This window comes from Streptomyces sp. NPDC042002 (genome assembly GCF_055588305.1).
This window is the reverse complement of sequence record NZ_JBVJCT010000032.1, coordinates 50,502-95,839: the sequence shown is the minus strand read 5'-3', so window position 1 is coordinate 95,839 and position 45,338 is coordinate 50,502. Positions and strand designations below refer to the sequence as shown.

Below are 45,338 nucleotides of genomic sequence, written 5' to 3'. Positions count from 1 at the left end.
CACCCCCTCATGCCAGGAGCCCCCCAAACGGAAGGAAAAGGGGGGGAGAGGAGGACAGGGAAACCCACCCCCCCGTGAGAGGGGGGATCAATCGGGGGGGGGGGGGGCGCGGGCCCCCCCCCCCCCCCCCACCTCGTCGACCCGCTGATCGCCCCGCGCCCGGCATCAGGTTCCGCGCCGCACCTCGAAGTGGTCGATGCGCTCGCCGCTCTGGGCCAGCGCCGACACCTTGAGCCTGGGTGAGGGACCGGCCTCCGCCTCCACCGAGAGGAAGGAGAAGCCGGTGTACCGCACCCGCGACCACTCCACGGTGTCCGCCTTCTGCTGCTTCGACTTCGTCCAGTGGAAGGTCTCCACGGACTCGCGCCGCGTGACCTTGCCCTCGTAGCTGTCCTTCACCCCGGTGGGGAAGCTGTAGAGGCTCTTGCCCGCGCCGCCCGCCGTGACGTAGACGATCCCGTCCCTGGTCGGATCGGTCGTGGCGCCCACCGGCACCTGCTTGCCCACCTTGCCGCCCTTGATGGCGTCCGTGCGCTCGTACACGTGGTTGTGTCCGTTGATCACCAGGTCCACCTGGTGCTTGGCGAACAGCGGCACCCAGGCGTCGCGCACACCGCCGTCGGAGGCGTGCGTCGACGTCGAGTAGGCGCAGTGGTGGAAGAAGACGACCACGAAGTCGACCTGCTTCCGCAGCTCCCCGAGACGTCTGTCGAGCCAGGCCGTCTGCCTGCCGCCCGAGTAGCCCTTGTTGGCGGGGATCTCGTACGACACGTCGTTGGCGTCCAGCGCGACGATGCCGACGTTGCCGTAGACGAAGGAGTAGACGCCCGGCGCGTGCCGGGAGTCGAAGCCGTTGCCGGGGAGCGTCCAGCGCGCGGACTGGCCGCCGTAGCCGTTCGGCGAGTACCAGGCCTCCATGTCGTGGTTGCCGGTCGTCACCATCCACGGCACCGACTTCGCCACCGTCTCGGTCTGCTTGAGGAACAGATCCCAGGCGGCCGGGTCGTAGATGTCCGAGGTCTGGCCGAGTCCGACGCCGTCCGCGTAGCAGATGTCGCCCGCGTGCAGATGGAAGGCCGGGCCGCGGCCGAGGAGCACGTGGTCGTTGGTGAGCGCGTCGGGGGTGACGCCCTGGTCCCCGAAGGCGGTGAACACGAACGTCCCGGGGTGCGCGGGCGCCGTGCGGAAGTGGCCGATCGTGGAGTGCCGCTCCTTGCTCGCCGGGTCGAAGCCCTCGTGGCCGACGCCGTAGTAGTACGTCGTCCCGGGGCGCAGCCCGTCGAGCGCCGCGTGCAGGTAGTACTGGTCCAGGGCCGCCCGCTGCCCGGCGAGGCCCGGGGTGTGCAGGGCGCGGACCTCGGCCTCGATCCTGTGGGTCAGCGCCCAGGGCGTCGGGCCCACCCGGATGTACGGCTTCCTGACCGCGAACGGCACCTGCCAGGAGATCCGCATCTGGGTCTTCGGGTCCGCGCCGAAGGCGAGGTGGCGGCCGAACGGCGCGACGGCGGAGCCGGGTACCCGGCTGGTGGCCGGGTACGGCGAGGAGCCGGCCGTCCGCGGGGAGGGGGCCCTGGTGCCCGAGGCGCAGCCGGCCAGCAGCCCGCCGCCCGCGAACGCGCTCGCCGCCACGAGCGCGCGGCGCCGGGTGAGCTTCGTCCTCAGGTACTCGTACTGCTCCGCCATGCTCATGTCGCGTGCGAGCTCGTGCGGGATGCCGGCGTCGGGGACGGGCAGCTCGGGGGAAGTCCCCGTGGAGGGAGCGGTCATGTCTGGAAAGTTCCCAGCCTGCGCCAACGGCGTTCCTACGTACGGGTGAACGTGTGTCGAAGGGTAGACGTGCCGCGACACCGGCTGTCCGTATGGCGGACATCGCGTGTCATTCCATGGGACAAGGAGTACGGTGCCGTCATGTCTCGCAGCATCGATCTCGCAGTGATCCCCGGTGACGGCATCGGCCAGGAAGTCGTGGCCCAGGGGCTCAAAGTCCTCTCCGCCGCCCTTCCGCAGGACGTGAAGCTGGAGACCAAGGAGTTCGACTTCGGCGCCCGGCGCTACCACGCCACCGGTGAGACCCTCACCGACGCCGACCTCGACGCCCTGAAGGGGCACGACGCCATCCTGCTCGGCGCGATCGGCGACCCCTCGGTCCCGTCCGGTGTCCTGGAGCGCGGCTTCCTGCTCAAGCTCCGCTTCGCCTTCGACCACCACGTCAACCTGCGTCCGTCGAAGCTCCTGCCCGGCGTCGAGACCCCGCTCGCCGGCCAGCCGGAGATCGACTTCGTCGTGGTCCGCGAGGGCACCGAGGGCCCGTACACCGGCAACGGCGGCACCATCCGCAAGGGCACCCCGCACGAGATCGCCACCGAGGTCTCCGTCAACACGGCGTTCGGTGTCGAGCGGGTCGTCCGTGACGCGTTCGCCCGTGCGCAGGCCCGTCCGCGCAAGAAGCTGACGCTGGTCCACAAGAACAACGTGCTGACCTTCGCGGGTCACCTCTGGACCAATGTCTTCAACAAGGTGGCCGAGGAGTTCCCCGAGGTCACCACCGACTACCTCCACGTGGACGCGGCGACGATCTTCCTCGTCACGCAGCCCGAGCGCTTCGACGTGATCGTCACCGACAACCTCTTCGGCGACATCATCACCGACCTCGCCGCGGCCGTCTCCGGCGGCATCGGCGTCGCCGCCTCCGGCAACATCAACCCGAGCGGCGAGTTCCCCTCGATGTTCGAGCCCGTGCACGGCTCGGCGCCCGACATCGCGGGCCAGGGCAAGGCCGACCCCAGCGCCACCGTCCTGTCCGTCGCCCTGCTGCTGCGCCACCTCGGCTACGAGGCCGAGGCCGCCCGCATCGAGGACGCCGTCTCCGTCGATCTCGCCGAGCGGGTCGGCAAGCCCGCCCGCAGCACCGAGGAAATCGGCGACGCGCTGGCCGCGCGAGTAGCCGGCTGACCCGCCGCTCCGCCTACGTTCCGTAGCAGCCGCCGGGTCGCATCCGCACCCGGCGGCTTTCGCTGTGCCCTCGCCGGGTGCCACCATCGACCTCTGAGCCATCCCTGGGTCATCCCTGGGTCATCCCTGGGCCGTATTCACACCGTTTCGTCCACGGTCCTCCGCGCGCGATAATCGAGGGCGGAGCCGCGGAATGAGGGAATGCTCGGACGTCCTGACACTGGCCACTGGCAGTTCGGGCGTGAGCGCGGCCCGTCACATACAACCGGTGAAGGACAAAACCACTCATGACGCAGCCCACGATCGAGCTCAAGCCGTCCGCCAGTCCGCTCTCCGCCGCCGAGCGCGAGGCGATTCTGGTCAACCCCGGGTTCGGCCGCCACTTCACCGATCACATGGTGACCATCAAGTGGACCGAGGGCCGCGGCTGGCACGACGGCCAGCTCGTTCCGTACGGACCGCTCTCCCTCGACCCGGCGAACATGACCCTGCACTACGCGCAGGAGATCTTCGAGGGCCTCAAGGCCTACCGCGGGCCCGACGGCTCGGTCGCCACCTTCCGCCCCGACAAGAACGCCAAGCGCTTCCAGGCCTCCGCCCGCCGGCTCGGCATGCCGGAGCTGCCGGTGGAGACCTTCATCGAGGCCTGTGACGCACTGGTCCGCCAGGACCGGGACTGGGTTCCCTCGCACGGTGGCGAGGAATCCCTGTACCTGCGCCCCTTCATGATCGCGACCGAGGTCGGCCTCGGTGTGAAGCCCGCCAACGAGTACCTCTTCCTCGTCATCGCCTCGCCCGCCGGCGCCTACTTCGCCGGCGGTGTGAAGCCGGTGTCGATCTGGCTCTCCGAGGACCGCGTCCGCGCCGTTCCCGGCGGCATGGGCGACGCGAAGACGGGCGGCAACTACGCCGCCTCGCTCCTCGCCCAGAAGGAGGCCGCCGCCAAGGGCTGCGACCAGGTCTGCTACCTCGACGCGGTCGAGCACCAGTGGATCGAGGAACTCGGCGGCATGAACCTGTACTTCGTGTACGGCGACAGGATCGTCACCCCGTCCCTCACCGGCTCCATCCTGGAGGGCGTCACCCGCGACTCCCTGCTGACCGTCGCCCGCGACCTCGGCTACACCGCAGAGGAGAGCCGCGTCTCCATCGACCAGTGGCAGACCGACGCCGAGAACGGCACCCTGACCGAGGTCTTCGCCTGCGGCACCGCCGCCGTCATCACCCCCGTCGGCAACGTCAAGCGGGCCGGCACCGAGTGGCACCAGTCCGGCGGCGAGCCCGGCAAGGTCACCCTCCGTCTCCGCGAGGCCCTGCTCGACATCCAGCGAGGCATCACCGAGGACAAGCACGGCTGGATGCACCCGCTGGGCTAGGCACCACATCACTCCCGTCGGTCCCCGTCGCCCCAACAGGGTTACGGGGACCGGCTGTTCGTACGGCGCGCAGAGTGAACGGCCTCGTGGTCGTGCCACGCCCGCCGCGTTCCAGGGCCCGGCGAAGTGACCGGGCAGGCCGCCGTGGTCCTTGATTCCGACGGTGTTGTCGACCACCTCGCCGGTCGGCCGGCGGTGGATGAGCCGCATGTGCTCTGAGCCTTCTGCCGCCATGGGCTCAGCGGAGCACGGGCGGGTCTTGAGAGGTGAGGTGCTCACCTCACCTCACCTCACCTCGACTCGCCTCGGCTGCCCGGGGTTCGTACGAGGTGCCGTCGCGAAGCACCGCGAAGACGGCGTCGGCTCGTCGTCTCGCAAGGCAGGGGAGGGCATGGGTATGGTGCTTGCCCTGGCTGATCGCGGACGGGACGGCGGAGGCGGCCGGGAGAAGGTCTTCGCGCCCCATCTCATCCAGGCCCGCGATCCGGAGCTGGTGGGGCGGCCGTTCTTCCCCGCTCACGACGAGCGCGCCACCTGGTTCAGCGGCCTAGAGCCTGCTTTCGGCGCGAGCCGGCTCCTGCCCGGACTCGACGCCGTGTGACGCCCCCTTCGGGCTGAGCGCCAGGTAGACGATGCCGCCGACCAGGCCGGACAGGACGAAGCTGCAGTCCACCCCGCCGGTCAGGGACAGCAGCGGACCCTCGTACGACGGCAGGGACACGGCCAGCAGACCGACGAAGGCGCCCAGGGCCCAGGCCGCCACGGCGCGGAGGTTCCAGCCGGCCTTGTACCAGTAGACGCCGCCGCGGGAACGGCGGTTGAAGACCTGGAGGGCGTCGGGGTCGTAGACACCGCGGCAGCGGACGAAGCCGATCAGCGTGATGACCGCCCACGGGGTGCCGATCGCGGTCAGCAGCAGGACGAAGGACGTCATCGCGGACTGGGCGTTCCAGGCGTAGTGGCCGACGAACACGCACAGCATGGCGACGACGGCGACCGCGCAGGTGGCGCGGGCGCGCGAGGCGCGGGGCAGGATCGCGTCGAGGTCGAGGCCCATCGAGTAGAGCATCAGACCGGCGTTGCCCACCGAGCCCGCGGAGGCGGCCAGCAGCAGCGGGACCAGGTACCAGCCGGGGGACGCGGACACCAGAGGGCCCGCGTAGTCGAGGGCAGCCCGGGCACCGTACGCCGTGAAGGTGCCGAAGAGCTGGGGGACCAGCAGACCGGCGATCAGGCCGAGCCAGGTGCCGTGCAGGACCGTACGGGAGGAGTGGCGCCCGGGCGAGATGTAGCGGGTGTAGTCGCCGAGCAGCGTGATGAACGCGATCGGGCCCGACAGGCCGGCCGCGACCGCCGCGAGCAGCCAGGTGGGCCAGAACGAGCCGAGCAGATAGCCGCCGGTCTCCGGGATCGCCGCGGTGGTGAAGTGCGGGGCGTACGCGAACACGCCGACCACCAGCAGGGCCGTCATGCCGATCGCGAGGGCGCGGGACATGGCGAGCAGCACGCGGTAGCCGTAGACGGCGCCCGCGACGGTGGCGGCGGCCAGCAGCGCGTACACGACGGCGTACGCCAGGCCGTTCGCCTCCAGGCCGAAGAGGCGGCCGAGGACGCCCACCATCACGTCGCCGCCGATCCACACGGTCAGCGCGGTGTAGCCGAGCGCGAGCAGCAGGCCGACGACCGAGCCGACCAGCCGACCGCGTACGCCGAACTGCGCGCCGGAGGAGGTGGAGAGGTTGGTGCCGGTCCGCAGCGAGACCAGGGCCAGCGGCGCGGTGAGCGCCGTCCCGACGACCGTGCCTGCCACGATCGAGCTCACGGAGGACCACCAGTCGAGCCCGAACGAGGGCGGCAGCCAGCCGAAGATGATCACCCCGAGGCAGAGGTTGGAACCGAGCAGGATCGACACCAGGTCGCGGGGTCCGCTGGTGCGTTCCTCGTCGGGGATGGTGTCGACTCCGCGCTGTTCGATCGGCATGGCTGGTCTCCTTTGACGGCCGCCTGGAGTGGTGCGGGAAGCACCAAGAGTTAGAGCGACGTTCAATGTGGCGTCTCCGATGCTCGCCCGTCAATGTTTCCCTTCCATGAATCCGACGTTTAGAGTGACGCTCTAACTTGAGGAAGGCGAGGAGGTGTCGTGGCGTGAGACTGACCCCCACGGAACGTGACCGACTGCTGCTGTTCTCGGCCGCCGAGCTGGCCCGGGCCCGCAAGGCACGCGGACTGCGGCTCAACGTGCCGGAGGCCACCGCGCTGATCGCGGACACCGTCTGCGAGGCCGCCCGCGACGGCAGGCGGCTGGCCGAGGCCATCGAGGCGGCCCGGTCCGTCCTCGGCCCCGGCGACGTGCTGCCCGGCGTCGCGGACGTCGTCACCGAGGTGCACGTCGAGGCCGTCTTCGACGACGGCTCCCGGCTCGCGGTCGTCTCCGACCCCATCGGCGGCGGACTCGGCGACCTGGCCCCCGGCGCGCTGCTGCCGGCGCCCGCGCACACCGAGCCCCCGGCGGTCCTGCGGCTCACGGTCACCAACACCGCGAGCGTGCCGGTCTCCGTCACCTCCCACTTCCACTTCTTCGAGGCCAACCCGCGGCTCGCCTTCGACCGGGCGGCCGTCTACGGGATGCGGCTCGCCGTGCCCGCTGGGTCCTCCGTCCGCTTCGGCCCCGGCGAGAGCGCCGAGGTCGGCTTCGTGCCGATCGGCGGCGAGCGGATCGCGATCGGCTTCGCCGGTCTGGTCGACGGCCCGCTGGACGCGCCCGGAGCGAAGGAGGAGGCCCTGCGCAGGGCCGCCGCCTGCGGATACCTCGGAGTCGAGGGTGCCGGCGGGCACCCCGGAGCCGAAGGAGCCGGCCGATGAGCGTCGATCCCTACGCCTACGCCGCCACCCACGGCCCCCGGGCCGGCGACCGGGTCCGGCTCGGCGACTCGGGGCTCGTCATCCGCGTCGAGTCGGATGCCCAGCTCCCCGGCGACGAGTTCCTCGCCGGATTCGGCAAGACCGCGCGCGACGGGCTGCACCTCAAGGCCGCCGCCGTCCGGGACACCTGCGACGTCGTCATCAGCAACGTGGTGGTGATCGACGCCGTCCAGGGCGTCCGGAAGGTGTCCATCGGCATCCGAGAGGGCCGGATCTGCTCGATCGGGCGGGCCGGCAACCCCGACACCCTCGACGGCGTCGACGTCGTGGTCGGCACCGGCACGTCCATCGTCTCCGGCGAGGGACTCATCGCCACCGCCGGAGCCGTCGACACGCACGTCCATCTGCTCTCGCCGCGCATCATGGAGGCCTCGCTCGCCTCCGGCGTCACCACGATCATCGGCCAGGAGTTCGGGCCGGTGTGGGGTGTCGGCGTCAACTCGCCCTGGGCGCTGCGCCACGCCTTCGGCGCCTTCGACGCCTGGCCGGTCAACATCGGCTTCCTGGGCCGGGGTTCGTCCTCCGACAGCGCGCCGCTGATCGAGGCGCTCGCCGAGGGCGGGGCGAGCGGCTTCAAGGTCCACGAGGACATGGGCGCCCACACCCGGGCCCTGGACACCGCCCTGCGGGTCGCCGAGGAACACGACGTCCAAGTCGCCCTGCACAGCGACGGGTTGAATGAATGCCTGTCGGTCGAGGACACCCTCAGGGTGCTCGAAGGGCGCACCATCCACGCCTTCCACATCGAGGGCTGCGGCGGCGGCCACGTCCCGAACGTACTGAAGATGGCGGGCGTCCCGAACGTCATCGGCTCCTCCACCAACCCGACCCTGCCCTTCGGCCGGGACGCGGTCGCCGAGCACTACGGCATGATCGTCTCCGTCCACGACCTGAAGACCGACCTGCCCGGCGACGCGGCCATGGCCCGTGACCGCATCCGCGCCGGGACCATGGGCGCCGAGGACGTGCTGCACGACCTGGGCGCCATCGGGATCACCTCCTCGGACGCGCAGGGCATGGGCCGCGCCGGCGAGACCGTGCGCCGCACCTTCGCCATGGCCGGGAAGATGAAGGCCCAGTTCGGCGCGCCCGAGGACCACGACAACGAACGCGTCCTGCGCTACATGGCCAAACTGACCATCAACCCGGCCATCGCGCACGGCCTCGCCCACGAGGTCGGCTCCATCGAGACCGGCAAGCTCGCCGACATCGTGCTCTGGCGCCCCGAGTACTTCGGCGCCAAGCCGCAGCTCGTCCTGAAGTCCGGCTTCCCGGCCTACGGTGTCGTCGGCGACCCCAACGCCGCCACCGACACCTGTGAACCCCTGGTCCTCGGGCCGCAGTTCGGGGCGCACGGCGCGACGCCCGCCGAGATCTCGGTGGCCTTCGTCGCGCAGGCGGCGCTCGACCAGGGCAGCGACCTCATGCCGACCCGCCGTCGCCGCGTGGCGGTTCGCGGCACCCGTGGCATCGGTCCCGCCGACCTGCGCCTCAACTCCCGTACCGGAGCGGTCGATGTGGACCAGCGCACCGGCCTGGTCACCCTCGACGGCGACCCGCTGCGCTCCGAACCCGCCGACTCGGTCTCCCTCAACCGCCTGTATTTCCTGTAATCGACACAGCTTGTAAGGATCGCCCATGTCTGCTGCCGCCGACGGTTTCCGTATGCCCGCCGAGTGGACCCCGCACGAGCGCACCTGGATGGCGTGGCCGGGCCCCAACCCCACCTTCGACAACCCGGACGACCTCGCGGAGTCGCGCGCGGCCTGGGCGGCCGTGGCCCGCGCGGTCCGCCGCTTCGAACCGGTCACCGTGGTGTGCGGTCCGGGCCAGTCCGCCCCGGCCGCCGAACTCCTCGGCCCCGGCGTCGACACCGTCGAGCGTGAACTCGACGACGCCTGGATGCGTGACATCGGCCCCACCTTCCTCACCAACGGGCACGGCGAACTCGCGGCCGTGAACTGGACGTTCAACGGCTGGGGCGCCCAGGAATGGGCCCGCTGGGAGCACGACTCCAAGATCGGCGCCGAGGTCGCGGACCTGGCGGGCGCGAAGACGTACGCCTCACGGCTGGTCAACGAGGGCGGCGCGATACACGTCGACGGCGAGGGCACCGTGCTGCTCACCGAGACCGTGCAGCTCGGCCCCGAGCGCAACCCCGGCTGGACCCGCGAGCAGGTCGAGGCGGAGATCCACGCGCAGCTCGGCACCGAGAAGGCGATCTGGCTGCCGCGCGGTCTGACCGGCGACTACCCCCCGTACGGCTTCGGCACGCTCGGCCACGTCGACATCGTCGCCGCCTTCGCCCGGCCCGGTGTGGTCGTCGCGCACTCCCAGCAGGACCCCGCGCACCCCGATTACGAGGTGAGCCGCGAGGTCATCGGGCTGCTCAGGGCGGGGACCGACGCGCGCGGACGTCGTATCGAGGTCGTCGAGGTACCGGCCCCGACCGTCCTGGAGGCCGACGGCCACTGGGCCGACTACTCCTACATCAACCACTACCTGTGCAACGACGGTGTCGTCCTGTGCGGCTTCGACGACCCGCGCGACGAGACCGCGGCGGGCATCTTCCGCCGGCTCTTCCCCGAGCGGACCGTGACGCTGGTGGACGCACGTACGATCTTCGCGGGTGGCGGTGGCATTCACTGCATCACCCAGCAGCAGCCGAAGGCCTGAAAACGGGAGTCACGGATGGCCGGTGCGCGGAGGAACGCGCCACCGCGCGAGGAGGTCCTCGCCGTCGCCATGGAGATGATCGCCGAGCGCGGTCTGGAGCAGCTCACCATGGCGGCGCTCGGCCGTGAGGTCGGCATGAGCAGCGGCCACCTCCTCTACTACTTCCGCTCCAAGGACGAGCTGCTGCTGCGCACCCTGGAGTGGAGCGAGGGCCGCCTCGGCGCCGAGCGCGGCCGGCTGCTCGCCGCGCGCGGAACCGCCCGCGAACGCCTGGACGCCTACGTCGACCTGTACGTCCCCGACGGCCACCGGGACCCGCACTGGACCCTCTGGCTCGAGGTCTGGAACCACTCCCAGAACGCGGACGACGACGCCCGCGAACGGCAGGTCGCCATCGAGGGCGCCTGGCACCGGGACCTCGTCGCGCTGCTCGCCGAGGGCGTCTCGCGCGGCGAGTTCCGCGCCGTCGACCCGGACCGCTTCGGTGCCCGGCTGCGCGCCCTGCTCGACGGCTTCTCGATCCACGTGGCCATCGGCCTGCGCGGCACCGGCCGTGACCAAGTCCTCTCCCACGTAAGGGAGTTCCTCGACGAGTCGCTGGGCTGAACGGCGTTCGCGGACGGTCGGCCGCAGGGGGCGACCGCCCTGCCGGGCGCGGTGACCCGGAACGGCCGAACCGTCGTCCTCGCCTCCACCGCCGAGGATCTGGTGCCCGGCGGCACCAACGGTGTCGCCGACGTGTTCGTCGTACGCCCGCGCCGACCTTGTAGCCCAGTGCTCGCATCCTGAGACACCCTGTGATCACGGGGGTGGTATGTGCCAGACTGCCCCCGTGCTCTCGTTCGCCACGATTATTGGCAGCAGGCGCGCCGGTCCGCAGTGACCGCCACGTACGACCAGGTACGGGCGGACACCGTCGTTCTCGACCCGCGCGCAGACCTCTCGCACCCGCGAGGGGTTTTTCGCGTTTCTGGCCCACCTTCAGCCGGGAACGCAGCGCGAGGGATCATTGGGGGACGGTGGAGCCGGTCATTCCGGTAGACCGAGATTCAATACAGGAGCCTTGAGACCATGACGGAAACCAGCGAGCTCGACGACGCGTTCCACGTCTTCGACACGACGCTGCGCGACGGCGCGCAGCGCGAGGGCATCAGCCTCACCGTGGCGGACAAGCTGGCCATCACGCGGCACCTGGACGACTTCGGGGTGGGTTTCATCGAGGGCGGCTGGCCCGGTGCCAACCCCCGCGACACCGAGTTCTTCGCCCGCGCCCAGCAGGAGATCGACTTCAAGCACGCCCAGCTCGTGGCCTTCGGAGCGACCCGCCGGGCCGGCGCCAAGGCCTCGGAGGACCCCCAGGTCAAGGCACTCCTGGACTCGGGGGCCCCGGTGATCACCCTGGTCGCCAAGTCCCACGACCGGCATGTCGAGCTGGCGCTGCGCACCACGCTGGAGGAGAACCTGGAGATGGTCCGCGACACCGTCTCCCACCTGGTCGCCCAGGGCCGCCGGGTCTTCGTCGACTGCGAGCACTTCTTCGACGGCTACCGCGCGAACCCCGAGTACGCGAAGTCCGTGGTGCGGGCCGCGCACGAGGCCGGCGCCTCCGTCGTGGTCCTGTGCGACACCAACGGCGGCATGCTCCCGGCACAGATCCAGGCCGTGGTCGCCACCGTCCTCGCGGACACCGGCGCCCGGCTCGGCATCCACGCCCAGGACGACACGGGCTGCGCCGTCGCCAACACCCTGGCGGCCGTCGACGCGGGCGCCACCCACGTCCAGTGCACCGCCAACGGCTACGGCGAGCGCGTCGGCAACTCCAACCTGTTCCCCGTCGTCGCCGCCCTGGAACTGAAGTACGGCAAGAAGGTCCTCCCCGAGGGCAGGCTCCGCGAGATGACGCGGATCTCGCACGCCATCGCCGAGGTCGTGAACCTGACCCCCTCCACCCACCAGCCGTACGTGGGAGTGTCGGCGTTCGCCCACAAGGCGGGCCTGCACGCCTCCGCGATCAAGGTCGACCCGGACCTGTACCAGCACATCGACCCCGAACAGGTCGGCAACACCATGCGGATGCTGGTCTCCGACATGGCGGGCCGCGCCTCCATCGAGCTCAAGGGCAAGGAACTGGGCGTCGACATCAGCGACGACCGCGAACTGGTCGGCCGGGTCGTCGAGCGGGTCAAGGAGCGCGAGCTCAAGGGCTACACGTACGAGGCGGCCGACGCGAGCTTCGAACTCCTGTTGCGCGCCGAGGCCGAGGGCAAGGCGCGCTCGTACTTCGAGGTCGAGTCCTGGCGGGCCATCGTCGAGGACCGCCCCGACGGCAGCCACGCCAACGAGGCCACGGTCAAGCTCTTCGCCAAGGGCGAGCGCATCGTCGCCACCGCGGAGGGCAACGGCCCGGTCAACGCCCTCGACCGCGCCCTGCGGGTGGCCCTGGAGACGCTCTACCCCCAGCTCGCCAAGCTGGAGCTGGTCGACTACAAGGTCCGCATCCTGGAGGGCAAGCACGGCACGTCCTCCACCACCCGCGTCCTCATCTCCACGTCCGACGGCACGGGGGAGTGGTCCACGGTGGGCGTGGCGGAGAACGTCATCGCCGCGTCCTGGCAGGCCCTGGAGGACGCGTACACCTACGGGCTGCTGCGCGCGGGCGTCGAGCCGGCCGCGTAGGTCCGCCTCAACAGGAGTCCTCGGCGAGCTTCTCGAACTCGCCGAGGCTCATCGCCCGGCCGTCGGCCCACACCTGGCCGGGCTTCAGCGTGGCGAGGTCCGCCGCGCGGAAGGTGACGGTGCCGGTGTACTCGTAGTTGAACTCGGCTTTCCCGAAGCCGAGTTCGTACGTGTAGTCCGGCACCAGCCGCTGCTGTCCCGTGGTACGGGCCCGCCACGCGGACGGCGGTGAGAAGAGCGGGAACTCGGCGTCGGTGCCGTGCCGATCGCCCGGCACCTTCCAGCCCGAACGGTTCCGGTCGGAGTCCGTATCGGCCGGAGCCCCGACGAGCGAAGGCCCCTGGATCAGGTCGTCACCGCACGGCCGCAGGACCGCCCGCGGTGCCCCTTCCATATCCAGGCGCACCGCGGCCAGCGGCAGCAATTCCGCCCCGCACCCGCCGAGCAGCAGACACCCGGCCACCGCACCCGCGACCGCCACCACGACACGTTTCATGTCCCGCCCCGTCCGTCGAGGGCGGGACACGACCCGCCCTACTGCAAGTGCCACTTCTGGTTGGCGGCCCCCGTGCACGACCAGATCTGCGCCCGCGCGCCGTTCGCCGACGAGTTGTCCGTGACGTCCAGGCACTTGCCGGCCGCCGTATTCACCACATCACCGGTGGCGGAGTTGTACGACCACTGCTGTGCGGCGGTTCCATTGCAGTCGTACAACTGCACCTTCGCGCCGTCGGCCGTCGACCCCGACGTGACGTCGAGGCACTTGCCGAGCGAGCGCACCGATCCGTCGGTCTGGACCGTCCAGGACTGCGCGGTGGATCCGTTGCAGTCGTAGAGCTGCACCGCCGTGCCGTTGGCGCTCGAACCGCCCGCCACATCAAGGCACTTGCCGGCCAGACCGACGAACGCCCCCGACTGACCGCCGCCGCCCGACTGCGTCCCGGACCAGGTGAACGTCGCCGAGGTCTTGCCCGGCAGCGAATAAGTCGCGTGCTGGCCACCCCAGTTGATGGTGACCGACTTGGCGGCCGAACCGTCGTTGTAGGCGATCAGCGCCTTCGATCCGTCCGGGTTGCGCCAGGCGACGTTCGGGACGGCGGAGGACGCCGTGGAGGCGATCCGCTGCGCCCCGGGCCGGACGAACTTCGTCAGATGCCCCATCGTGTAGTACTCGACCGTGTAGTCGACGGTCCCGCTCGCCCCGTCCCCGTTGTGCACGGTGATCAGCCCGGTGCAGGTGCTGCAACCCCCGTTGTGCGGGCCCTTGTTCTGGTCCACGGCGAGCGACCACTTGGTCACCGACTTCGCCCAGTTGCGGGTGTAGTCGACGATGTTGAGCATGTCCTCGCGCTGCTGGTTGGCGATCCAGGTGCCGCCGGAGTGCTCGGTCCCGAAGGCGTCGAGGCCCGGGTACTGGTCGTGCACGCTCGTCTGCTTGGTGACGTCACCGCCGTACCCGTGCCAGGCGATCCCGCCGAAGTTGGGGTTCGAGCGGACCGCCGCGTCGTCGACGGTCTGCGCGGCGTAGGAGTCGTACACGTCCCAGTTCCAGTCGTGCGCCAGCACCTTCGTCGACAGACCGGACGCGTTGAGCTTCGGCAGCAGCTCGCTCTTCGTGAAGTAGGCGAGGCCCGAGGCGTTCCAGCTCATCGACGGATAGCCGGAGCAGCACGTCGGCTCGTTCTGGGCGGTCACGTACGACACGGGAACGCCCTGATCCTTGTACGCCTGAAGGTACTTGACGAAGTACGAGGCGTACGCGCCGTAGTCCTCCGCCTTCAGCCAGCCGCCGTTCAGCGAGCCGCTGTCCTTCATCCAGGCCGGTGCCGTCCACGGCGAGGCCATCACCGTCAGGGAGGGATTGAGCTGGAGCGCCTGCTTGGTGAGCGGTACCACGTCGGCCAGGTCGTGCGCGATGGAGAACTGCGCCAGGTTCGGGTCGCTCTGCCCGGCCGGCACGTCGTCGTAGGTGTAGCCGTAGCGCGCGAGGTCCGAGGCGCCCATCGGGTTGCGCAGGAAGGACAGCCCGATCCCGTCCGTGGGCGAGAACAGCTTGCGCATCGTCGCGTCACGGGTGCTCTGCGACAGCGCGCCGCTGCTGTTCATCAGCCAGGCCGCGGTGTCGGTGAAGGAGGCGCCCCCGCCGGTGAAGGTCTGGTACCGGGTGTTCTCGTCGACGGTGATGTTCTCGCCGCTGCCGCCGCTGCCCGACTGGAAGGCGAACGGCGCCTGGGCCTGGAGCCCGCGCACGACATGGCGTCCGCCGTCGTCGTCCGTCGTCGTCAGATAGGCGGTGACCTGTTCGCCCGCGGCGTGCGCGGGCGCGGCCGCCGTGAATCCCGCGGTGGCGATCAGCCCCGCGACGATCAGCCGGACCGCCCGGGTGGATCTTCTGGTGGATCTCCTCATGGAGCGCCGCCCTTCTGGAGGTGGGGGGAGAGGCGTGCGAGGCGTGAGTAAATGACGGCTTCGGAGCCGCGTCAAGGGGGTGCGCGTTCACAATCCGAAGGAACAACCGCCCTGATCCGGCCGTGACTTGAGTGTGTACCGGTTCCGACGTGAAGCCTTGACGGGTTGCCGGGACGTCAGTTAACTCACGCCGTGATCTAAGTCGTAAGAAGAGTGAGTGATCGCGAGAGGCACGTCGTCAGGAAGCACGTCGACAGAAGAAGCACGTCGTCAGAAGAACGTGAGAGTCGAGAGGGGACCCCATTGACCGGGCTCGATCGGAACTCCGTACGAAGAACCGCTCTGCTGGCCGGTGCCGCACTGATCACCGGACTGCTTCCGCTCGCTTCGGCGGGAACGGCGGCGGCCGATGATCCGGCGCCCGTCCCCGTCGACCGCTTCGAGGGCGAGGTGCCCTTCGCGAGTCAGCCCGCCGACGGCATCTTCACCTGGGGCGGCGACAGCGACGATCCGCCGAAACTCGCCCTGACCGCGCGATCCGACGCGCCCGAGGGTGCCAAAGTCCTCACCGGCGACTACGACATCAGCGGATACGGCGGTTTCACCCACGACTTCGCCGCCGGCCAGCCGGCCCACGACTGGTCCGCGCACAAGGGCATCCGCTTCTGGTGGGACGGCCACGACAACGCCAAGAAGATCGCCTTCGAGATCAAGGACGGCGGCGCCAACGGCGAGGCCTCCGAGCTGTGGACGACCTCCTTCACCGATGACTTCACCGGCTGGAAACAGATCGAGATCCCGTTCACCGACTTCACCTATCGCACGGACTACCAGCCCGTCGGCGGTATCGACCAGGTCCTCGGCCTGACGCAGATGTGGGGGTACGCCGTCACCCTCCCGGTCGGCGTCCAGGGGCAGTTCGCCATGGACGACGTCGAGTTGTACGGCAAGGCCGACCAGTCCCTGCGGGCCTCCGTCACCACCGACGCCGCCGTGTACCCGGTACGGGAGGGCTCCGCCGCCACCGTGCGGGTCTCCGTCGCCACCACCGGCTCCGCCCCGATCGACGAGCCCGTGACCGTCGGATACGAGAGCGCGGGCGGCACCGCCGAACCGGGCAAGGACTACACCCAGGTCAAGGGCGAGATCACCTTCCCGGCGGGCACGACGTCCGGTGCGAGCCGCACCATCAAGGTCCCGACCCTGCGCGACCGGTCCGCCGAGGCGGCCGAGACGATCCCCCTCAAGCTCACGGTGACCGGCGCCAAGGCCCCGGCCGAGACCCCGCAGGTCGTCATCGACGCCCACGGACTCCCGTACCTGGACCCGAAACTGCCCGTGAGGAAGCGGGTCGCCGACCTCGTCTCCCGGATGTCCCTGGAGGAGAAGGCCGGACAGATGACCCAGGCCGAGCGCGGCGCGATCGGCGCGGGCGGCGACATCGCCTCCTACGACCTCGGGTCGCTGCTCTCCGGCGGCGGCTCCACGCCGACCCCCAACACCCCTGAGGCCTGGGCGAAGATGGTCGACGGCTACCAACTCCGGGCGCAGGCGACCCGGTTCCAGATCCCGCTGATCTACGGCGTGGACGCGGTGCACGGCCACAACAACCTCGCCGGCGCGACGATCATGCCCCACAACATCGGCATCGGCGCCACCCGCGATCCCCGACTGGCCGAGAGGACAGGCGCGGTGACGGCCTCCGAGGTCCGCGCCACCGGCATCCCCTGGGACTTCGCCCCCTGCCTGTGCGTGTCCCGCGACGAACGCTGGGGCCGCTCCTACGAGTCCTTCGGCGAGGACCCGGCGCTCGTCCAGTCCATGGAGACGATCGTCCAGGGACTCCAAGGCGCCCGCGACGGCAAGGACTTGAAGGACGACGACAAGGTCCTCGCCACCGCCAAGCACTTCGTCGGTGACGGCGGCACCGGGTACGGCACGTCCACGACAGGCTCGTACACCCTCGACCAGGGCGTCACCACGGTCACCCGGCAGCAGTTGGAGGCCGTGCACCTGGCCCCGTTCCAGACGGCCGTCGACCGCGGTATCGGCTCGGTCATGCCGTCCTACTCCTCGCTCGACATCATCGGCGACGGCCAGGGCCCGGTGAAGATGCACGCCCGCGCCGACATGATCAACGGCGTGCTCAAGGGCCGGATGGGCTTCGACGGCTTCGTCATCAGCGACTGGAACGCCATCGACCAGCTCCCCGGCGACTACGCCTCGCACGTCCGCACGTCGGTCAACGCGGGCGTCGACATGATGATGGTGCCGTACTCGTACAAGGACTTCCGGGCGACGCTCATGGACGAGGCGAACGCCGGTCGTATCAGCGAGCGGCGGATCGACGACGCCGTGTCGCGCATCCTCACCAAGAAGTTCGAACTGGGCCTCTTCGAGAAGCCGTACGCGGACACGAGCGGCGCCTCGAGGATCGGCTCGGCCGCGCACCGGGCCGTGGCCCGCCAGGCGGCGGCCGAGTCCCAGGTCCTGCTGAAGAACGCGGACGGCGTACTGCCGCTGAAGAAGTCGCAGAAGGTGTACGTCGCCGGTTCGAACGCCGATGACCTCGGCAACCAGACCGGCGGCTGGACCCTCACCTGGCAGGGCTCGTCCGGCACCAACACCAAGGGCACGACGATCCTCCAGGGCATGCGCGACGCCGGCGGTGACGTCACCTACTCCAAGGACGCCTCGGCGCCGACCGGCGGCTACGACGTCGGTGTGGTCGTCGTCGGCGAGACCCCGTACGCGGAGGGCGTCGGCGATGTAGGCAACGGCAACGACCTGGAGCTGACCGCCGCGGACAAGGCAGCCGTCGACAAGGTGTGCGCGGCCATGAAGTGCGCGGTGCTGATCGTCTCGGGCCGCCCGCAGCTCATCGGCGACCGGCTCGGCGCCGTCGACGCCCTCGTCGCCTCCTGGCTGCCGGGCACCGAGGGCGACGGTGTCGCGGACGTCCTCTACGGAAAGCGCGGCTTCACCGGGCAGCTCCCGGTCACCTGGCCGAAGTCGGAGGCCCAGCTCCCGATCAACGTCGGTGACACCTCCTACGACCCGCAGTTCCCGTACGGATGGGGTCTCACGACGCTCACGAACGTACCGGGCGGCGGCACCGCCACCCTCCGGACGCTCGCCCTGGTGGCGTCGGCGGCGGAGCGGTCCGGCGCCGACGAGATCGCCCGAACGGCCGTGGCGAAGGCCCGTCTGCTCGTCCAGCGGAAGATCGGCTCGTCGATCACCGCGGCGAACGCGGGACCCTTCGCGGCCGCGGACCATCTCCTGCTGACCGGTCACTACGCGGAGGCGGTGGCGAAGCTGACGGAGGCGTACCGAGCGGGGTGAGGAAACGCGTGGAGGGCCGGCCGGGGCTGAACCTCAGCCCCGGCCGGCCCGTGTTCCGGTCCGTGACTTCTTACGGTGCAGTCGGTGTGGTCGCCGCCGTCGTCGCGGCGCTCCGGAGTTCCTTGGCCAGCTTGCGGGCCTGCAGCGCCTTGACCACGACGTACACGCGGAACACGCTGACCAGGAGCATCACGACACCGAGGAGCGCGGCGAAGGCCGACCCGTCCCGCGCCGCGCCATAGAAGAGAGCGCCGCTGAAGGGGAAGCCGACGACGATGAGCAGCGGCTCGCGAACCCAGAACGGGAGAACGCGGAGGATGAGTCCGACCATCCGGTTACTTCATCAGGTCCATGCCAGAAATTGCTGTGACGGAGGCCACAGTTCCGGCAGACGGAATCAGATCGTTGCGGGGCGTCGGCCCGATGCCGCGCGCCATCACGGGCGGGCTCGGCGCCGAGGAGTTCGGCCGGGCCCGGGCAGCGCCGGGACGCCACCCTCCCGATGTCCAGTTTTGCTCTGGTTCGGGTAGCTTCAAAGGCATGAGGGCCGCACGCACCCGAGGACTTCCAGGCCTGTTGGTCGCACTGACACTCGCGGCCCTGGCGATGGTGTGGTTCCCGGCGCCCCCGGCGCACGCGGCCACCGACGTCTCCACCGTGGCGGCGGCCCTCCGCAAGGGCCCTGTCTATGTGGACCCGGCCGCCTCCGCCCAGCTCTCCTCGTCGGAGGCCGACGCCCTCGCCGCCAAGATCAAGAAGGCGGACAAGCCGGTCTTCGTCGCCGTGCTCCCCGCGAACTACCCCACCCAGAACCTCTTCCAGAACCTGCGCACCGCCACCGGTATCACCGGCCTCTACGCGATCAGGCTCGGCGACCGCTTCGACGCCCGCGCCGACTCCTCGGTGATGTCCCGCTCGGCCGTGCAGAACCTCGTCACCAGCGTCCAGGGCGTGTCGGACGCGAACACCCAGCTGAACGAGTTCACCGACCGCGCGCTCGCCAACATCCACGGTTCGGCCCCCGCGAGCTGGGGCGGCGGCTCGAACGGCACGGGTGTCCCGGCGGGAGCGCTGATCGCGGTCGGCGCGGTGGCCGTCGTCGGCGGCGCGGGCGCCTACACGGTCGTGCGCCGCAACCGGCGCCGCAAGGAGGACGAACAGCGGGCGGCGCTCGACCGGCTCCGCGTGGTCGTGGACGAGGACATCACCGCCTTCGGCGAGGAACTGGACCGGCTCGACTTCCACCCCGCGGAGGCGGGCGCCGACGACGCGATGCGCGCGGACTACGAACGCGCGCTGGACGCCTACGAACAGGCGAAGTCCTTCATGGCCAAGGCCCAGCGCCCCGAGGACGTACGCGCCGTCACCCAGTCCCTGGAGGAGGGCCGCTTCTCCCTCGCCGTGCTCGCCGCGCGCCGCGAGGGCCGCCCGGTCCCCGCACGCCGGGCGCCCTGCTTCTTCGACCCCCGGCACGGTCCGTCCGTCGCCGACGCGGCCTGGACACCCGCCGGGGGCGCGCCCCGCGAGGTCCCGGTCTGCAAGGCGGACTGGATCCGCCTCGTCGGCGGCGAGGACCCGGCGGTCCGCGAGGTCGAGACGGACCACGGCCGCCGCCCGTACTGGGACGCGGGCCCGGCGTACGGCCCCTGGGCGGGCGGCTACTTCGGCGGCGGCGTGCTGCCGGGCCTCCTCGTCGGGACCGTGCTCGGCAGCATGATGGCCAGCCCCGGGTACGGGGCCGCCTACGGCACCGGTTACGGCGACTTCGGCGGCGGTTACGGCGGCGGAGACGTCTCCGGTGCCGACTTCGACCCCGGCGACTTCGGCGGCGGCTTCGGGGACGGCGGGGGAGGCGACTTCGGAGGGGGCGGGGACTTCGGCGGCGGTTTCTGAGACCGGCGGGTCCGGGCGTCCGGTCTACGCCTCCGGCAGCGCCAGCCAGTCCTGCCAGGACAGGTCGCGTCCGATGAACCGCGGCCGCCGGAAGGGCCAGTCCCCGGCGATCCACCGGGGCACGAGCAGATCCAGGTCCCGCTCCAGCGCGGTGCCGACCCGCTCGTCGACCACCCACCACGAGATCTCCGCGTCGGCGCCCGCCCTCTCCGGCGGGTCGATGTAGACACAGCCGTACTCGGTGGTGCCGGTGGCGTCGAACAGCACGTAGTTGAAGGACCGGTGGGAGGCGATCTCCGCCTCGTGCCGCTCCAGATCCCTCAGATTCGCCTCGTACGTCATCGTCTCCGCGGGCCAGCCCCACGCCTCTCCGAAGATCGACCACAGCCGCTCCCGCGACCCCATGACGGCCGGATGGTCGACGGCGGCGTCCGCGCCGGTGATCGGACGCAGATGGCATCCGCCCGGCACCTCGACGCGCGCGGGATGGACGAAGTCAGGGGGCAGCCAGCTCATGTCCGGAGGCTAACCACCGGGCCGCGGCAGCGCACCGGATTTACCCCGCCCCCGGACACCGCGGCGCCGGGTTTCCGAGGGCGGGTCATGCCTCCGCCGCCCACACCGGCGGCGTCCGCCACGGCAGAGGGCAGGTGGCCGCCCACCGAGTCGGCGAAGGCGATCGTGGCGTCGGGAAGCGGGTCCGTGGACGCCGGAGCGCCCGCCCTCTCCGTATGCGGAGCAGGAGGGCGGGCGCGCTCGGGGTGTCGCGGGGGAGAACGGCTCGGCCGGGGTGGGGTGACTCAGCCGGCGTTCTTGATCGCCGAGATGTCGAAGTTCAGCTTGATCTTGTCGGAGACGAGGACGCCACCGGTCTCCAGGGCCGCGTTCCAGGTGAGGCCCCAGTCGGAGCGCAGGATCTCGGCCTTGCCCTCGAAGCCCACGCGCTCGTTGCCGAACGGGTCCTTCGCGGAGCCGTTGAACTCCAGGTCGATGGCGATCTCGCGGGTGGTGCCGAGGATCTCCAGGTCGCCGGTGATCCGGTAGTCGTCGCCGCCCAGGGCCTCCGCCCCGGTGGAGCGGAAGGTCATCGCCGGGAACTCGTCGGTCTTGAAGAAGTCGGCGCTCTTGAGGTGACCGTCGCGGTCCGCGGACCCGGTGTCGATGCTGTCCATCTTGATGTCGAGGGACGCCGTCGACTTGGCCGGGTCGCCGCCGTCCAGGTGCAGCGCGCCCTCGAAGTCGTTGAACTTGCCCTTGACGTTGGTCACCATCGCGTGCCGGGCGACGAAGCCGATCGTCGAGTGGGCCGGGTCGATGGTGTACTCGCCGGTCAGCGCGGCCAGGTCCGGGTTGACGGCGGTGATCGTCGTGGTGCCCGCGGACTCGGCGGTGTCGGTGGTCTTGCGGCCGAAGATGCCCATGAGGTGCTCCTTGGGGGACGGGCCGCGGTTCCGGGCGGAGCCACGGCGGCATTCTGTTTAACGTTCAACGAGCTCAACAAGGGCAACCGTAGACCTATTCCGTTCAACTTTCAACATCATCCGGAGAGTGGCATGCGTGTCACGGTGGGTTACACGTGTCCGCCCTCTATCGAACGCGCGTAGAGCTCGGGCACCATCTGCGTGCACCCCCTGCACAGCCGCCCCACAGGAACCACGGCCGTATGTCGGTACGGCCGCCCGACGGTCCTCCGCAGGAAAGGTCCCCCCAGATGAAGTTCAGGTCCGCGCTGACCGCTCTCGCCCTCGTCGTCGCTCCCGGTGTCGCCGTCGTCGGCACCGCGACCGACGCCTTCGCCGTCACCAAGATCAGCCACGCCACCGCCACCTCGATGTTCCGGCAGTCCGGCATCACCTGGTCCTCCTCCGGCAACTGCTCCGACCGCAACAACTCCACCTGTACGTCGTTCGACCAGCTGAACCTCGCCACCGCGCAGGGCGCGCAGACCCTCAAGGGGGCCGGCGGGTGCGCGCTCAACATCACCGGCGGCACCGAGACCGGTCACGCGAGCGGCACCTACTCGCACTGGAACGGCTACAAGCTGGACTACGGCAAGAACACCTGCGTCACCGGCTACATCAAGAACACCTTCACTTACATCGGCCTGCGTGGTGACGGCGCACCGCAGTACCAGTCCGGTGCCGGCAACATCTACGCCGACGAGGGCAGCCACTGGGACGTCCTCTACTACAACTGCGGCGGCTGCTGAATCGGCGCCCCCGGGGTGCGCGGACCGCCGAACGGGCGTCCGCGTCACCCCGGTGATGGCATGTGCCACTCATGAATGTGAGGTGGCTCTCGGTCGAACGGTTTGTGTGATCTCCACAAGCCCAAGCCCCTCTGGGCAGTCGGAATGCCTGCATGAGATGGCGGTTCTGTTCAGGGGCACCAGGAAAACGGTCCGGAGACTGTGCAGAGTCGACGGGCCTGTTTCCTTGGTGGACTTCGTATGGTCGCTACATGACCGTTTTGGACGAGGCCGACACCGCCAGCTCCACGAGCTCCACAGGTGAACCGACGGACGCGCGCGGACGTGTGGCGGAACTGCACGCGATCCGTGCGGAGGCGCTGCGCGGTCCGAGCGAGAGGGCGACCGAGGCGCAGCACGCCAAGGGCAAGCTGACCGCGCGGGAGCGGATCGAGCTGCTGCTGGACGCGGGTTCGTTCCAGGAGGTCGAGCAGCTGCGTCGGCACCGGGCGACCGGTTTCGGTCTGGAGGCGAAGAAGCCGTACACGGACGGTGTGATCACCGGCTGGGGGACGGTCGAGGGCCGGACGGTCTTCGTGTACGCCCATGACTTCCGGATCTTCGGCGGCGCGCTGGGCGAGGCGCACGCCACGAAGATCCACAAGATCATGGACATGGCCATCGCGGCCGGCGCGCCGCTGGTGTCGCTGAACGACGGCGCGGGTGCCCGTATCCAGGAGGGCGTGAGCGCTCTCGCCGGTTACGGCGGCATCTTCCAGCGCAACACCAGGGCCTCCGGGGTCATCCCGCAGATCTCCGTGATGCTGGGCCCGTGCGCGGGCGGCGCGGCCTACAGCCCGGCGCTCACGGACTTCGTGTTCATGGTCCGTGAGACCTCGCAGATGTTCATCACCGGGCCGGACGTGGTCAAGGCGGTGACGGGCGAGGAGATCACCCAGAACGGCCTGGGCGGCGCCGACGTCCACGCGGAGACCTCCGGCGTCTGCCACTTCGCCTACGACGACGAGGAGACCTGCATCGCGGAGGTGCGCTACCTCCTGTCGATGCTCCCGCAGAACAACCGCGAGAACCCGCCGCGGGCCGCCTCGTCGGACCCGGCCGACCGGCGCAGCGAGGTGCTGCTCGACCTGGTCCCGGCCGACGGCAACCGCCCGTACGACATGACCAAGGTCATCGAGGAGCTCGTCGACGACGGCGACTACCTGGAGATCCACGAGCGCTGGGCCCGCAACATCATCTGCGCGCTGGCCCGCCTCGACGGCATGGTCGTCGGCATCGTCGCCAACCAGCCACAGAGCCTGGCGGGTGTCCTCGACATCGAGGCCTCCGAAAAAGCTGCACGCTTTGTCCAGATGTGTGACGCTTTCAATATCCCGATCATCACGTTGCTGGACGTGCCTGGGTTCCTCCCGGGTGTCGCCCAGGAGCACGGCGGGATCATCCGGCACGGCGCGAAGCTGCTCTACGCGTACTGCAACGCGACGGTGCCGCGGATCTCCCTCATCCTGCGCAAGGCGTACGGAGGTGCCTACATCGTCATGGACAGCCAGTCCATCGGAGCGGACCTCACCTACGCCTGGCCGACGAACGAGATCGCCGTGATGGGCGCCGAGGGTGCCGCCAACGTCATCTTCCGCCGTCAGATCGCCGATGCCGCCGATCCCGAGGCGATGCGCGTCCGCATGGTCAAGGAGTACAAGGCCGAGCTGATGCACCCGTACTACGCGGCGGAGCGCGGTCTGGTCGACGACGTCATCGACCCCGCCGAGACCCGCGAGGTCCTGATCAAGTCGCTCGCGATGCTGCACACCAAGCACGCGGACCTGCCCTCCCGCAAGCACGGCAACCCCCCGCAGTAACCCTGCGGATTCTCCGCGGTACCCCCGCGGAAACCTCTCTCATGGAGACTGAAACCTATGAGCAACGCTGACATCCGCGTCGAGAAGGGCCACGCCGAGCCCGAAGAGGTCGCCGCCATCACGGCGATCCTCCTGGCCCGTGCCGCGGCCGCTCCCACTGATGCCGCTCCCGCCCACCGCGCCCACCGCAAGGCGGGCTGGCGCCGACTGGAGAGGGAGCCCGGCTTCCGGGCACCGCACAGCTGGCACTGAGGTCTGACGCCGACAGCCCCGTTCTCCCGAGGGAGGGCGGGGCTGTGGTGTGTCCGCGTCCGGGAGGCCTGAGCTCTCCGGAACCCTCCAGGCCCTCCAAGGCCAACAGGGGGCCTCGCGGCGGGTGTTCGGGGGGTGCCGGGCCACTCGTCTGTCAACGGGGCTGTACGGAGCAGGAGTTCGGCCGGGTGAGGGACAGCTGCCAACGGGCAGCGGTCGGCAGACGACAGACAACGGACAGCGGGGCAAAGGACGGCGGGGCAAAGGACAGCGGCCCCCGCTTCTCCACACGGAAGAAGCGGGGGCCGCTGTCGCGGAAGCGGGAGACGCTAGCGGAGGCGCGCCATGAGGGCGTGCTCGACCAGCGTGATCAGCGCCGACTTCGCGTCCGCGCGGTGGCGGGCGTCCGTCGTGATGATCGGGGCGTCCGGACCGATCTGAAGAGCCTCGCGGACTTCCTCGGGCTGGTACGGCTGGTTGCCGTCGAAGCCGTTGAGGGCGATGACGAACGGCAGGCCGCTGTTCTCGAAGTAGTCGACCGCGGGGAAGCAGTCGGCGAGACGGCGGGTGTCGACCAGGACGATGGCGCCGATGGCGCCGCGGACCAGGTCGTCCCACATGAACCAGAAGCGGTCCTGGCCCGGCGTACCGAAGAGGTACAGGATCAGGTCCTGGTCGAGGGTGATACGGCCGAAGTCCATGGCGACGGTCGTCGTCTTCTTGTCACCGGTGTGCGTGAGGTCGTCGATGCCCGCCGAGGCGGACGTCATGACGGCCTCGGTACGCAGCGGGTTGATCTCCGAGACGGCGCCGACGAACGTGGTCTTGCCCACGCCGAAGCCGCCCGCCACCACGATCTTCGCGGACGTGGTGGAGCGGGAAGGCCCTCCGCTAGAGCTTGCGAAGTCCACTGAGCACCCTTTCGAGCAATGTCACGGCTGGCTGGCCGCCGGCGCTCTCGTCGCCGCCCGGCTGATGAATGGCGACCAGGCCCGCCTCCGCCAAGTCGGCGACGAGGATCCTGGCAACACCGAGAGGGATGGTCAGCAGGGCCGAGATTTCGGCCACCGACTTGATCTCCCGGCAGAGGTTGCAGATCCGCTGATGCTCGGGCAACTGGCCCTGCATCTGATGCGGCTGCGCGGTTGTGTGCACCAGTGCCTCGATGGCGAGCTGGTAGCGGGGCCTGGTGCGGCCACCCGTCATGGCGTAGGGACGCACCAGGGGATTGCTCGCCGACCCGGCGGGCGACGACTCGGGTGAGCGTCGCTGCGGCTGCACGGGCTGGATACGCGGTGCCGACGGCTGGTCGTACGGGGACGGCCCGGGGCCCTGCGGACCCTGGGGCGGGTAAGGCTGCCGCGGCTGGCTGGGTGCGGAGGGAAAGTTGTACCGGTTCGGGTTCTGAGAACCGTCACCCTGGCCGCCCTGCCCCTGGCCGGGGCCGTACGACCAATTGCCCGAAGACGAACCGCCTGGGGGTGTTACCACTTTCTCTCCTCCTCCGACTGTGCCGGGCACCCAACGTGTGGGACCGCGTCCCGAAACCTTACGGCCCCGGGACGCCAATTCGCACCGTCTGTCTATTAGTTGAGAAGGCTGCCCTGGAGCTCCGCACGAAGATCCGGAGTGAGGACCGTGCCCGCACGGTCCACCAGAAGCGCCATCTCATACCCAATGAGACCGATGTCCGCCTCAGGGTGTGCAAGTACTGCGAGTGAAGAACCATCCGAAACGGACATGAGGAAAAGGAACCCTCGCTCCATCTCCACAACCGTCTGGTTCACATGGCCGCCCTCGAAGATACGGGACGCGCCCGCGGTCAATGAGGTCAGACCGGACGCGACGGCCGCCAACTGGTCGGCGCGGTCGCGGGGAAAGCCTTCGGACATGGCCAGAAGGAGTCCGTCGGCGGAGACCACCACTGTGTGGGACACCCCGGGGGTGTTGTCCACGAAGTTGGTGATCAACCAGTTCAGGTTCTGTGCCGCCTGGCTCATCGGGCTCACAACTAACGCTCCTGGTTGTAGGTGCTGTCAGGACCGAGGCCCTGACCGTTCGTCTCACTACCTGCATTACGTCCCCGCTCCACGCCGCGACGCAGGTTGCTCAGCCTGCCCCGGACGTCCTCAGGAGCACGGGAGACCTGGGGGCCGCCCTGGGGGGTCGATTCCGCGGTTCCCTCGACCAGGTTGGCCTTGGGCACCCGCCGCGGCAGACCGGACGAGGTGACCCCGCCCGCCTTGGGCTTCTTGAGCTGCTCGGCGCGCTGCCACCGGTCGTCGTTGGACGACCGCCAGTCGTCGCCCGTGTTCCCGGAGGAAGCGGGCGCCGCCTGCTCCCTCGCCGGTTCCGCGGGGCGCCGGCCGTTGCCGGCGGCGGCGGATCCGCGACGGGGCAGGCCCGCGTCGGTCATCGTGTGGGGGGCCGAGGGGGCCGGTCCCGGACGACCAAAGCCTACGCTGTCCTGCTCGGCCGCGTCAGCGACCTGCGGAGATTCCGCTTCCGGAGCGTAGCCGGGCCGATACCCGCCCTGGTACGCGTCCTGCTGCGGCCAGTCGTCCTGGTAGGACGGCTCACCGAAGGCCGACAGCGACTCCGGGGCGGCGCCGCCCATTCCCGCGTGCTCCTGCTGGACCGGCTCCGTGTAGGAGGGTTCAGGGTAGCCGCCGTTGGACGGGAAGTACGCCTCGTCGTACGCAGCCTGCTGCGGCTCCTCGTACGACGTCTGCTGGTCGTACGTGGTCTGCTGCTCCTCGTGCACACCCTGGGCGCCGTCGTACGCCGGGGCGCCGTTGAAGGACGGCTGTCCGTTGTCGTACGCGGGCTGGGCCTCGAAGCCGTCGGCGTAGGCCTGGGGGCCCTCGATGGCCTCCGCGCCCTGTGCCTGGGCCTCCAGGGCCGCACGGCGCTCCTCGCGCATCAGGGAGCGGCCCACGGGGTCCAGATCGCGGGCGTCGTCCGGGACCTCGTAGCGACTGTCGTCGAAACCGAGGTCCGCGGCGGTCAGTACGGGCTTCTGCTGCTGGCCGCCGAAGCTCTCGCCCTGGAACGACTGCTGCTGTTGCTGCTGCTCGGGAATGATCTGGGACACGGTGAACTCGTCGCGCATCGGCTGGTGCTCGCCGCCGCCACCGTGGGTGATGGCGTCGGGGAGCATGACCAGCGAGGTCGTACCGGCCTGCTCGCCGGAGGGTCGCAGCTGGACGCGGATGCCGTGGCGGTCGGACAGCCGGCCGACCACGAACAGGCCCATGCGCTGCGAGATCGCGGCGTCCACGGTCGGCGGGTTGGCCAGCTTGTGGTTGATGTCCGCGAAGTCCTCGGCGGTGAGGCCGATGCCCTTGTCGTGGATCTCGACCATGATGCGGCCGTCGGGGAGACGGGTCGCGGTGACGCGGACCTTGGTCTGCGGGGAGGAGAACGTGGTCGCGTTCTCCAGGAGCTCTGCGAGCAGGTGCACGAGGTCGGTCACGGCACGGCCGTGGATCTCGGCCTCCGGGACGCCGGAGAGCTCGACGCGCTCGTACTGCTCCACCTCGGAGGAGGCGGCGCGCAGCACGTCGACCAGCGGGACCGGCTGGTCCCAGCGGCGGCCGGGCTCCTCGCCGGCGAGGACCAGGAGGTTCTCGCCGTTGCGGCGCATACGGGTCGCGAGGTGGTCCAGGCGGAAGAGGTTCTCCAGCTGGTCCGGGTCGGCCTCGTTGTTCTCCAGGTCGGTGATCAGGGTCAGCTGGCCCTCGATCAGCGACTGGTTGCGGCGCGAGAGGTTGGTGAAGATCGCGTTGATGTTGCCTCGCAGGAGGGCCTGCTCGGCGGCCAGTCGTACGGCCTCGCGGTGGACCTGGTCGAAGGCGCGGGCGACTTCGCCGATCTCGTCCGTGGTGGTGATCGGGATCGGCTGCACGCGGGTGTCGACCCGGCCGGGGTCGGTGCGCGAGAGCTGGTCGACCAGCATCGGCAGGCGCTGCTCGGCCACGTTGAAGGCGGCGTTGCGCAGCTGGCGCATCGCACGGCTCATCTGGCGGGCCACCATGCCGGCCAGGATGAACGCGGCGAGCAGGGCGATCACGACGACGGCGCCGGTGATGAAGGCGTCGGTCTTGGCCGTGTCGGAGATGTCCGCGGCCTCGGCCACCGCCTTGTCGGCGAGGTCCGACTCGATCTGGCGGTACGCGTTGTACTTGGCGGTGTTGACCGCCATCCAGTTCTGCGCGGTGATGCCGCCCGCGGCGAGCGTGGCGCGGTCGCTCTCCAGCGGGGACTTGAGCTGCGCCAGAGTCGTGACCATGTCGGTCGGGTTCGGCGGCGGCTTCACGTAGTTCGGGTCGGCGGACGCGGCTTCCCGCGCCTGCGCCGTCAGGTCCGCCTTGATCCTCGCCTGGGCCGCTTCGAGCTTGGTCGCGTCGGCCTCGGTGCCACCACCGATGTACTCCTCGATCGCGATGCCTTCGAGGTAGGCGTACGAGGAGAGGGCGACGCGCTGGCTGGCGAGGCTGCTCAGACCGGGACCCGGCTTGATCAGCATGTGCATGCCGATGGACCGCTCCAGCGACAGCGCGGCCTTGGACAGCGAGATCGCGTAGACCGTACGGCCGTAGCTGGTGATGTTTCCGGTGCCCAGACCGAGCTCGTTGGCGAACTCCATCAGCGGGTGCTGGATCTGGAGGTAGCCCTCTTCGGTCTTCACACCGGGAAGCTTGGTGGTGTAGGCGAGCTTGCGAAGCTGCTCGAGACCGGGCTCGACATTGCGGAAGACGGCGAGGCGGCGCTCCAGGCCCGGCGTCTTCGGCATGTTCTGGGCGGCCTGGTCGAACGTGTCGGCGGCCAGGTCCGTCTGCTTGCGGACCTTGACGACCGTGGGGTCCTTCGCGCCGGCGCCGGTCAGCAGCGGATAGGCGCTGAGGTCACGCTCGACGAACAGCTTGTCGCCGTAGTTCAGTGCCGCCTGGACCAGGCGGGCCGTCTTCTCGGCGTCCTGGGCTTCCTGCCAGGTGTCGATCGAGCTCTTCACCTGGAAGCCGCCCATGACGAGGCCGACCACCACGGGTATGAGCAGGATCGCGTTCAGCCTGGTCGGCACGCGCCAGTTGCGCGGGGAGAAACGACCGCCGCTCGGCGCGGGCGCCGGCACGGGCTCCGGGCTGGGCACCTGTGCGGGCGCCGCTCCGCGCTGCGGCGGGGTGAAGTTGCCCCGTGCCGACGGCTCGGGACCGTTCATGCTTCGCCTCACTCGACCAACAACCTCTCGGCGTCGGCACCTACGTTGTGCCGCGGTATCTACCAGCGCCCTTGACTACTGGGCAGTTCAGCGCATTCCAGCACGTCAAGCGGCGCCCTTCCAAACACTCGGAATCGATGATTCCGAGTGGCGCTGACCACACGTAAAACAGACATAAAGAGCGAGCCCCGCCAAAAGACGGGGCTTTCATGAGCGCAGTGGTACCGGGCGACCGCGATGCGTGTCGAGCCCGGTGGAATTCTCTGTCGAAACGTTATGAACACTGACGCCGACCGTGTCAAACGACACAGTCGGCTCCAATGCGTCTACGACAACTTCCATATGGAGCCGTCTACTTGGCTGCTACCGCAGCCGGGCCATGAGGGCGTGCTCGACCAGGGTGATCAGAGCGCTCTTCGCATCCGCACGGTGTCGGGCGTCCGTCGTGATGATCGGAGCGTCCGGACCGATCTGAAGAGCCTCGCGCACTTCCTCCGGGTTGTACGGCTGGTGTCCGTCGAAGCCGTTGAGGGCGATGACGAACGGCAGGCCGCTGTTCTCGAAGTAGTCGACCGCGGGGAAGCAGTCGGCGAGACGCCGGGTGTCCACCAGGACCACGGCGCCGATGGCGCCGCGGACCAGGTCGTCCCACATGAACCAGAAGCGGTCCTGGCCCGGCGTACCGAAGAGGTACAGGATCAGGTCCTGGTCGAGGGTGATACGGCCGAAGTCCATGGCCACCGTGGTGGTGGTCTTGTCCCCGGTGTGGGTGAGGTCGTCGATCCCCGCCGAGGCGGAGGTCATGACGGCCTCGGTACGCAGCGGGTTGATCTCGGAGACGGCACCCACGAACGTGGTCTTGCCGACACCGAAGCCACCCGCTACGACGATCTTCGCGGAGGTGGTCGCCCGGCCTCCGTCAGAGCTTGCGAAGTCCACTGAGCACCCTTTCGAGCAGTGTCACGGCCGGCACGCCGCCGTTGTTCTCATCGCCGCCAGGCTGGTGAATGGCGACGAGTCCGGCCTCCGCGAGGTCCGCGACGAGGATCCTGGCCACACCGAGAGGCATGGACAGGAGGGCCGACACCTCGGCCACCGACTTCACTTCCCGGCACAGGTGGCAGATGCGCTGGTGTTCGGGGAGGAGTCCCATCAGCTGGCTCGGATCGGCCGTGGTGCTGATCAGAGCCTCTATGGCGAGTTGGTACCGCGGCCGGGTCCGGCCGCCGGTCATCGCGTACGGACGTACCAGCGGCTGGTCGCCCTCGTCCCCGTACGGGTCAGCGTACGAGTCATGAGAGGCGGTGGGCGGGGTCATGAATCCTCCGGGCGGGACAGCAAGTCGGTCAGTCGTGCCGTCTGTTGGGGCCGGTGGGGGGATTGTGGCGGCCGGACGGTGATTTCGTGCGGTGTCTGGATCCGGCGGCGGTCAGTGAAGCAGACTGCCTTGTAGCTCGGCACGCAGGTCCGGCGTGAGGACAGCGCCCGCACGATCGACGAGCAGTGCCATCTCGTAGCCGACGAGGCCGATGTCGCAATCCGGGTGGGAGAGGACCGCGAGGGACGATCCGTCCGAAACCGACATCAGGAAGAGGAAACCGCGCTCCATCTCCACGACCGTCTGGGCAACCGCCCCACCCTCGAAGATCCGGGAGGCCCCGGCAGTCAGCGAGGTGAGTCCGGAGGCGACGGCCGCCAGTTGGTCCGCGCGGTCGCGGGGAAAGCCTTCGGACATTGCCAGAAGGAGTCCGTCGGCGGACACGACGACGGTGTGGGACACCCCGGGGGTGTTGTCCACAAAGTTGGTGATCAACCAGTTGAGGTTCTGTGCCGCCTGGCTCATCGGGCTCAACTAACGCTCCTGCTGGTGAGTGGGGCTGGGGAAGCTGCCGGTCTGGCCGTTGGGAGCGGCCTGTCGACCTTGCTGAATGCCCCTACGGAGATTGGTCAGCCGGCCGCGTACGTCATCAGGCGCACGCGAGACCTGCGGACCGCTTTGGTGCTGTTGCTGCTGTGCCGTGCCCGCGACGAGGTTGGCTCGCGGGACGCGGCGCGGCAGGCCTGAGGTGGTGACCCCGCCTGCCGACGGTTTACGGGCGCGCTCCGCCTGCTTGACGAGATCGTCGTTCGGAGAGCTGCGCCACGTGGTAGCGGCCGGTGCGGCGGCGGGCCGCTGCTGCGGAGCCGGGGGAGTCTGCGGCTGTTGGGGGGCAGCCTGCGTGAATCCCTGGGAACCGTTGTTCTGGGGGGTGCCGTTGGTGGGAGCACCGTCCGAGCCGTTCGCCTGACCGTGGAACCAGTTGGTCTCCAGCGTGTCGAACAGCGGGGTACGGCCGTCACCGGGGCTTGACGCCGGCGGAAGAGCCTCGGGCTCCTGCGGACGGGCGGGCGGCTGCGGGGCGGCCGGCCGCTCGTACTGTCCGGTGGACGACGAGCCCTGCCCGTTGCCGTACCCGGGCATCGCGAACTGCCCGGTGGACGAGGGGTCCTGGGAAGCTCCGTAGCCCGGCTGGGCGAACTGGCCGGTGGACGACGGGTCCTGGGAGGCACCGTAGCCCTGGGTGGCGTACTGCCCTGTGCCGACCGGGTTCTGGCCGGCGGACTGGTTGCCGGAACCGTAGCCGTACTGGCCGTTGTTCTGGCCGTTGTTCTGCGGCGCGCTCGCGCCGGGGCGCGGGGCGTCGAAGTCGGGACGGGCGAACTCCGCGGTGGAGGCGGGGTTCTGGCGGTCGTCGATCCGGGGCATCCGCGACGTGGAGTCGGGGTCCTCGTGACCGCGCGGGGTGTCGAGGGACGTACGCGGAACCGGCGGCTGCGCGTTGTCGTCGCTCCAGCTCGGCGAGCGGGAACCCGTGTTGCCACCGGGCAGCTCGGCACGCGCGCCACCGCGTCCCGGAAGCTGCGGCCGGCGACGGCTGCCCTTGCCACTGGCCGGTGCCTGCGCGGGCGCCGGAGCGGCGGGCGCGGGGTTGCTGTCGCCGAAGGCGTTCTGTCCGGCACCGGATCCGTTGCCGAACGAGTTCTGCTGGCCGCCGGAGGTGTCACCGAAGGCGTTCGGGGAAGCCGATCCGCCGCCGTATCCCTGCTGCGGGCTGCCGTTCCCGGCCTGGTAGCCCTGCGGGCTCTGCCCGAAGGCGTTCGCGCCGGCCGGAGCCTGCCTGCCCTGCTGACCGCCACCCTGACCCTGCGGACCACGCGCACCGCCGGGAGCACCCGGGCGACCGCCCTGGTTGCTCGTGGGCAGTGCGGCCCGCGGACCCTGGGCGGCGCCGACCTGTCCGCGCTGCGGCGGGGCCCCGAGGGGTCCACCGGGAGCGGCGGGGGCTCCGGCACCGAGCGCGCCGTTCGACTGACGGGCCGCGGCCAGACCGGCCGAAGCCTGCGCCGCCGCGGGGCCGCCGCCGGAGGCACCCTGGCCCGGCTTGTTCGGCATGGGCTTCTTGCCGCCCTGGGCGACGTCCACCGGCAGCATGACCAGCGCGGTCGTACCACCGGAGTCGGACGGACGCAGCTGGATGCGGATGCCGTGACGCTGTGACAGACGACCGACCACGAACAGACCCATGCGGCGGGAGACGGAGACGTCCACCGTGGGCGGAGCGGCGAGCCGCTCGTTGATCGCGGCGAGGTCCTCGGGGGACAGACCGATACCCGTGTCGTGGATCTCGATCAGCACCCGGCCGTCGGGCAGGGCGTGACCGGTGACCTTGACCTTGGTCTGCGGGGAGGAGAACGACGTGGCGTTCTCCAGCAGCTCGGCGAGCAGGTGGACGAGGTCGTTGACGACCCGGCCGGCGACCTCGGTGGTCGGGACCGAGGCGAGTTCGATGCGCTCGTACTGCTCCACCTCGGAGGCGGCGGCGCGGAGCACGTCGACCAGCGGGACCGGACGGGTCCAGCGGCGACCGGGCTCTTCACCGGCGAGAACGAGAAGGTTCTCACCGTTACGGCGCATGCGGGTCGCGAGGTGGTCGAGCTTGAACAGCGAGGAGAGCTGGTCGGGGTCGGCCTCGCGGGACTCCAGCTCGGAGATGAGCGAGAGCTGACGCTGGATAAGACCCTGGGAACGGCGCGAGAGGTTGGTGAACATCGCGTTGACGTTGCCTCGCAGAAGGGCCTGCTCGGCGGCGAGGCGGACGGCCTCGCGGTGCACGTCGTCGAAGGCCGCGGCCACCTGGCCGATCTCGTCCCGGGAGTGCACACCGACCGACTCGACGGAGGTGTCGACGTCCTGCGGGTCCGACTCCGAGAGCTGCTTGACCAGCTCGGGCAGGCGTTCCTGGGCGACCCGGGTCGCGGTGTCCTGGAGGCGGCGCAGCGAGCGGATCATGGAGCGGGCCACCACGAAGGCGCCGACGAGCGAGACACCGAGGACGAGCAGGATCAGTACACCGGAGACGATCGCATCGCTCTGGGCCTGGCTGCGCAGCTCGCGGGCCTTCTGCTCCATCTCGCCGAGCAGCGTGGTCTCGATCTTCGACATCAGGTCGATCTTGGCGGAGTCGTCGTCGACCCAGTCCTTGTAAGAACGCTTGTTCTGCGTCTTCAGACCGTCCTGGCCGCTCAGCACGCGCCTGGCGTACTGGTCGGCGGACTTGATCGTCGGGTTGTCGCCCTCGATCGGCACGAGCAGAGCCGCGGCGCCCGCACCGTAGATGTTCTTGAAGCTCTCGTTCTCGGACGCCTGGCTCTGCTGTGCGGAGAGCGCGTACTGCTGGTCGTTCTTCGAGAGCGCGCCGTAGGTCTTCGGCTGCTCGGGAAGCGCGGCGGCGATGACGGCGCGCTGGACGGAGGCGTACTCCTTGGCGGCGGAGAAGGCGGCCAGCGCACGGGTGCGCTGGATCATCTGCGGGTTGCTGGTCGCCTCGGCCATGTCCTGCGAGAGCGCGAGGAGCTCGGTCACCAGACGGTGGTACGCGTCCACCGTCTGGGTCGAGTTCTGGGGGTCGTTGTAGGCGTCGCGCCGGATCTGGTTGAGGTTGTACAGCTCACTGACGACACCGACGAGGCTGTCGTGCACACCGGACAACTGACCCTTGGCCGTGGCGTCGTCGACCTGCTGCGTGCCTTCGAGGAAGTTCTTCTTCGCGATATCGGTCTTGTCGCGCGCACCTTTGACGGTGTAGTCGTTCGCCAGGGCGCCGTGAGCCAGCGGACCGGCCGATTCGTCGCGCTCCGCCTGGAGCGCGGCGGCGAGCTCGGTGGCCTGCTTGGTCATCTCGGTCAGCAGGCGCATGTTGTCGAGCTGCTGGATGTTGTCCATCGACTCGTTGATGCGGAGCGCACCCAGCGAGGTCGCGGCGACCACGGGGAGCGCCAGCAGCGAGACCAGTCGTGTCGAGATGCGCCAGTTCCGCAGAGCTACGCGCGAGCCGGGGCCCGGTGTGCTCTTCGGCGTGGTGGCCGTCGTGGTGGCGGGAGCACTGGCCTTCGCGCCGGCGCGAGCGGAGTGTTCACCGCTGCCGCCGACCTCTGCCGGTCCCGGGTTCTGGGCGTGCTGGGGCGAGGAACCGCGGTCGGTCCCGCCGCGCGGCTCCGGCTCCGCCGAAGCGCTGCCATCCCTCTTGAAACGTCCCTGCACTAGCGTCGCAACCTCTGGACCAGGCGCCCCTCCGCTGGAACGGCGGGACGGTGTCGGCGTTGTACGAGATGCGCAGATACGCATCTCGTGTGTGGTCTGTAGTGACCGGCGCAGGCTCCCCCTATCCCGCCGCCACTCGGCGCTGCGTTGCGCCCCTGCGCGCCGGATCGTGAATCCGCGGCGGTCCGAGGAATTCCAGCACAGTGCAGGATCTCCAACAAGGCCCGAGTACCAGGCTGTGACCTCCGTGACAGCATGTGAGGGTCACGTCACGAGGCGTGCAAGGGGATCTCGTACATACCGGGCGTATGCCTACGAGCCGTTGGTGTATATACCCTGTCCCAGTCGCGATGATCAGGAGCGGAATGATTGGTTCAGTGGAGTAATGTCCGTTTGGTCGGCCATGGTTGAGGGTCGTGATTGACCGCTTTGTCTCTCGGTGAGTGAGGAAACTCACACGGCGATCATGGCGTCTTCACGGCACCGCCCGGGAATTGAATGTTTAGCCTGACGCTTTACAGGGATGGCGAATCCGACAACCCGCGCCTATGTGGGGCTCTTTGACCCCGACCGGCGCCCAGGACGACAAGGTCGAGCAAAACGGTGAAGACGACGATGATGTTCCGCAACATAGCCAATCCGCGACGCACGACGCTGGCGCACCTCGAGGACGCCGATGCCCTGCGGACGCCGGAGCGGCCGGAGCACGCGGTCGACCTTCCCCTGCAGACGGCCAACCCCCGCCGCACCGTCCTGATGGACATCCCGGCCGCGGCCGCCGCCACGGAGTGAGCGAAGCGAGCACGGTGTGATCCGAGGGGGCCCGCGCCCGGCGCGTGGCCCCCTCGGGTCGCTCACGGCCCGGACGGGCCCCGCCGCTCACCGTCCCGGCCGATACCACTCACCGTCCCGGCGGATATACGCGAAGCCCGCAGCCCTTGCCGCGTTAGCCTGGAGCGTCAGACTCCAGCCAGCTCAGTGAGGGGCGCAAGGATCCCGTGCGCATCGCCAGATTCTCCATCGACGGCAACGTCGCTTTCGGCGCGGTCGAGGGCGACAAGCCGGACGAGCTCGTCCTCGACATCATCAAGGGCATCCCGTTCGCGGACTTCGAGCTCTCCGGTACGAAGGTCCCGCTGAACAAGGTCCGGCTGCTGCCGCCCGTGCTCCCGAACAAGGTCGTGGCCTTCGGCCGCAACTACGCGGAGCACGCCAAGGAGCTCGGCAACGAGGTGCCCGACGCCCCGTTCGCCTTCTTCAAGCCGTCGACCTCCGTCATCGGTCCCGGCGACCCGATCCAGTACCCCTCCTTCTCCAGCGAGCTGCACCACGAGGCCGAGCTCGCGGTCGTCATCGGCCGTATGTGCCGCGAGGTCCCGCGCGAGCGGGTCAAGGACGTCATCCTCGGTTACACCTGCGCCAACGACGTCACCGCCCGCGATGTCCAGAAGCGTGAGAAGCAGTGGGCCCGCGCCAAGGGCTTCGACAGCTCCTGCCCGCTCGGCCCCTGGGTGGAGACGGACCTGGACCCCGCCGACCTCACGATCCAGTGCACGGTCAACGGGCAGCAGCGGCAGCTCGGCCGCACCAGCGAGATGACCCACTCCATCGAGGACCTGATCGTCAACATCACCGAGGCCATGACGCTGCTTCCTGGCGACGTGATCCTCACCGGCACCCCGGCTGGGGTCGGCCCCCTGAACGTCGGCGACGAGGTCGCCGTCACCATCGAAGGCATCGGCACTCTCACCAACAAGGTGATCAAGCGTGGCTAACGCGACCGTCCGCGTACGTTTCTGTCCGTCCCCCACCGGCAACCCCCATGTGGGCCTGGTGCGCACCGCCCTGTTCAACTGGGCGTTCGCCCGGCACAACGAAGGCACCCTGGTCTTCCGCATCGAGGACACCGACGCGGCCCGCGACTCCGAGGAGTCGTACGACCAGCTGCTCGACTCGATGCGCTGGCTGGGCTTCGACTGGGACGAGGGCCCCGAGATCGGCGGCCCGCACGCGCCGTACCGCCAGTCGCAGCGCATGGACATCTACCAGGATGTCGCCCGCAAGCTGCAGGACGCGGGCCACGCGTACCACTGCTACTGCTCGACCGAGGAGCTGGACACCCGCCGCGACGCGGCCCGCGCCGCCGGCAAGCCCTCCGGCTACGACGGCCACTGCCGCGACCTCTCCGCCGAGCGGAAGGCCGCGTACGAGGCCGAGGGCCGCAAGCCCATCGTCCGCTTCCGGATGCCCGACGAGGCGATCACCTTCGACGACCTGGTCCGCGGCGAGATCACGTACCTCCCGGAGAACGTTCCGGACTACGGGATCGTCCGGGCCAACGGCGCGCCGCTGTACACGCTGGTCAACCCCGTCGACGACGCCCTGATGGAGATCACCCACGTCCTGCGCGGCGAGGACCTGCTCTCCTCCACCCCGCGGCAGATCGCCCTCTACAAGGCGCTGACCGAGCTGGGCATCGCCAAGGAGACCCCGGCCTTCGGCCACCTCCCGTACGTGATGGGCGAGGGCAACAAGAAGCTCTCCAAGCGCGACCCGGAGTCCTCGCTCAACCTCTACAGGGAGCGCGGTTTCCTTCCCGAGGGTCTGCTGAACTACCTCTCCCTGCTCGGCTGGTCGCTCGCGGCGGACCGCGACATCTTCTCCATCGACGAGATGGTCGCCGCGTTCGACGTCACGGACGTGAACCCGAACCCGGCCCGCTTCGACCTGAAGAAGTGCGAGGCGATCAACGCCGACCACATCCGCCTGCTCGACGTGAAGGACTTCACCGAGCGCTGTGCCCCGTGGCTGCGCGCTCCCTTCGCGCCCTGGGCGCCGGAGGCCTTCGACGAGGCGAAGTGGCAGGCGATCGCCCCGCACGCCCAGTCGCGCATGAAGGTCCTCTCCGAGATCACGGACAACGTCGACTTCCTGTTCCTGCCGGAGCCGGCCGTCGACGAGGCCTCCTGGACGAAGGCCATGAAGGAGGGCAGCGACGCCCTGCTCCGCACGGCCCGCGAGAAGCTGGACGCGGCCGACTGGTCCTCCCCGGAGTCCCTCAAGGAGGCCGTCCTGGCCGCCGGCGAGGAGCACGGCCTCAAGCTCGGCAAGGCGCAGGCCCCGGTCCGCGTCGCCGTCACCGGCCGCACGGTCGGCCTGCCGCTCTTCGAGTCCCTGGAGATCCTGGGCAAGGAGACGACGCTGGCCCGCGTCGACGCGGCGCTGGAGCGGCTCGCCGCGTAGCCGGCAGCCGTACGACGTACCCACAGGGGGCGGTGTCCGTTTCGGACACCGCCCTTCGGTGTACACGGGCCGGTCGCCCGGAGTTCACTGATCCCGTCAACTCCCGCTCTCAATGGGGCAGTTGTATGCCCCTTGCGCTCACGAAGCGCCAGTGCGCCGTGTGCGGCGCGCCGAGTTCCAGGGGGAGGGGCACGAGCTGCTTCTCACCGGCTTCCACACCGGTACGGCCACCACCCGGACCGTGGCCGTGCTGCCCGCCTGGGACCAGAACACCGGCGGCAGCACCGGCCGCCGGGCGGTTGACCGGTTCGGCGGGAACATCGCGTACCTCACGGACCGGAGTCAGGTGGCGATCGTCACGGCAGGCGTGCCGGCCTCGCCGCTCGCGCGGCTGGAGGCGCAGACCGACCCGCAGCCCGGAGGGCCGGGCACCTCGTCCCCGTGGCGGCCCGTGTGGCAGCTGAACAAGCCCGCCGACTGGACCCTGACGCTGAGCGGCGCCTCCGGAACGGTCGTCCGCACGCTGACCGGAGCCACCGCCGCCGCGGCGGTCCGCGCCTCCTGGGACGGCGCGACCGATTCCGGCGCCACCGCGCCCCGGGGCACCTGCACCTGGACGGTCACCGCGAACCCGCGTGACGGCGAGGGCCCCGCGCTCACGCTGACCGGCACGACCACGACGCCCTGAGGGACAGCGGGCCGCCCCCGGGGATACGGTCGGTCCATGGGCATCGACGCCGTGGTCTGGGACATCGACGACACGCTCTTCGACTACACGGCCGCGGACCGGGCCGGGATGCGGGACCACCTCGCGGCCGAGGGCCTGCTCGACGGCCGTACGACCGTCGAGCAGGCCCTCGACCGCTGGCGGGAGGTCACCGACGCGCAGTGGGCGAGGTTCTCGGCGGGCGAGACGGACTGGCCTGGCCAGCGCAGGGAACGCGTCAGGGTGTTCCTCGGGGAGCCGCTGAGCGACACCGCGGCCGACGCGTGGTTCGACCGGTACATCACGCACTACGAGTGCGCCTGGAGCCTCTTCCCCGACGTCCTGCCCGCCCTGGACGCCCTCGGCGCCAGCCACCGGCACGCGGTCCTGTCCAACTCCAGCCTCCTCGTGCAGGACCGCAAGCTGCGTGTCCTCGGTGTGCACGACCGCTTCGAGGCGATCCTGTGCGCCGCCGAACTCGGCGTCTCCAAACCGGCCGCGGCCGCCTTCCACGCGGCCTGCGACGCCCTGGGCCTGCCGCCGCACCGGGTCGCCTACGTCGGGGACCATCCGGAGATCGACGGACAGGGCGCGGCCGACGCGGGTCTGCTCTCGGTGTGGATCGACCGTGACGGCGCTCACGCCGCCGGCGCCGTCGGGCGGACGGGTCCGCATCGCATCGGCTCGCTGGCCGAGTTGCCCGCGGTCCTCGGCGCGGATACCCGTTTTGGAGCGTGGTCCACCTTCGGGTAATGTTCTTTCTGCGCCGCCGGGAGCGGGCCGAAAGGCCGGAGCCCGGAGGAGCTAGTTAAAACAAAATCCCCGTGTGGGGTTGCGTTTGAATGGCCTATGGTGTAATTGGCAACACTACGGTTTCTGGTACCGTCATTCTAGGTTCGAGTCCTGGTAGGCCAGCTCGCAGAGCTCATCTGCACACGCGGAGATCCAGATCCGCAACGCCCCCGTTGTGTAGCGGCCTAGCACGCTGCCCTCTCACGGCAGTAGCGCCGGTTCGAATCCGGTCGGGGGTACAGATCCTTCCCAGGGAGGCAGTTCGGGTCGCACCCGCTGCCCCTCATGCAGGATCGCTAGGGCCCCCGTTGTGTAGCGGCCTAGCACGCTGCCCTCTCACGGCAGTAGCGCCGGTTCGAATCCGGTCGGGGGTACGGTCTAAACCACCATGGGCTATGGTGTAATTGGCAACACTACGGTTTCTGGTACCGTCATTCTAGGTTCGAGTCCTGGTAGCCCAGCCCCGGATCCGCGGAAACGCAGGATCCAGGCCCCCGTTGTGTAGCGGCCTAGCACGCTGCCCTCTCACGGCAGTAGCGCCGGTTCGAATCCGGTCGGGGGTACACGGTCCGAAAGGGTCTCCACTTCGGTGGGGGCCCTTTCGGCGTTCCTGGACACGTTCTCGTGCGTCGGCCGTCGGCCGGAGATCGGCTTCTCTCGCCCGGCCGGAGATCAACTCGGCGTACGCCGTCATGAGTTCGGTCACGCCGGACAAGAGAGCGCGGGGTGCACCGGGCCTCGGGGGCCGGCACACCCCGCGTACGGGACGTGCGCATCGGGGAGGGCCTGCCGCGGCGTTGAGGCCGGCCCGTCCCGTCACGCGCGGGAGTGGAGCGGTGGAGCGAAGGTCAGCCCGTGCGGCGCAGGGCCTCGGAGAGACGGCCTGCGGCGTCGATGACGGCCTGGGCGTGCATCCGGCCCGGGTGGCGGGTCAGGCGCTCGATCGGTCCGGAGACCGAGACAGCGGCCACGACCCGGTTCGAGGGACCGCGGACCGGCGCGGAGACGGACGCCACGCCCGGCTCGCGCTCACCGATCGACTGGGCCCAGCCCCGGCGCCGTACTCCCGACAGGGCGGTGGCGGTGAAGCGGGCGCCCTGCAGACCGCGGTGCAGCCGCTCCGGCTCTTCCCAGGCCATCAGGATCTGGGCGGAGGAACCGGCCTTCATGGTGAGGGTCGAGCCGACCGGGACGGTGTCCCGCAGACCGGACAGGCGCTCGGCCGCGGCGACGCAGATGCGCATGTCGCCCTGGCGGCGGTAGAGCTGCGCGCTCTCGCCCGTGAGGTCCCGGAGATGCGTGAGCACCGGGCCCGCCGTCGCGAGGAGACGATCCTCACCCGCCGCCGCGGCCAGTTCGGCGAGCCGCGGTCCGAGAATGAAACGGCCCTGCATGTCGCGCGCCACCATGCGGTGGTGTTCAAGTGCCACGGCGAGGCGATGTGCCGTGGGTCGTGCCAGTCCGGTCGCCGCGACCAGGCCCGCGAGGGTGGCCGGACCGGACTCCAGAGCGCTCAGGACAAGGGCTGCCTTGTCCAGAACGCCGACGCCGCTACTGTTGTCCATGAAACGATACTCGCGTCTCACTCTGTGAAACGCAAGTTCAATTTCCGGTGGAACGCGCCACCCTTGTAGACACAGCGGCCCGCGGACCAACGGGTCCGGCGGACGACGTCCGGTACAAGGGGTACGGACGTTCACCGCCCCGGAAATCTCTAGTTGGGCCGGCGCCACACAAGCCGGCCGGAGGGAAAGCGATGGGTAGGACACTCGCGGAGAAGGTCTGGGACGACCATGTCGTCCGGCGCGCCGATGGCGAACCCGACCTCCTCTTCATCGATCTGCACCTGCTGCACGAGGTGACCAGTCCGCAGGCCTTCGACGGTCTGCGCCAGGCGGGGCGCCCGGTGCGCCGCCTCGACCTCACCATCGCCACCGAGGACCACAACACCCCGACCCTCGACATCGACAAGCCCATCGCCGACCCGGTCTCCCGGGTCCAGCTCGAGACGCTGCGCAAGAACGCCGCCGAGTTCGGCGTGCGGCTGCACTCGCTGGGCGACGTCGAGCAGGGCGTGGTGCACGTGGTGGGACCGCAGCTGGGTCTGACCCAGCCGGGCACCACGGTGGTCTGCGGTGACTCCCACACCTCCACGCACGGTGCCTTCGGCGCCCTGGCGTTCGGCATCGGCACCTCGCAGGTCGAGCATGTGCTGGCCACCCAGACGCTGCCGCTGGCCCGCCCGAAGACCATGGCCATCACGGTCGACGGCGATCTGCCCGACGGCGTCAGCGCCAAGGACCTGATCCTGGCGATCATCGCCAAGATCGGTACCGGCGGCGGCCAGGGCTACATCCTGGAATACCGCGGCTCCGCCATCGAGAAGCTCTCGATGGAGGCCCGGATGACCATCTGCAACATGTCGATCGAAGCCGGCGCCCGCGCGGGCATGATCGCCCCCGACGAGACCGCCTTCGCCTATCTCAAGGGCCGTGCGCACGCCCCCGAGGGCGAGGAGTGGGACGCCGCGGTCGAATACTGGAAGACCCTGAAGTCCGACGACGACGCCGAATTCGACGCGGAGGTCGTCATCGACGCCGCCTCCCTGTCGCCGTTCGTCACCTGGGGCACCAACCCCGGCCAGGGCGCGCCGCTTTCGGCGAACGTCCCCGACCCGGCTTCGTACGAAGACGCTTCGGAGCGCATGGCCGCCGAAAAGGCCCTGGAATACATGGGGTTGACCGCCGGACAGCCGCTGCGTGACATCAAGGTCGACACCGTCTTCGTAGGTTCGTGCACCAACGGCCGTATCGAGGACCTGCGGGCGGCCGCCGCGGTCGTCGAGGGCCGCAAAGTCGCCGACGGCGTACGGATGCTGGTCGTCCCCGGCTCCGCGCGGGTCGGACTGCAGGCCGTCTCCGAGGGCCTGGACGTGGTCTTCAAGGAGGCCGGCGCCGAATGGCGGCACGCGGGCTGCTCGATGTGCCTGGGCATGAACCCCGACCAGCTGGCTCCCGGTGAGCGCTCCGCTTCCACCTCCAACCGCAACTTCGAGGGCAGGCAGGGCAAGGGCGGCCGTACGCACCTGGTCTCGCCGCAGGTCGCCGCCGCCTCGGCGGTCGCCGGCCGCCTGGCCTCCCCGGCCGACCTGTCCGACGCCCCTGTGCCCGCTGGAGTCTGAGAGCCATGGAAGCATTCACCACGCACACCGGCCGGGCCGTCCCGCTGCGCCGCGGCAACGTCGACACCGACCAGATCATCCCCGCCCACTGGCTCAAGAAGGTGACCAGGGACGGCTTCGAGGACGGTCTCTTCGAGGCCTGGCGCAAGGACCCGTCCTTCGTCCTCAACCAGCCCGAGCGCAAGGGCGCCACGGTTCTGGTGGCGGGTCCCGACTTCGGTACGGGTTCCTCCCGCGAGCACGCCGTCTGGGCGCTCCAGAACTACGGCTTCAAGGCCGTCATCTCGTCCCGTTTCGCCGATATCTTCCGCGGCAACTCACTCAAGAACGGCCTGCTCACGGTGGTTCTGGAGCAGACGATCGTGGACGCGCTCCAGGAACTGTCGGAGAAGGACCCCGAGGCCGAGATCACGGTCGACCTTCAGGCCCGTGAGGTGCGCGCCGAGGGCATCACGGCCGCCTTCGAGCTCGACGAGAACGCCCGCTGGCGGCTGCTGAACGGGCTGGACGACATCTCCATCACCCTCCAGAACGAGGGCGACATCGCGACGTACGAGGCCAAGCGGCCCTCGCACAAGCCGAAGACGCTGCACGTCTGACCTCGCGGCCGGATCGCGGCCGGGTCAAGACAGATTTCAGCCACCGCAACACCCCTCTGTACCCCCAATCGTGGACGGTTGGGGGTACAGCTGTTTCTGCTCCCGGACGGCTCCCGCGTGCCCTTGAGAACCATGTCAACTCCCTTGGTTACAAAGGATGTTGCCTGGGTACGCGCAGGGAGGGGCGACTTCCGGCCAGGGCGGTCAGGAGGCCTCCGGTGGACGGCAGTTACCCCCTGCGCAGGCGACAACTCGCCCCAGATGGCACAATCTGTGCATGGAACGTGACGGCCAACTCGAGCTCTACATGGCAGTCGCGGCCCAACTCAAGGAAGCGCACACAAGAGTGCGCGCACTGCAAGTCCCGGAGGGCGTACGGATGGCGCTGACCCGGAAGCTGCTGGTCATTACGGCCGCGGCCAAGCACGATCTCGCCGATGCGACAAGGCGTCTGGAGCGGTTCACCACCGACCTCGACGAGGGCCGATTCCTCGAAGAGGAACGCTGAGGAACTCCGCTGCGGCCCGAGTTCGTTGCGGCACAAGGGTGATTAGCCCGTTTCGTGTTTGATTTGCGGTATATATCTGCCTAACGTGCGAAAAAGCTTGAACGCATTCGTTCGGGCAATGTCTCCGAAGGGGAAGACGTGAACAAGGCGCAGCTCGTAGAAGCGATTGCCGACAAGGTCGGCGGGCGTCAGCAGGCCGCCGACGCGGTCGACGCGGTACTGGACGCCATCGTCCGTGCGGTTGTCGGCGGAGACCGGGTCTCGGTCACCGGCTTCGGTTCCTTCGAGAAGGTTGACCGTCCGGCTCGTTACGCCCGCAACCCGCAGACGGGTGAGCGTGTTCGGGTCAAGAAGACGTCCGTGCCGCGCTTCCGTGCCGGCCAGGGCTTCAAGGACCTGGTGAGCGGCTCGAAGAAGCTCCCGAAGAACGACGTCGCGGTCAAGAAGGCCCCGAAGGGCAGCCTCTCCGGCGGAGCTTCCGCGACGGTGAAGAAGGCGGCGGCGAAGAAGGCCACCACCGCCAAGAAGGCGGCGGTCAGGAAGACCACGGCGAAGAAGACGGTCGCGAAGAAGACCACGGCCGCCGTGAAGAAGACGGCGGCGAAGAGGACGACGGCGAAGACGGCCGCCGCGAAGAAGACCGTGGCCAAGAAGACCGCGGCCAAGACGACCACCGCCAAGAAGACCGCGGCCAAGACGACCCCGGCGACGAAGGCCACGGCCAAGAAGGCCCCCGCCAAGAAGTCGACGGCTCGCAAGACCACCGCCAAGAAGGCCACCGCCCGTTAGAAGCCGGGCGCAGGGGCACTTCACGCGCCGGGGCGGGGGTCCCCCCGGAGGCCGGGCCACTGTACGTTCCTCACCTCCTTCCCCTTGTTCGGGGTGTTCTGCACTCCCCCCCCCCTCCCTCCTTTTCTCCCCCCCCCCCCCTGCCCCGC

The 45,338-nt window shown here is 69.6% G+C and carries 38 protein-coding genes and 5 tRNA genes; 27 read left to right on the top strand and 16 right to left on the bottom strand.

Translation table 11 applies throughout. The annotated features are described in order from the left end of the window. Positions 1 to 165: 165 nt before the first annotated feature. Positions 166 to 1,734 carry a purple acid phosphatase family protein gene (locus ACZ6KY_RS32830; RefSeq protein WP_469313897.1) on the bottom strand — a complete coding sequence of 523 codons (1,569 nt, stop codon included), beginning with the start codon at positions 1,732 to 1,734 and terminating at the stop codon, positions 166 to 168. Between the two features lie 174 nt (positions 1,735 to 1,908). Here ACZ6KY_RS32830 and ACZ6KY_RS32825 point away from each other — a divergent pair, with 174 nt between their 5' ends. The 3 genes from ACZ6KY_RS32825 (at position 1,909) to ACZ6KY_RS32815 (ending at position 4,929) form a co-directional block, all read left to right on the top strand. Further along, positions 1,909 to 2,952, top strand: a complete 1,044-nt coding sequence (locus ACZ6KY_RS32825) for a 3-isopropylmalate dehydrogenase (RefSeq protein WP_469313894.1) — start codon at positions 1,909 to 1,911, stop codon at positions 2,950 to 2,952. A gap of 287 nt (positions 2,953 to 3,239) precedes the next feature. Then, positions 3,240 to 4,328, top strand: coding sequence for a branched-chain amino acid aminotransferase (locus ACZ6KY_RS32820; RefSeq protein WP_469313893.1), 1,089 nt, complete (start codon positions 3,240 to 3,242; stop codon positions 4,326 to 4,328). Between the two features lie 391 nt (positions 4,329 to 4,719). Next, on the top strand, positions 4,720 to 4,929 hold the full coding sequence (locus ACZ6KY_RS32815) for a hypothetical protein (protein ID WP_469313892.1): 210 nt from the start codon (positions 4,720 to 4,722) through the stop codon (positions 4,927 to 4,929). On the opposite strand, the gene ACZ6KY_RS32810 is transcribed toward ACZ6KY_RS32815, so the two are convergent. After that, positions 4,876 to 6,309, bottom strand: coding sequence for a cytosine permease (locus tag ACZ6KY_RS32810; protein WP_469313891.1), 1,434 nt, complete (start codon positions 6,307 to 6,309; stop codon positions 4,876 to 4,878). The two genes, ACZ6KY_RS32815 and ACZ6KY_RS32810, sit on opposite strands and share 54 nt — an antisense overlap. A 164-nt stretch (positions 6,310 to 6,473) precedes the next feature. On the opposite strand from ACZ6KY_RS32810, the gene ureA reads away from it, so the two are divergent. The 5 genes from ureA (at position 6,474) to cimA (ending at position 12,602) form a co-directional block, all read left to right on the top strand. Further along, positions 6,474 to 7,190, top strand: coding sequence for an urease subunit gamma (ureA, locus tag ACZ6KY_RS32805; RefSeq protein WP_469313890.1), 717 nt, complete (start codon positions 6,474 to 6,476; stop codon positions 7,188 to 7,190). Then, positions 7,187 to 8,863, top strand: coding sequence for an urease subunit alpha (locus ACZ6KY_RS32800; protein WP_469313889.1), 1,677 nt, complete (start codon positions 7,187 to 7,189; stop codon positions 8,861 to 8,863). Before ureA ends, ACZ6KY_RS32800 begins: the two co-directional genes overlap by 4 nt. A gap of 25 nt (positions 8,864 to 8,888) precedes the next feature. After that, positions 8,889 to 9,926 carry an agmatine deiminase family protein gene (locus ACZ6KY_RS32795; RefSeq protein ID WP_469313888.1) on the top strand — a complete coding sequence of 346 codons (1,038 nt, stop codon included), beginning with the start codon at positions 8,889 to 8,891 and terminating at the stop codon, positions 9,924 to 9,926. A 15-nt stretch (positions 9,927 to 9,941) separates the two neighbouring features. Further along, positions 9,942 to 10,532: a TetR/AcrR family transcriptional regulator gene (locus ACZ6KY_RS32790; protein WP_469313887.1), complete on the top strand. Its 591-nt coding sequence runs from the start codon at positions 9,942 to 9,944 to the stop codon at positions 10,530 to 10,532. A 465-nt stretch (positions 10,533 to 10,997) separates the two neighbouring features. Then, positions 10,998 to 12,602, top strand: coding sequence for a citramalate synthase (cimA, locus tag ACZ6KY_RS32785; protein WP_469313886.1), 1,605 nt, complete (start codon positions 10,998 to 11,000; stop codon positions 12,600 to 12,602). Between the two features lie 7 nt (positions 12,603 to 12,609). Here cimA and ACZ6KY_RS32780 read toward each other — a convergent pair whose 3' ends face one another. Further along, complete coding sequence (locus ACZ6KY_RS32780; protein WP_469313885.1) at positions 12,610 to 13,098, bottom strand: hypothetical protein; 489 nt, start codon at positions 13,096 to 13,098, stop codon at positions 12,610 to 12,612. 38 nt (positions 13,099 to 13,136) lie between these two features. Beyond that, positions 13,137 to 15,011: a lectin gene (locus ACZ6KY_RS32775; RefSeq protein WP_469313884.1), complete on the bottom strand. Its 1,875-nt coding sequence runs from the start codon at positions 15,009 to 15,011 to the stop codon at positions 13,137 to 13,139. 303 nt (positions 15,012 to 15,314) lie between these two features. On the opposite strand from ACZ6KY_RS32775, the gene ACZ6KY_RS32770 reads away from it, so the two are divergent. Continuing rightward, positions 15,315 to 18,356: a glycoside hydrolase family 3 protein gene (locus tag ACZ6KY_RS32770; protein WP_469313883.1), complete on the top strand. Its 3,042-nt coding sequence runs from the start codon at positions 15,315 to 15,317 to the stop codon at positions 18,354 to 18,356. A 70-nt stretch (positions 18,357 to 18,426) separates the two neighbouring features. Here ACZ6KY_RS32770 and ACZ6KY_RS32765 read toward each other — a convergent pair whose 3' ends face one another. Further along, a complete protein-coding gene (locus ACZ6KY_RS32765; protein WP_469313882.1) occupies positions 18,427 to 18,687 on the bottom strand; it encodes a hypothetical protein in 261 nt (86 codons plus the stop codon). A 209-nt stretch (positions 18,688 to 18,896) separates the two neighbouring features. Here ACZ6KY_RS32765 and ACZ6KY_RS32760 point away from each other — a divergent pair, with 209 nt between their 5' ends. Then, a complete protein-coding gene (locus ACZ6KY_RS32760) occupies positions 18,897 to 20,249 on the top strand; it encodes a hypothetical protein (protein ID WP_469313881.1) in 1,353 nt (450 codons plus the stop codon). A 24-nt stretch (positions 20,250 to 20,273) separates the two neighbouring features. Here ACZ6KY_RS32760 and ACZ6KY_RS32755 read toward each other — a convergent pair whose 3' ends face one another. Then, positions 20,274 to 20,765: an N-acetyltransferase gene (locus ACZ6KY_RS32755; RefSeq protein ID WP_469313880.1), complete on the bottom strand. Its 492-nt coding sequence runs from the start codon at positions 20,763 to 20,765 to the stop codon at positions 20,274 to 20,276. A 284-nt stretch (positions 20,766 to 21,049) separates the two neighbouring features. After that, the gene (locus ACZ6KY_RS32750; protein WP_469313879.1) at positions 21,050 to 21,670 is read right to left on the bottom strand and encodes a YceI family protein; all 621 of its coding nucleotides are present in this window, start codon (positions 21,668 to 21,670) and stop codon (positions 21,050 to 21,052) included. Between the two features lie 290 nt (positions 21,671 to 21,960). Between ACZ6KY_RS32750 and ACZ6KY_RS32745 the strand changes: the two genes are divergently transcribed. The 3 genes from ACZ6KY_RS32745 (at position 21,961) to ACZ6KY_RS32735 (ending at position 24,569) form a co-directional block, all read left to right on the top strand. After that, complete coding sequence (locus tag ACZ6KY_RS32745; protein ID WP_469313878.1) at positions 21,961 to 22,458, top strand: hypothetical protein; 498 nt, start codon at positions 21,961 to 21,963, stop codon at positions 22,456 to 22,458. 251 nt (positions 22,459 to 22,709) lie between these two features. Then, positions 22,710 to 24,317, top strand: coding sequence for an acyl-CoA carboxylase subunit beta (locus ACZ6KY_RS32740; RefSeq protein WP_469313877.1), 1,608 nt, complete (start codon positions 22,710 to 22,712; stop codon positions 24,315 to 24,317). 57 nt (positions 24,318 to 24,374) lie between these two features. Then, positions 24,375 to 24,569, top strand: coding sequence for an acyl-CoA carboxylase subunit epsilon (locus ACZ6KY_RS32735; RefSeq protein WP_261709981.1), 195 nt, complete (start codon positions 24,375 to 24,377; stop codon positions 24,567 to 24,569). A 329-nt stretch (positions 24,570 to 24,898) separates the two neighbouring features. On the opposite strand, the gene ACZ6KY_RS32730 is transcribed toward ACZ6KY_RS32735, so the two are convergent. The 8 genes from ACZ6KY_RS32730 to ACZ6KY_RS32695 all read right to left on the bottom strand — a co-directional run bounded on the left by ACZ6KY_RS32730 (position 24,899) and on the right by ACZ6KY_RS32695 (position 35,371). After that, positions 24,899 to 25,480 (bottom strand): GTP-binding protein, encoded by a 582-nt coding sequence (locus ACZ6KY_RS32730; protein WP_151472110.1) that lies wholly within the window; start codon positions 25,478 to 25,480, stop codon positions 24,899 to 24,901. Beyond that, complete coding sequence (locus tag ACZ6KY_RS32725) at positions 25,461 to 26,060, bottom strand: DUF742 domain-containing protein (RefSeq protein ID WP_469313876.1); 600 nt, start codon at positions 26,058 to 26,060, stop codon at positions 25,461 to 25,463. The genes ACZ6KY_RS32730 and ACZ6KY_RS32725 overlap by 20 nt, the downstream gene beginning before the upstream one ends. 95 nt (positions 26,061 to 26,155) lie before the next feature. Next, positions 26,156 to 26,569: a roadblock/LC7 domain-containing protein gene (locus ACZ6KY_RS32720; protein WP_261709979.1), complete on the bottom strand. Its 414-nt coding sequence runs from the start codon at positions 26,567 to 26,569 to the stop codon at positions 26,156 to 26,158. An 11-nt stretch (positions 26,570 to 26,580) separates the two neighbouring features. Next, a complete protein-coding gene (locus ACZ6KY_RS32715) occupies positions 26,581 to 29,802 on the bottom strand; it encodes a sensor histidine kinase (protein WP_469313875.1) in 3,222 nt (1,073 codons plus the stop codon). A 351-nt stretch (positions 29,803 to 30,153) separates the two neighbouring features. Beyond that, on the bottom strand, positions 30,154 to 30,729 hold the full coding sequence (locus tag ACZ6KY_RS32710) for a GTP-binding protein (RefSeq protein ID WP_028802395.1): 576 nt from the start codon (positions 30,727 to 30,729) through the stop codon (positions 30,154 to 30,156). Then, positions 30,710 to 31,108 carry a DUF742 domain-containing protein gene (locus ACZ6KY_RS32705; protein ID WP_355842487.1) on the bottom strand — a complete coding sequence of 133 codons (399 nt, stop codon included), beginning with the start codon at positions 31,106 to 31,108 and terminating at the stop codon, positions 30,710 to 30,712. Before ACZ6KY_RS32705 ends, ACZ6KY_RS32710 begins: the two co-directional genes overlap by 20 nt. 111 nt (positions 31,109 to 31,219) lie before the next feature. Continuing rightward, positions 31,220 to 31,633 (bottom strand): roadblock/LC7 domain-containing protein, encoded by a 414-nt coding sequence (locus ACZ6KY_RS32700; protein ID WP_261709982.1) that lies wholly within the window; start codon positions 31,631 to 31,633, stop codon positions 31,220 to 31,222. 9 nt (positions 31,634 to 31,642) lie between these two features. After that, the gene (locus ACZ6KY_RS32695; RefSeq protein WP_469313874.1) at positions 31,643 to 35,371 is read right to left on the bottom strand and encodes a sensor histidine kinase; all 3,729 of its coding nucleotides are present in this window, start codon (positions 35,369 to 35,371) and stop codon (positions 31,643 to 31,645) included. 603 nt (positions 35,372 to 35,974) lie between these two features. Between ACZ6KY_RS32695 and ACZ6KY_RS32690 the strand changes: the two genes are divergently transcribed. From ACZ6KY_RS32690 to ACZ6KY_RS32645, 10 genes are all read left to right on the top strand, one after another. Continuing rightward, positions 35,975 to 36,163: a hypothetical protein gene (locus ACZ6KY_RS32690; RefSeq protein ID WP_469313873.1), complete on the top strand. Its 189-nt coding sequence runs from the start codon at positions 35,975 to 35,977 to the stop codon at positions 36,161 to 36,163. A gap of 206 nt (positions 36,164 to 36,369) precedes the next feature. Further along, positions 36,370 to 37,146 carry a fumarylacetoacetate hydrolase family protein gene (locus ACZ6KY_RS32685; protein ID WP_469313872.1) on the top strand — a complete coding sequence of 259 codons (777 nt, stop codon included), beginning with the start codon at positions 36,370 to 36,372 and terminating at the stop codon, positions 37,144 to 37,146. Continuing rightward, positions 37,139 to 38,614, top strand: coding sequence for a glutamate--tRNA ligase (gene gltX, locus ACZ6KY_RS32680; protein ID WP_469313871.1), 1,476 nt, complete (start codon positions 37,139 to 37,141; stop codon positions 38,612 to 38,614). Before ACZ6KY_RS32685 ends, gltX begins: the two co-directional genes overlap by 8 nt. 151 nt (positions 38,615 to 38,765) lie before the next feature. Further along, positions 38,766 to 39,302, top strand: a complete 537-nt coding sequence (locus tag ACZ6KY_RS32675) for a FlgD immunoglobulin-like domain containing protein (RefSeq protein WP_469313870.1) — start codon at positions 38,766 to 38,768, stop codon at positions 39,300 to 39,302. 36 nt (positions 39,303 to 39,338) lie between these two features. Next, complete coding sequence (locus ACZ6KY_RS32670) at positions 39,339 to 40,073, top strand: HAD family hydrolase (RefSeq protein ID WP_469313869.1); 735 nt, start codon at positions 39,339 to 39,341, stop codon at positions 40,071 to 40,073. Positions 40,074 to 40,163: 90 nt separating this feature from the next. Continuing rightward, a tRNA-Gln gene (locus ACZ6KY_RS32665) sits at positions 40,164 to 40,235 on the top strand. Between the two features lie 43 nt (positions 40,236 to 40,278). After that, a tRNA-Glu gene (locus tag ACZ6KY_RS32660) sits at positions 40,279 to 40,351 on the top strand. A gap of 62 nt (positions 40,352 to 40,413) precedes the next feature. Then, positions 40,414 to 40,486, top strand: a tRNA-Glu gene (locus ACZ6KY_RS32655). A 15-nt stretch (positions 40,487 to 40,501) separates the two neighbouring features. Further along, positions 40,502 to 40,573, top strand: a tRNA-Gln gene (locus ACZ6KY_RS32650). Between the two features lie 29 nt (positions 40,574 to 40,602). Continuing rightward, positions 40,603 to 40,675: transfer RNA gene (locus ACZ6KY_RS32645), tRNA-Glu, on the top strand. A gap of 285 nt (positions 40,676 to 40,960) precedes the next feature. Here ACZ6KY_RS32645 and ndgR read toward each other — a convergent pair. Then, a complete protein-coding gene (gene ndgR / locus ACZ6KY_RS32640; RefSeq protein ID WP_006383662.1) occupies positions 40,961 to 41,677 on the bottom strand; it encodes an IclR family transcriptional regulator NdgR in 717 nt (238 codons plus the stop codon). Between the two features lie 191 nt (positions 41,678 to 41,868). On the opposite strand from ndgR, the gene leuC reads away from it, so the two are divergent. The 4 genes from leuC to ACZ6KY_RS32620 all read left to right on the top strand — a co-directional run bounded on the left by leuC (position 41,869) and on the right by ACZ6KY_RS32620 (position 45,189). Next, the gene (gene leuC, locus ACZ6KY_RS32635) at positions 41,869 to 43,293 is read left to right on the top strand and encodes a 3-isopropylmalate dehydratase large subunit (RefSeq protein WP_469313868.1); all 1,425 of its coding nucleotides are present in this window, start codon (positions 41,869 to 41,871) and stop codon (positions 43,291 to 43,293) included. A 5-nt stretch (positions 43,294 to 43,298) separates the two neighbouring features. Beyond that, positions 43,299 to 43,892, top strand: coding sequence for a 3-isopropylmalate dehydratase small subunit (gene leuD / locus ACZ6KY_RS32630; protein WP_469313867.1), 594 nt, complete (start codon positions 43,299 to 43,301; stop codon positions 43,890 to 43,892). Between the two features lie 277 nt (positions 43,893 to 44,169). Continuing rightward, positions 44,170 to 44,400: an SCO5555 family protein gene (locus ACZ6KY_RS32625; protein WP_469313866.1), complete on the top strand. Its 231-nt coding sequence runs from the start codon at positions 44,170 to 44,172 to the stop codon at positions 44,398 to 44,400. Positions 44,401 to 44,538: 138 nt separating this feature from the next. Then, entirely contained in the window at positions 44,539 to 45,189 is a 651-nt protein-coding gene (locus ACZ6KY_RS32620; protein ID WP_469313865.1) for an HU family DNA-binding protein, read from the top strand. Positions 45,190 to 45,338 lie beyond the last annotated feature (149 nt).

Excerpts from the sequence above, each read along its gene's own strand:
- ACZ6KY_RS32825 (WP_469313894.1), top strand. The coding sequence starts at position 1,909 with ATGTCTCGCAGCATCGATCTCGCAGTGATCCCCGGTGACGGCATCGGC.
- ACZ6KY_RS32820 (WP_469313893.1), top strand. The coding sequence starts at position 3,240 with ATGACGCAGCCCACGATCGAGCTCAAGCCGTCCGCCAGTCCGCTCTCC.
- ACZ6KY_RS32815 (WP_469313892.1), top strand. The coding sequence starts at position 4,720 with ATGGGTATGGTGCTTGCCCTGGCTGATCGCGGACGGGACGGCGGAGGC.
- ACZ6KY_RS32810 (WP_469313891.1), bottom strand. The coding sequence starts at position 6,309 with ATGCCGATCGAACAGCGCGGAGTCGACACCATCCCCGACGAGGAACGC.
- ACZ6KY_RS32800 (WP_469313889.1), top strand. The coding sequence starts at position 7,187 with ATGAGCGTCGATCCCTACGCCTACGCCGCCACCCACGGCCCCCGGGCC.
- ACZ6KY_RS32795 (WP_469313888.1), top strand. The coding sequence starts at position 8,889 with ATGTCTGCTGCCGCCGACGGTTTCCGTATGCCCGCCGAGTGGACCCCG.
- ACZ6KY_RS32790 (WP_469313887.1), top strand. The coding sequence starts at position 9,942 with ATGGCCGGTGCGCGGAGGAACGCGCCACCGCGCGAGGAGGTCCTCGCC.
- cimA (WP_469313886.1), top strand. The coding sequence starts at position 10,998 with ATGACGGAAACCAGCGAGCTCGACGACGCGTTCCACGTCTTCGACACG.
- ACZ6KY_RS32780 (WP_469313885.1), bottom strand. The coding sequence starts at position 13,098 with ATGAAACGTGTCGTGGTGGCGGTCGCGGGTGCGGTGGCCGGGTGTCTG.
- ACZ6KY_RS32775 (WP_469313884.1), bottom strand. The coding sequence starts at position 15,011 with ATGAGGAGATCCACCAGAAGATCCACCCGGGCGGTCCGGCTGATCGTC.
- ACZ6KY_RS32765 (WP_469313882.1), bottom strand. The coding sequence starts at position 18,687 with ATGGTCGGACTCATCCTCCGCGTTCTCCCGTTCTGGGTTCGCGAGCCG.
- ACZ6KY_RS32760 (WP_469313881.1), top strand. The coding sequence starts at position 18,897 with ATGAGGGCCGCACGCACCCGAGGACTTCCAGGCCTGTTGGTCGCACTG.
- ACZ6KY_RS32755 (WP_469313880.1), bottom strand. The coding sequence starts at position 20,765 with ATGAGCTGGCTGCCCCCTGACTTCGTCCATCCCGCGCGCGTCGAGGTG.
- ACZ6KY_RS32750 (WP_469313879.1), bottom strand. The coding sequence starts at position 21,670 with ATGGGCATCTTCGGCCGCAAGACCACCGACACCGCCGAGTCCGCGGGC.
- ACZ6KY_RS32745 (WP_469313878.1), top strand. The coding sequence starts at position 21,961 with ATGAAGTTCAGGTCCGCGCTGACCGCTCTCGCCCTCGTCGTCGCTCCC.
- ACZ6KY_RS32740 (WP_469313877.1), top strand. The coding sequence starts at position 22,710 with ATGACCGTTTTGGACGAGGCCGACACCGCCAGCTCCACGAGCTCCACA.
- ACZ6KY_RS32735 (WP_261709981.1), top strand. The coding sequence starts at position 24,375 with ATGAGCAACGCTGACATCCGCGTCGAGAAGGGCCACGCCGAGCCCGAA.
- ACZ6KY_RS32720 (WP_261709979.1), bottom strand. The coding sequence starts at position 26,569 with ATGAGCCAGGCGGCACAGAACCTGAACTGGTTGATCACCAACTTCGTG.
- ACZ6KY_RS32705 (WP_355842487.1), bottom strand. The coding sequence starts at position 31,108 with ATGACCCCGCCCACCGCCTCTCATGACTCGTACGCTGACCCGTACGGG.
- ACZ6KY_RS32700 (WP_261709982.1), bottom strand. The coding sequence starts at position 31,633 with ATGAGCCAGGCGGCACAGAACCTCAACTGGTTGATCACCAACTTTGTG.
- ACZ6KY_RS32670 (WP_469313869.1), top strand. The coding sequence starts at position 39,339 with ATGGGCATCGACGCCGTGGTCTGGGACATCGACGACACGCTCTTCGAC.
- ndgR (WP_006383662.1), bottom strand. The coding sequence starts at position 41,677 with ATGGACAACAGTAGCGGCGTCGGCGTTCTGGACAAGGCAGCCCTTGTC.
- leuC (WP_469313868.1), top strand. The coding sequence starts at position 41,869 with ATGGGTAGGACACTCGCGGAGAAGGTCTGGGACGACCATGTCGTCCGG.
- leuD (WP_469313867.1), top strand. The coding sequence starts at position 43,299 with ATGGAAGCATTCACCACGCACACCGGCCGGGCCGTCCCGCTGCGCCGC.
- ACZ6KY_RS32625 (WP_469313866.1), top strand. The coding sequence starts at position 44,170 with ATGGAACGTGACGGCCAACTCGAGCTCTACATGGCAGTCGCGGCCCAA.